This is a genomic window from Coleofasciculus sp. A1-SPW-01 (assembly GCF_040217205.1).
In the GTDB taxonomy this organism is placed as follows: Bacteria; Cyanobacteriota; Cyanobacteriia; order Cyanobacteriales; family Coleofasciculaceae; genus Coleofasciculus; species Coleofasciculus chthonoplastes_A.
Map to the genome: position 1 here is coordinate 57,672 of NZ_JAVJNP010000015.1, position 46,239 is coordinate 103,910.

A 46,239-nucleotide genomic window follows, 5' to 3' on the forward strand; every position below is an offset into this window, starting at 1 on the left:
GCTTTGCCAAACATGATTAAGGTTGAGTGCTGACGACTAATAACAGATCATGGATTTACTTGCTTTTGTGTATTAATTAGGAGTCTTGGGGTTTATGGATTTTGCCACAGAATTAGCCCGAAATATATTAGTTTTAACCGTTTATTTTATTGTTGTTGCCTTAGTTTTTAACCAAGCCTTTCAGTCCTTAGATAAGCTGGTGAAATTTGAAACCGATGCGGCTCATCTAAATCAAGACTTGTCCAAATATCAGCTACAGGACTTTCTAGTCGTAAAATTTTCCTTTGCCGATAAATACGAATTGGATGAACTGAAACGATTATCCATGAGTATTGAAAATAAATCCAAAGATGTTTTCGTTGAAATTGATTGGAAACAGTGTTTTATCAGTGATTTCGATAAGCGCATTCGGCGAGCCATCCGCGTAATTCCCGGCAAAAATGAGGCAGCTTCTCAATCACCAAGTACAATTCTTCCGGGTCAAACCCTAAAAGAAGAGATTAGCGATGAAAAGATAGGTTCTCCTCTTGTTTCCCCTAAAAACCTACAAGCAGCGGCTGACAAAAACGACTATTTTTACTTGCGTTTATTCTTAAAGATATCGGAAGCAAATACAAAAGGACGTACCTGCAACCTACGCTGTCAGTTCATCGCCAAAAATCTGTCCTGGCAAAAAGCACTGGTTCTCGCCTTACAACCAAAATAATTACGGTGTTCCGCCCCAATAAATAGCCCACGGCGATTAAAATAGATCACTAAGGAGAGAGTCGGCGCAGGTGGTTGCGGATTCACCCAAGTGGTGAATCTGAGGAAAGTCCGGGCTCCCGAAAGACCAAACTTGCTGGGTAACGCCCAGTGCGGGCAACCGTGAGGATAGTGCCACAGAAACATACCGCCAATTTGTCATTAGTCCCTAGTCTGATGTCTATAACCAAGGACATAAGACAAAGGACATACGACAAGTTGGTAAGGGTGCAAAGGTGCGGTAAGAGCGCACCAGCAGCATCGAGAGGTGCTGGCTCGGTAAACCCCGGTTGGGTGCAAGGTCGTTAGGAACTACGGTTGGTCTTTTACCAGTTCCTGCTTCAAGAGCCGCTAGAGGCGTCTGGTAACAGGCGTCCCAGATAGATAACTACCCTCCTAGTGATATAGGAGAACAGAACCCGGCTTACGTCCAACTCTCTCCCTTCTAGTCATAAGTTTATTGTAGGGGTGGGTTTAGGGACTCAAGCTAGCTTGTCACTAATAACTGAACAACAAAACCCGCCCTTATTCATGGACTCCTCCCCATACATAAATGACAGGGGGTTCCGTCTATCCCCTTACCAATCCGTTTTTTCGATGACCATTGACCCCAGACGACAAAAACAACTGCAAAAATTAGTGCAAAAGCTCGGATTACTGGATAATGCGCCTGTTCAATGGGATAAGCTTGACTTGGCGCTGACTCATCCCAGTATGTCCCGTGATGTGAACTATGATCAGTTGGAGTTTGTCGGGGATGCGGTGGTGCGAATGGCTGCCTCAGAGTTATTATTTGAAACCTATCCCAACGCTTCAGTCGGTGACTTTGCGGCAATTCGTTCCGTGTTGGTGAGCGATCGCGTCTTGGCTCAATTGGCTCAAGAGTATGGACTGGAGCGATACTTGCTCCTGGCTCCCAGCGCGGCGGCTGATCCTAGAGGTGAGATGTCACGGCTGGCTGACGCCTTTGAAGCGATCGTTGGCGCACTCTATCTGAGTACCCACACCTTAGAATTAATTCGCCCTTGGCTTGATCCTCATTTTCAGCGATTGACTGAAGATATTCTTAAAGATCCCGCCCGCCAAAACTATAAAGATGCTCTCCAAGAATGGACTCAAGCTCACTATAAATCTTTACCCGAATATCGCCTTACCGAAACCAATCCCATTGAGGCAGACGAGAATCGTTTTACTGCCCAAGTTTGGTTTAAAGGTCAACAATTGGGTGAAGGACAAGGACGCTCTAAAAAAGCGGCAGAACAAGCCGCCGCTAAAGCAGCTTTGGCTAAAGTGATTGGTGATTAGTCATTTGTCCTTCGTCATTTGTCCTACTCGCTCCCAAAAATAAGCAAGCTACGTCATAGTGACATCAGGGTGATAAACAACGATAATAGTGAAACCCGCCCCTACAGATTCAAAATTTCATGAAGACTAAAATTGCCGTATTGGGAGCCGGACGCTGGGGTACGCATTTGGTGCGGAATTTCGCGTCACATCCAGATGCCCAACTGGTAGCGGTAGTTGATTCCTCTAGGGAACGCTTAACTCAGCTTAAAGAACGATTGAACCTGAATGACAATGTGGTTCTAGCAGACAATTGGCAATCGATACGTTCCCAGATAGAGTGCGATGCGGTTGTAATCGCGACTCCGGCGGTGACTCATTATTCCCTGATTCAAGACGCCCTACAGCAAGGGTTCCATGTGCTAGCCGAAAAGCCGTTGACACTCGATGCGGCTGAATGCCAACAGTTGTCTGATTTAGCCCGTCAACAGCAGCGCCAGTTGATGGTAGATCACACCTATTTATTTCATCCGGCTGTTGAGCAGGGTAAAGCGGTGGTGCAATCTGGATGCTTAGGAGAATTGCGCTATGGCTACGCGGCTCGGACTAATCTAGGACCCGTGCGTCAGGATGTAGACGCGCTGTGGGATTTAGCGATTCATGATATCGCGATCTTCAATACCTGGTTAGGTGAGCAACCTGTGCAAGTTCAAGCCACGGGACGGGTGTGGTTACAACGGCAAGAGGGATCTGTAGGGGCGGGTTTAACCAATAACGTTTCACAAGAAACCGCTAATGTAACTAAACCCGCCCTTCTTGAGAAACATGATTTAGCCGATTTTGTTTACGTTATTTTGACATACCCAACGGGTTTTCAGGCATATATTCACTTATGTTGGCTCAACCCCGATAAACAACGGCGTCTGGGGGTAGTGGGGAGTCAAGGAACATTAATTTTTGATGAGATGGAAAATGATGCGCCCTTAACGCTTCAGCATGGGTATTTTGAGCAAAGTGGAGACGTGTTTACGCCTGCGGGTTTACGGCGGGAAGTCATCGAAATCGAGCGTCGCGAACCGTTGGCGCAAGTGTGCGATCGCTTTTTGCAGAGCATCCGCGATAATCAACCTGTATCAGTATCTTCCGGCTGGGTAGCGGCTCAACTGGTTAACATTCTCAGTTGTCTATCCCAGTCTCTCCAACAAGGAGGAACACCGATTAAGGTTCCTCAGTTAGCGGAATGATAGATAACTTAAAAAATTGGGTAGGATGTGGGGTGTCGGGAAAAACTTTCGACCTCAATTTTCTCTGTCAATAAGAGTGTCTTCTGGATTATCTTCAGGAAAAACAACATCTTCATACAGCAAAGAAATAGGGCATCGGAAATCAACGCTAGTTAAATACACATCTAATTCTGTCCCGCTAGTCGTTGTTTCTTCAAGAGAATAAGCTGTCAATTCCCATTTTCCCATCTCATTGAGTCGGTAGCATTCCACGTTCATTTTGTCTGGCTCAATCAGAACATATTCTTTCAAACTATCAATCCGACGGTAATGCCTAAATTTTTTGCCCCGGTCAAAGGCTTCTGTCCCCGGCGACAGGACTTCGACAAGCAAACAGGGATGATAGATAATTTTACGCGATCTTTGGTCTCGCGGATCGCAACTAACCATCACATCTGGATAGTGAAATGGTCCCTGACGTGAAACTCCTACTTTGGCATCTGCCATAAAGACTTTACAGCCTTTACCCCTCAGGTGATTTTTGAGTGCAGATGTCAGATTTACGGCAATAGAGTTATGGGAAAGGGTTCCCCCTGTCATCGCCAAAACCTTGCCATTAATATATTCGTACTTAATGGTTTGTTGTTCTTCCCATTCCAGATACTCTTGCGGAGTTATTCGTTGATTTTTGAGTTGAGCAATCATTGAAAATGTTTCTTTTAAATATGACTATAGTAAACTATTAATCCGTTATTAATTTGCCGTTAATCTCGCCAATTGAATCCTGATGTTTAGGCAACTCTGTTGATAGTTGTGAGGGTGAATCACTGTCAAGTTGCTCATCCGTATCCTGTCCCTTTGTTTCGACAAGCGGTAAGCTAATGTTCACCGTCGTTCCCTGACCTTCTCCAGCACTAAAAAGGGTAATTGTCCCCCCCATCAATTCGATCAAGTTGCGGGAAATAGCCAGACCGAGACCTGTACCACCATACTTGCGCGTGGTTGACCCATCTACCATGACAAAGGGACGAAATAGTTTAGCCTGTTGCACGGGATTGATGCCAATTCCCGTATCTTTAACCGTTACCACAACTTGTGCAGGAAACGACTCTCTAGTTTCATGACTTTCAGTAATTTGTCTATTACTGGGAATCGTGGAGACACTAGCAACAGATGTAGAATCATCAGCACTCACCACGGGTTCGGTCTGATCGCTGGCTGTGTCAATCTGTGTACTGACTGTAATGCTGCCCGAATCAGTAAATTTTGCCGAGTTACCAATTACATTAATTAAGACTTGCTTCAGTTTAGCGGGATCGGCAATAACGGGAAGTTTTTCATGTAAGTTTTTTGTGTTGAATTCGAGTCCTTTCGATTGAATAGAGACTGCCTGTAAGTGAATCACTTCATCAATCATTTGACGCAGATCGATCAGTTCAACTTCCACGGAAAGTTTCCCTGATTCAAGTTTTGCCAGGTCTAAAACATCATTAATAATGTTCAACAAATGAATAGCCGCTTCATCGGCTCGTTGTAAAAAGTCAAGTTCTTCCTCGCGGTCATCACAGAAACCATCTTTGACCAGTCGCAGGCAACCAATAATACCATTCAGGGGAGTTCTCAGTTCGTGAGATGTTGTAGCGAGAAACTCATTCTTAAGCTGGTTGGCGGCTTGGGCTTCTTTCCAAGCGGCTTCGAGTTCTTCCGCCCAATGTTTGAGGCGCTCAAACATGCCATCCAGGGCTTCGGCTAATTGGTTAATTTCTCGAATTTTGAAGGTATGAGGAATGCGATAATTCGAGTGAAGCTGGGATTCATGCAGGGCGCAATCTCTGAGTTTTTCTAAGGGACGGGCGAGGTCACGGGAAATGTAAATTGTGGCTAAAATACTGGCAGCAATTAAGCCACAGGTGAGGATAAACAGAACTTGGCGGATATCCTGAAGACCGATCAGCGCACTCTCTAAGGGGGTAACAGCAAGAATAATCCATTGCTGGTCAGATTGGTCGCTAATCGGACTTTCAATCGCTGTATAGCCAGCGACATATTCCTGACCATCCACGGCAAGATGGATAAAGGACTCACGACCTGCGATCGCGTCTTCGACCAGACTCTCAAGTCTTGAAGAATCGAGTTCTTGGTTGATATTGCGTCCCACTTGCTGGGCGATGGGATGCACCAGAATTTTACCCGCTTGGGTAATCACCACGGCTTCACCAGATAGGGAACCCGGCTTAATAGATTTGGATTGGAGTAAGGTTGAGCATAAGCTCAAAGCATATTGGAGTTGACCCTCAGCGTTATAAACGGGCGCACTCAACAGAATCGGGAGTTGAGTTTTGCCTGAGATGGCTTCGGCTTCGTTTGTAGCAGGGGTTGAGGGTGCTAGCGGAGGTAGGACTGTGACCTCTATTTGAGACGGATCTATAGAAACCTCACCTTCCTGACTAGACCATTTTGAGATCACTTGCTGGTTGACGAGTAAGGATTGATTACAGGTACTGCTCACGATATCTTGAGTCTGAATATCACTCAACTGCACGCAATTGACCGGGGTGGGGAGTTGTTGAGCCAGTTGGTTGATAAATTGTTGATAGCCTGTCGATGACTGAGATTGAAAGACTATGGCTTGGCTAGCGGTCAGCAGGTTAGCTTGTAACGCTGAGATCGCCTCTTGAATGCTTTCCCCTTTTCTCACAGCACTTTCGGTTAAATTTTGACGCGCTGTGTCTAGAAGCGTTGAGCGTGCTTTTCTGTAGGTCACATAAACTCCCAGAAGCAACACTGGCACGCTGAGTAACAACAGGCGTGACAGCAAAACACGACGAAAGGAGGATTGACCTGGCTTAGCCATAAGATACGCTGGTGTGATTACAGAAGAAAAGGTGGTAGAAAGAGTAATCGTTAATACAGTTTACGAGTCACGGAGTCTTCCTGAAAACCCCTTATCTCTATCCTAGAACGATTCACAAGCTCTTTAGGGGTTGCTGAATAAGTATGGTGGTGAGGATAGGGAACAGGGAATAGTAAAAAATCTCCTAACCTTGGAGCCTTTTGCGATAGTTACCATTATTTTTCTTGCCCCAGACAACTATGCCGGAAACGTCTGCTATCAATCGACCCCATACTACAGTCGTTCTGGCTATGAGTGCCGATGGCAAGATTGCGGACGTGACGCGATCGCCTGCCCGATTTTCATCGTCTGCGGATCAAGCTCATCTGGAAAGCCAAGTGGCACTGGCGGATGGGGTTTTGTTCGGTGCAGGAACTCTCCGGGCTTATGGTACCACTCGCAGTGTCTCAAATTCCCAGTTACAGCAGCAGCGTAAACAACGGGGCTTACCCATCCAACCAGTGCAGATTGTTTGCTCCCGTCTAGCTCAATTCGATCCACAATTACGCTTTTTTCACCAAAACGTACCCCGTTGGCTGTTGACGACAGAGGCGGGTGCTGAACCCTGGCGGGACAAGTCGGATTATTTTGAGCGGATTTTGGTGGTGAATGCCTCTAGCGATGGGATAAATTGGCATGACGCTTATCAACAGCTCAACCAATTGGGCATCCAACGGCTTGCTGTCTTAGGGGGGGGTAACTTAGTGGCATCTCTACTGGCGGCTGATTTAATCGATGAACTCTGGTTCACAGTTTGTCCCCTGATTTTAGGGGGTGCAGCCGCCCCAACGCCTGTTGAGGGAACTGGCTTTTCTGAGCAATTGGCGAAACGTTTAGAACTTTTGGCAGTTGAGAGGGTTGACCAAGAGTTATTTCTACACTATCGGTTGTCCAGGGAATGAGGAGATGGGGGAGTTGTAGAGACGTTGCATGCAACGTCTCTACAACTTAATTTTGACAATTCATCTCACATTAATCGGTCAAAATAAACTCGGCTATGTTAACTTATGTAAATAACCCCTCAAGCCCTTACCAATGACAAAAGACTAATGACAAATAACGATCCTCACCGTTCATTTTAATCCATGCCGATCTAGACCTAATTATAGATTTTCCCAATGGTTCACCAACCGCAGACTGACTATTCCGTTAACTGGGTTAACCGGATGGCTGATATTCCCCAAGCCGCTTGGGATGCCCTTGCCCAACCCCTGAAAACGCCGTTTCTAGAATGGGACTGGTTGAATAATTTAGAAACATCGGGAAGTGCGACGTCTAAAACCGGATGGTTGCCCCATCACCTAACTATATGGCGAAACCGAGAGCTTATTGCGGCTGCGCCCTTCTATATTAAAGGTCATAGCTATGGAGAATTTGTCTTTGACCACCAATGGGCAGATCTGTCTCATCGTTTAGGCGTTCGCTACTATCCCAAACTGTTAGGGATGACGCCGTTTACTCCAGCAGGCGGTTACCGATTTTTAATTGCACCTGGAGAAGATGAAGATGAACTCACTGAGATTATGGTGAGTGCCATTGATCACTTTTGCGGGAATAACCGGATTAGTGGCTGTCATTTTCTCTTTGTTGACCCTGAATGGCGACAGGTGATGGAACGCCATGGTTTTACAAGCTGGTTGCATCACAGTTATATTTGGCAGAATAAAGGGTTTAGTAGCTTCGATGATTATCTGAGTATCTTTAACGCCAATCAGCGGCGTAATATTAAGCGGGAACGTAAAGCGGTGACTAAAGCCGGACTGCGTTTGGTTCCTTTAGTCGGGGATGATATTCCCAAATCCTTATTTCCCCTGATTTATAACTTCTATAGCAGCACCTGCGATAAGTTTTTTTGGGGCAGTAAGTATCTGACGCGCCAGTTTTTTGAACAGTTGTATCCCGACTATCGTCATCGTGTGGTATTGGTGGCGGCTTATCGAGACGATGATGACCGACATCCCGTGGGGATGTCGTTTTGTATTAATAAGGGTGATCAGTTGTATGGGCGCTATTGGGGCTGTTTTGAGGAATATGATTGCCTGCATTTCGATGCGTGCTATTACACCCCGATAGAATGGGCGATCGCGAATGGGGTTAAGATGTTTGATCCAGGTGCTGGAGGACGCCATAAGCGGCGGCGAGGATTTCCCGCGACACCGAATCACAGTCTGCACCGATTTTATAATCAACGCCTGATGCAAATTTTGCGCCACTATATCGGTGAAGTGAATGAAATGGAACAGGAAGAAATCGACGCGATCAATAATGATTTACCGTTTAGCAAACGAGACATTCAATTTTTGGTTCAGGATTAATTGTCACGGGATGATGAATGATGAAAGTATCCCAGTTTTTAACCGAACCTCAGCGCAATTGGCAGGGGTCTTAATTTTTTAATTGCCATAAGATGCTTCTGCTTCCTGCCCTCTGCCTGCTTTAAACGGTCTAAACACGATACTATTCAAGAAGGGACGCATTGAGCCAAGACAAGATGAACCAAACAGTAGAAGACCTGCGTACAATTAATGACAAACTGTCTAAACGGGAAATTGAACTTGATCCCGGTGGATATTTTATTATCTACCTCGACCGGGATGCACGGTTAATTTGTGCCAAACATTTCACCAATGTGATTGATGATCGCGGTTTAGCCGTTGACCCAGAAACCGGGAAACCGATTCCCGCACGAGGTAAGGTTGAACGGACTCATACGACCTTGTTTACAGGTAGAACCGCCAAGGAACTTTGTGTGGTTATTTTTGAGCAAACTCAGCCCTGTCCAGTCACAATGTTGGATCATGCGGCTTATTTAGGACGGGAGTTTATGCGGGCTGAGTTTGCTTTAATTTCTGGACAGGAGTATGTTCAGGATTAGTGCTTTACAGTAAAAGCTTCTGATCATCTCTTAGAGAACAGGGAACACCTCGACCCTTCGACAGGCTCAGGGCATCGCTTACCTCGACTTACTTCGACTTACTTCGACTTCGCTCAGTAACACGCTCAGTAACACGCTCAGTAACACGCTCGGTGTGTCACAGGGAACAGTAACAAATGACAAATGACGAACTTAACCAGAGAAGCCCTGATAAAAGAAATAGGTTGCCATTGGTACCACTGTCGCGACAACCAATAGTACAACAACCCAGATGGTCGAGTTTTTTGTGTCAGTTTCTTCTGCGCTGGTAAATGTGCCTTCAACCTGAACCGTTTCTTCTACAACTGGAGGACCGGGATCAGGTTGACCCGATAGCACAGCCACTAAGCGATCGCTAGCCTCTAAAAAAGACTTATTGTACTTGTTACCTTCCCGCAAGGGGACTGTCATTGTTTCCGAGGCGACACTCTCGGCAATGTCGTCTGGCATAATTGACTTGACGTCTTCCCCAGTGACAATGGCAGTATTATTGGTCAGGGTATCGATCAGCAGCAAGGTTTGATTCGCTTGGGCTTCCGGTGTCGGATACCATTTTTTGAATAGGGCTTTAGCAAAGCTGTCTACGGTTTCACCGTAGTCTAAACGGCGAACCGTCACAAATCTGACTTCCTGGTCGGTTTTCTGGGCTAAATCTTCCAAGCTTTTGCTCAACTTGCCTTCACTCAGGCGGCTGAGTACGTCGGCTTGATCAATCACCCATGTTGGTTCACCCGCGTTGACATTGGGCATTTGGTAGACGTTTATAGCGTTGGCAGGTGTAGCCACCAATCCGCTAACTAAAACGCCCAGTAATAGCGGTAGTATTAGACGTTTCAGGTTTTTGTATAGTTGATTGAAGATTTGTCTCATTTACTGACTCTTGAGATGACTGTTTTTTTCAAAATACTACACTCTAGTGAACGACCGACATCTAGCTCATGTCTTGACAGATAACCATAGTTGTGCAACTTAGATTCCTGACTTCTTGGAGAAGTCAGGGGTTTTGGTCGCTGGACGTAGACGATGATTCGCGCCGATTACTCCCTAGAGACACGGCGGTGTTATATCCTTAAGCTATAACTAATTTGATGAAGTTTTTTAAAGGTCTTCCCATATTGTGTCATGGGATTACCCTTCCCTGCTTACAATGTTAAGTCAGGTATTTTTGTAAACATTCAGATTGAGAGGCAATATCTAGATGGCAGATGCAAGAAATATGGAAATGGTAAAACCTTACGGGGGAGACCCTTTTGTGGGTCATTTATCGACTCCGATCAGCGATTCGGCGTTTACCAGAGCGTTCATTGGCAACCTGCCAGCTTACCGCAAAGGGCTATCCCCATTCCTACGCGGCTTGGAAATTGGTATGGCTCATGGTTACTTCTTAGTGGGTCCTGAGGTTGTGTTTGGCGCACTGCGGGATTACCCAGAAGCGCGTTATCTGGGCGGCTTAGTCACCGCTTTGGTTATCGTTCTGCTTGGAACCGCCGGAATGGCAGCTTGGGGATTAGTGTCGCTCAAAAGCGCCGCCGAAAGCGCTCCGGATACAGAACTACTCAAAACGTCTGAAGGCTGGAGTGAATTTGCAGGTGGATTCTTTGTTGGAGGTATGGGAGGCGCTTTCGTGGCTTACTTCCTCCTGGAAAATTTTGAGACAGTGGACGCCATTTTCCGAGGCTTGGTGAATAACTAACCCCATTGGGTTCGTTCATTGGGTAATATTTGTCTTGAACTCTTGTAAATTTAGATAGGACAATTTGACATGACTGGTTCTTATGCAGCTTCGTTCTTACCCTGGATTCTGATTCCCGTCGTTTGTTGGCTGATGCCTGCTGTGCTGATGGGACTTTTGTTTATCCACATTGAAAGTGACGCCTAACCAAGGAGTGTCTCAACCTTGAGTTGATGAGTCGTGTGGGTAGTTGTTTGCCCTGTGAGCAAAACACCCACACGACAAAGTTGCATTAATGGGGAGAACTGGACGTCCTGTCTCTCGGTTTGGACTTGGGTTGAGAATCTTTAACCTTCGGGATGATTACACTTTGACCTCCTAAAGATAATATCTCCTCATACCTTTTGTCACTACTTTGGAGATTACTATGATGGAAAGTGACAACCACAGTGCATTCATCTCTAGTGCAAGAAACTTCAAAACTATACTTTGGATACAGTGACTTGAGATGATTTTCCCACATTTGTTGGATGACTTGACCCAAATAAAATAAGTTATCAATTCCAGCAGATTCTGAACCAGGAAGCAAATCATCAATATGCTGATGGTTCATTACCTGCTCAATCGAGGCAATATTATCTCCGAGTTGTGCTTTCCACTGCTCGTAAATTTCTAAATTAAAGGCTTCTGATAAAAAAATACCTCCCTCATGTTCAACAAAGTCAGGTAAAAAGACTTTGGTGAAGGCTAAAGCAACTTCAATATTAGAGACTCCAGCCAGATAATCCCAGAGAGAAAAATCATCGCCGTTAATTTGTTTCCACTGCTGGAAATCGCTCATCTTATCTGTATTTAAGGATAGGTGCTGGGTTTCCATGATTTTTAAGGTATCTCGTCAGTTATATAAAAATGATTGTAAGCTGTTCGGAATTAAAACCTTACTTAATGTCAAAAAAATGAAAATAATTGTAATGCGAGCATCTTGCTCTCTATCCATTCCCAATTTAAATGCGTGACCGCTTAAGCTTACAGTCCATAGTCCTAGTTAAATCATTGCTAAAAATATGTTTGATAGCTTTATAAATGCTGTATTCTTTGCTGTTTTTTGATTTAAATTTTACTCTTGCTACCAATATAATTACATTGAAAAATATTGGCAATGCCATCCTAGAATAAAGTGTAGTATACTATTATTGAAAGTCAATCTGCTTTCCTTAGAGATTCATCTCACCGTCAAATCGAAGATTACGACGGGAGCCATCTTACCCGATCAACTTAAATTATTTCGTAAGTTACACAAGGAGTTCTCATGAGTAACACGAGTAACTTTCGCCAAGCCATGCGTAATGCTAAGGGTCAAGCCTTAGTCGGACCCAATGTGATAGCCAATGCTCTGCCCTACGTCGGTGGTGGATTAGTTTTAACGGCTGTCGGGACTTATGGTGGTTTGAATGTCCTTACCACCAACCCCGGGTTATTCATGACAACCTTCTGGGTTGCCCTGATTGCTGAATTAGTCCTATTCTTCGTCGCTCGTGGTGTGGCGGAGAAAGGCAATAACAGTGCAGCATTGCCTCTGTTGGCGACCTATAGCCTGCTCTCAGGCTACACCCTCAGTGGTATCGTATTTGTTGCCATTGGCACTTCAGGCGTAGGAATTCCAGGGATTGGAATCGCCGCTCTGGGTTGTGGTGTCACTTTTGTTGCTGCCCGTCAAATTGGCTCGAATCTTTCAGACCAAGATGGGATGGCGTTAACCCAAACCGTGCAACTGGGTATTATTGCCTTGTTGGTGGTGTTGGTGGGTCAGCTCGCCTTGAGCTTTTTTGGCGTTTATACCCCTAGCTGGCTAGAAATTGGCATCTCTGGCATTGGCGTTTTACTATTTGTTGGTGCGGCGGTGGTGGATTTCTATATCTTGCCCCGCACCTATCGCAATGATCAGTATCTGCCAGCCGCATTATCGATGTACTTGACCTACATCAACCTGTTTATCTTTATTTTGCGGTTGTTGATTGCCTTTAATCGCGACTAATTGACTCACCTTATCCCACGACTTTTAAGGCGTGGGATACCTGTCATTGGTCTGATGTAATTAAGTTTTCTGATTACAATTGATTAAAGGGAGTAAAGTACCAGCACAAAAAAACATGGAAGTTGTAGAGATTAAACGCGAAGTCGAAACCTTGTCCCTTCGCCTGGGAAAAACCCAGGACTATCTTTGACGTACCTGCACTGACTGCCAAAATTAAAGACTTAGAGCAACAAGCGGCTCAACCGGATTTTTGGGATGACCAAACCTTCGCTCAGCGAACCCTGCAAAAGCTGAATGACCTGAAATTGAATTTGCAGCAGTACCAGCAGTGGAAAAGTAATCTAGAGGATGCAAAAGCGGTTCTGGAATTGCTGGAATTGGAAACCGATGAAGGATTGCTGCAAGAAGCCCAAACCAATGTAGTCAAGCTGAATCGCGAACTTGACCGTTGGGAATTAGAACAGCTACTATCGGGTCCTTATGACGCCAATGGCGCGGTACTGGCGATTAATGCGGGGGCGGGCGGAACAGATGCTCAAGATTGGGCAGAAATGCTGCTGCGAATGTATACCCGTTGGGCAGAAAACCAAGGGTATAAAGTGCAGTTGGCAGAATTCTCGGAAGGAGATGAAGCGGGGATTAAGTCAGCCACCCTAGAAATTCAGGGACTCCGCGCCTATGGCTATTTGAAAGCAGAGAAAGGAACTCACCGACTCGTGCGAATTTCTCCCTATAACGCCAACGGAAAACGGCAAACCAGTTTTGCTGGGGTTGAGGTTATGCCCATCCTGAACGAGGATGTAGACCTAGATATACCTGAAACGGATTTAGAGATTACCACCTCTCGTTCTGGGGGTAAGGGCGGTCAAAATGTCAATAAAGTGGAAACCGCCGTTCGGGTTAAGCATATTCCCACAGACATTGCCGTGCGCTGTACCCAGGAGCGATCGCAGCTACAAAACAAGGAAAAAGCCCTCGCCCTGCTGAAAGCCAAGCTATTGGTGATTGCCCAAGAACAACGCGCTCAGGAAATTGCTGAAATCCGAGGCGATATGGTTGAAGCCGCTTGGGGGAATCAAATTCGCAATTATGTCTTCCACCCTTACCAGTTGGTGAAAGACTTGCGGACGAATGTGGAAACCACAGGCGTTGATGATGTCCTGAATGGGACGCTCGATCCCTTTATCGAAGCCTACCTGCGTCAGGAAAATCAATTGACCTGATCGGTGGAGAGAGGGGAGCAGGGGGAGATGGGGGAGATGAGGAAGTTAACTCAAAACTCTACCTTACCTGTTTCCTGTTCCCTGACGAAGGACAAATGACAAATGACAAATGACAATTTGTTACATTCTGTAAAGAAAGGCGATAAAATAGTTTTTAGCGTCAAATCACCATTACTGACCATTACTGATGAGTCAATCCTCAACACCCCCGGATACAGCGAAGCCGCCGTTTGCTGAACAGCCAACACCAGCCAACGCCGCTTTGAATGAACCGAAACCCAGTTACGTGAAATTAGCCATGCGTAACATGGTGCGTAAAGGAGGCAAATCCCTACAACACTTTTTTCTAACCAGCGTGGGTTTGTTAGCTGTGCTGATTGGTTTAGCTTACCTGACTCGTTAACGTTCCCATAGCTCATCTCACACCAGAGGCGGCACAAGTGAATATCGAACTAATAGTGCAGGATTGTTTCTTTGAAGCCTCCCAGTCAGCGACTCCGGAAGCTAATTCCCTGACGAACCCAATTTCCACCTCCACTTGGGAACATTGGTTCAGCCAATGGCTAGAAACACTGCACCCCGATAATCCGCCAGCGCCGACGCATGAACTGACACTACGCCTGACTGATGACGCAGAAATTCAGGCACTTAATTCTCAGTTCCGCCACAAAAATCAACCCACTGATGTACTCTCCTTTGCCGCATTAGAGGTAGACTCGCCTCAGATACCTCCAGATATGCAAGCGGCTGAATCAGTCTACCTGGGCGATTTAGTCATTTCAGTGGAAACAGCTTATCGCCAAGCCCAACACCAGGGTCATCCCTTGAGTATAGAGCTGGCTTGGTTAGCAACCCATGGGTTGCTACATCTTTTAGGGTGGGATCATCCGGACGAGGAAAGCTTGCAACGAATGCTAAACCAGCAGCAGGCTTTGCTCCAGATTGTCAACTTGACGTTACCCGTATAATGACACTGGATTCGGTGTCAGTTCATTACTAGCAATGGAATTCAATCCCCATGGTTTATAACAATACTCACTCTCCCAATTCTCAATACTTAGTTCCCGGTTCCCGGTCGATAGTGCATGACTTGTCACTGCAAAATCAGCCAGAGTCTGACCCGAATCAAAGATTTAAACGAGACTTGGCTTGGTGTATTGCCCCAACCCTAATGGTTAGTTTTAAATATGCTTGGGCGGGAGTTCGCTATGCCTTTGTCACCCAACGGAACTTTCGCATTCATACCCTGATTGGCACAGTGGCAATCACTTTGGCGATTTTGTTAGAATTGCCGCCTGTAGAAATTGCGGTAATTGGCTTGACCAGTGGGCTAGTGATGACCCTGGAATTGCTGAATACAGCAGTTGAGGCAGTGGTTGACTTGACGGTTAAACAGTCCTATCATAAGCTGGCAAAAGTTGCCAAAGACTGTGCGGCAGGTGCAGTTCTCATCTCCGCGATCGCAGCCCTACTCGTTGCTGGTTCCCTACTTTTACCGCCCTTGGTGACTCGTATCCTGTTACTGATGCGCTAAGCTATTTTTTTAACCTAAATTAAAGTGTAATGGTTTGTCGTGGTTAGGGTAAGATACCCAGGAGTGTAAATTTTGATTGTTGTCATTGATAACTACGACAGTTTTACCTATAACTTGGTGCAGTATCTAGGGGAACTTGGGTTCACATTTCCGATTGCCACGGATATTCAGGTATACCGCAATGACCAAATTGACCTAGATCAACTGCGCCAATTAAATCCCGATGGGATAGTAATTTCCCCAGGACCCGGACGTCCGGATGATGCCGGGATCTCTTGTGAGTTAATTGACCAACTTGGTGCAACTGTACCCATCTTAGGCGTTTGTCTGGGTCATCAAAGTATTGGTCAAGTCTTTGGCGGAAACATTATCTCAGCCCCCCTGTTGATGCATGGCAAAACCTCGGAAATTTATCATACTGGCGTCGGTGTTTTCCAGAATTTACCCAATCCCTTTATCGCCACTCGATATCACAGTCTAGTAATTGAGCGAGACACCTGTCCAGAGGCGCTGGAAATTACCGCTTGGGTGGAAGATGGCACAATTATGGGGGTGAGACACCGGAACTATCCCCACCTTCAAGGCGTCCAATTTCATCCAGAGAGTGTTTTGACCGATTGCGGTAAACAGTTATTGCAAAATTTCTTAGTTTCTCTTCCAGCATCGACTCAAAACCCAATGGTTCTAGCTTAAGTTTGAGGAGTATTGATTAACTAACGATGAAACGGCGACAGTTGATGCGCTACGTGGGTGCAGGGGTGCTTGGCACTTTGGGAACGACATTGGCTTCACAATTTCAGTCGGCTGAGGCGCAGTCGGCGAGTGGAACACTGACAGTTAAGTGGTTAGGACATACCTGCTTTTTGTTTACAGGTGGAGGGATGCGGATTTTGGTGAATCCGTTTCGGACAGTCGGGTGTACCGCAGGTTATCGTCCGCCAAAAGTAGAGTCGGATTTGGTTTTAATTAGTTCTCAGTTGTTGGATGAAGGTGCGGCTGAGGGATTGCCAGGAAATCCGCGTATCCTGTTTCAACCGGGAGTTTATCAGATTGGGGGGATTCGATTCCAAGGAATTAGCATTCCTCATGATCGCTACGGGGGACGCCGATTGGGAAATAATGTGGCATGGCAATGGGAGCAAAGTGGGATTAAACTTCTCCATTTAGGTGGCGCAGCCGCACCGATTGAAATTGAGCAGAAAATTCTCATGGGGCGTCCGGATGTGGCATTTGTGCCTGTGGGCGGCAGTATTAAAGCCTATAATCCGAGGGAGGCGAAAGACGCGATCGCGGTGTTGAATCCGAAGATGGTCATCCCAACTCATTTCCGTACCCAAGCAGCGGATGAAACCTGTCAGGGGGACTATGGGATTGAACCCGTGGATGAGTTTTTAACGGTGATGGAGGGAATGCCTGTAAGTCGGGTGAACAGTGATACGTTGACATTGAAGCCATCAGATTTGCCCCAGAATGGTTCGATGATTAAAGTGTTAAGTTATCGATTTTAATTATTGCACTCAGTCGGGGCGGGTTTAGTCGAATCTGGGTGAGTAAAAAAGGATAATGGTAAAACCTGCCCCTACATAGGGCTTAAGCTTTTAATCAATTCCTATTTTGTGGGTCTGTACGATATATAATTCCTTCAGATATGTCTAGTGGTAGAATATCAGCCAACTGACATTTTAGTGGCATCGTATTCATTGAAGAATACTTGATTAGGGCTTCGACTGATCCCTGCAACATTCTGCCCAATGTAGGGGTGTAACCGTAGTACAGGTGTAGCGATGGCTGATCCAATCAAACACAACATTCTGTTGGAACGTTTACTCTCGGTTTCTGCCTACTACAGCCTAGCCTTGTCTGTTATCGTTCTGTGTCTGTCAAATTCGCTAGCAGTCGCTCGCGGAGCAGATACTGAAAAACTAAAAGCTGTGCCAGTGCCTACCACAGAATATTCTAAGCTAAAACAGACTAACTCCAGCTCCCTGGCACAAGCTTCTACAACCCCATCTCCACAACAACCATCTACTCCATCTAAACCGAGTGAATCAGAACCCGAAGTATTAATATTTGAGGTCATAGTCAGCGGGGTAGAAGGAACACTGGAAAATGAAGCTTATCAAGCTATTATTCATACCTTACCAGGACGTAATACAACCCGCTCTAAACTTCGAGAGGATGTCAATGCTATTTTTGCCACAGGCTGGTTTAAGTCTGTTGACGTAGCGCCGGAGGATACGCCGTTAGGGGTACGAGTAACTTTTATAGTAGAGCCGAACCCGGTACTGAGGATGGTACAGGTACAAGGAAATCAGGTTTTACCTGAACAAGTGATTGACAATATTTTCCAACAGCAATACGGTACTATCCTGAACAGGGTTCAATTGCGAGAAGGTATTCAGGAAATTAGTCAGTGGTATCAAGACAATGGTTATACTCAGCTTCAGGTGAGCATTAATGAAGAAATATCAGAAGATGGCACAGTTCTGTTGACGGTTTCAGAAGGAAAAATTAAGGATATTCAGGTTCGCTTTCTGGGCAAAAAGGGGGAAGTTAGAGATGAGCAAGGTCAACCTATTTCTGGTAAAATACCTATTTCAAAAATTTTACAGGTAATGGAATCGAAGCCTGGAGAGGTGTTCAGGCAAGATACCCTGACCAAAGATCTGCAAAGAATATTTGGTTTAGGTTTTTTTCAGGATGTTCGAGTTTCATTGGACTATGAACAAGACTCTAATCAAGTCTCTGTAGAGATAGATGTTATTGAGAAACCAGATGATAAATCTTTAGAAGAGTTAGGAATAACACCCGCCTTGCGACAACAAGCGCTCGCATCTGATGTAACTAGAGGGCTTGGTGGGATATACTTCGACTTGGAAGACTATCAGAAGGCACAAGCTAAGTTCCAAGAAGTGCTGCAAATCTACCGAGCGACTAAGGAACAATACAGACAAGCCAAAGCGCTCTCTAATCTTGGCCACGTCCACTATGCAGTAGAAGAGTATCCAGAGGCAATCCTTAAATATAAAGAAGCTTTGCAAATCTTCGAGTCTATAGAAAATCTGGTTGAGCAAGTCGCAGTTCTTTACAACCTGAGCCTCACCCATGAAGAACTGGGAGATTTATACGAGAATCAAGGAAATATGTCAGGTTCTCGAAAGGAGTATCAGTTAGCCATCGAGTCTTGCCGAAAGTCGCTATCACTCTTGCAAGAATTGAAGACTATACCTCCTGAATACGAAGCCTTGGCTTTTCTTTATAGTATTGGTAATATTTACCAAAAATTAAAAGATTATCAGCAAGCGCATGATACCTATCAGCAGGCACTTAGATTATTACAGAAAGCTGAGAAGCAATCCATTAAAGTGGGCTACCCATACGATATATTTGATTATGTGATATCTAGAGAAGAACGTGTTTTCGCCGTAAATTTAGTGAAAGGTATGATTTTTTTGAGTCTGGGTAATACGTATGAAAGTTCGGGCAATTACCAGCAAGCAATATATGCGTTTCATACTTCTTTATCGCTAATGCAATCCGCTAGACAGACTTATGAAGGACAAGAGTCTCCAGAATTTTCTAAAAATGACAGGGCTGGTTTACTATTTTTCGAGAGTTTGGCAGCAGGTTTACTTGGTGAAACCTACGCAAATTTAGGAGAACCTCAATTAGCACAAAAGTACGGTGAAGAAGCACTGAAACTAGCATCAAAAATTGGAGTAAATGCTTTAGAAAATTTTACTCGTAACTTCTTCATGTTTTCCTCATCTGACCCAAACTTGGATGAAGTTGAATCGATTCGACAATCACGTTCATTCTGGACATATTTTGGAACTCAAGGAGAAACACTTTATCTGATTTCTCTTGCTGGTAGACTGGCTGGCTCTGAAGAACTGAATGATAAGCAACAGGCACTTGATTTGTATAATAAAGCACTTTCTCAAATCCCAGAAGATAACGAGGGATTACGAGCTAATACACTCAATTCCGTTGGTCAATTACTTATAAATATAGGGAATCACCAAGAAGCAATCCACTTACATCAGCAAGCTTTAAACTTATGGCAAAACCTCAAGAATCGCAGTAGAGAAGCGGCAACACTTTCGCTGCTAGGGAATGCATTCTCTAACCTAAAACAGTATGACAAAGCTTTTGATTTCTATAATCAAGCATTGCAAATACAGCAAGAATTGTCGGATGGTTCAGGAGAAGCTTACACTCGTTATAATATTGCATCTCTTGAACGCAGTCGGGGAAATTTCATCCTAGCTCGGAATGAAATAGAAGCCACCATTAAACTTGTCGAATCAAAGCCAACAGAAACTGAAACTGGTGTACGTTTTGGAATTGAATCTTCATTTTCAGTTGAAGATTTAACAACCTCTGACCCTGTTCAGTCGCCAGCTACAAGCTACACGGAAAATATTGAGCCTCAACCCCTTGATCTCAACAGTAGTGACTATGGGTCATATCTAAACCTAGCTTCCTACCTTGAGAATAAACACACATATTATGAGTTCTACATTGACTTGTTGATGCAACAACATCAGAAGCATCCAGAGCGGGGATACGATAGAGAAGCTCTGGAACTCAGTGAACGCTCTCGCGGACGCAGTCTTCAAACCTTTCTTAATGTAGCAACAATCAACAATGAAACTCAGGCTCAAACGCCTGCTGAAAAAAACCCTGTGGCGTTAAATCAGCCCCTGAAACTTGTAGACATTCAACAGTTACTTGATCAGGATACGTTACTGCTAGAGTATTTTCTGGGTAAGGAACGTAGCTACTTGTGGGTTGTATCTAAAGATGAGCAATCAAATACTAGCAGCATCAAGAGTTATGTGCTACCTAAAAGCAAAAATATTGAGCAAGTAGCACGGCGTTTCAATAACTTCTTGACTGTACCTAGCTTGCGAGTTAGACCGAATAAAACCGCCCAAGCTGGGATAGAACTCAGTGAGATGATTCTCGCTCCCGCTCGTGAGCAACTGAAACAACAGCGTTTGTTAATTGCAGCCGATGGCATTCTCCAATACATCCCCTTTAGTGCTTTACCAATTCCCCAGGCTGATCAGACAGTAGATCCTGAAAATATTGCGGCTTCAACTCAACCCTTGCTGGTAAATCATGAAGTTGTCAATCTCCCCTCCGCATCAGTTCTGGCTCTGATTCGCCAACGTCAAGGAACTCGTCACCCTGCGCCTCGAGAATTAGCGGTATTTGCTGACCCCGTTTTCGATCTGGAGGACAAGCGATTGGTGATAAACTCTAATCAGATGGCTCCACAATTTCAGCTATTTTCTTCAGCACTAACGGCGTCAACGGGAACCCATTCAAATCCTAACCTTCCTGGTATTATTCAACTCTACCCGCGATTACCAGGAACCCGTGAATCGGCAGAACGGATTCTGGCTTTTGTTCCCGAATCGGAGCGACAACAACTGTTTGATTTCGATGCCAACCTGGAAAATGCTACCAGTCCAGAATTGCAGCAGTATAACATTGTTCATTTTGAAACCCACGGTATTCTAGATAGTCAGAATCCTGAAAAGTCTGGTGTGGTTTTGTCGGGAGTTAATCGAGAGGGTGAATTGCAAATGGGATTGCTTTCCCCTAGACTGGTGTTCAATCTACAGTTACCTGCCGAGCTGATTGTTTTGAGCGGTTGTCGTACTGGCTTAGGTAAACAAGTCAAGGGAGAAGGGTTGGTTGGTTTAACCAGCAGCTTCATGTATGCGGGAGCGGAGCGGGTAGTTGTGAGTCTGTGGAGCGTTGAAGATCGGGCAACCTCAGAACTAATGACTCGGTTCTATCAAGGTATATTTCAGGAGCAGCTTCCAGTTGCCAAAGCACTGAGAAAAGCTCAACTTTCTATGTTACAAGATCCCCAATGGCAACTTCCTTACTACTGGGCAGCTTTTACGCTACAAGGAGAGTGGAATTGATACCGAGTTGCGCTCTTTCCGTAGTAGAGAGGAAGATCAGGGACGTAGGGGCGGGTTTTACAGATAACATTTTGCCACATACTGATAAGCTGTCATGCATTTAAATTGGGTATTAGTAGCGAGCAAGATGCTCGCACTACACTGCTTTCGCCATTATTGACATTAAGGTTTAAATGCCGAACAGCTTAACTTGACTAAACCCGCCCTTCTAGTACCAATAATTTTGATAATTTTAGAAGAAGGGTTCTGCTTAATTGGCATTTTGGCTAGTAATTTATCATAGTTAGTCTGAAAGAGCCATTTTGTCCAGATTAATTGGGTAGAGAATAGGTAGTCCAAGACGGTGAAATAGTCTCAGGTAAGCCAATAGTTTGCAATAAATCCTGCCAGTCATCCTGTAGCTCCTGCTGCTGAGGATGGGTGCGTTGAAGCTGAGCTAAAAGGGTGAGTGTTTCATACCACAATCCTTGATCGGCATAGACAAAGAGCAAGGCTTTATCGGTGGCTGTTTGTAACTGATTACTCAAGGCAAGATTGACAGGAACTCGCTCGATCCAACCGTTAACCGTTGCATCAGCCGAGCGATTAGCTGGGTTACAAATTACAGAAAACACCCAACGGTACTGCTCACCTTCTTTTAGCGGTGGTATCGTTTGGGGCAGTTGCAGGCTGACGATTCCTGATGGTTGGGTCAAGGGAAACGTCGTAGCATAGACATCATCCTCATTTTCATCAATCAAAACAAACTCAGCATTACGCTGGGATCGGGGAAAATAGGGAACATAAAACCAAAAGGACGGACGTTCAGAAATAGTTGGCTCGACAAAGGGTATTCCAGCATCAGTCGCCGGAACCAAAGCGGTTAGAGGTTGATCAACATTAGGACAGCGATCGCGCACGGCTCCGCCTCGGTGACGTCCCGTTGGGGTTCCTCCAGAACGAGTACCCAAGAAAAACCGTTTGATTTTGGCAATCAACCCTGAGCGACGCTGTGATTGTGCTTGAGTCGGTGGAATAAAAACCAGTAGGTTAGTCAGGATGGAGACTAAGACTAAAGGGAGAATTACCTTAGTCGCTAACTTCAGTTTCGTCATGATTGGTGAGGTAGACGTGCGGTGCGATCGCGGGATAGGAAAGCCATATATTTGACGATTCCACTGGTACCGACTAAAGCCAGTGCCGATGGAATCAATGGTATCCAAAGATTACCAACTGTTAAACTGATCAAGCAAGTCAAATATAATACGAGAACTCCGCCGCCTGTGGCGATTCCCAAGTGCTTGGGCGATCGCATATAGCCTGCCAAAATACCGCCGACGAAAGACCAGCCGCCAATCCAGAGAATTTCTATATACTGTGACCAGACTTGTAAGAGAGGTCGGCTATCGAGTACAGCACTGAGAATTTGACTGATCATCTGAGCATGTACGATGATGCCAGGAATCGTACCATAGGGTGTAGACCAATTATCGTGAATCCCTTGAGTCGCCGTTACACCAATCAAAACAATTTTGTCATGCACATCTTCTGGATCAAATTGATTATTTAAAACTTGTTCCAGGGTCAAGCGTTTAGCCACATTTGCTGCTCCAGAACCCGTAGCACGGTAATTCAGCAACACTTGAAAACCATCAGCATTCACATCCTGATAACCGCCAGTAAAGGGTTGTAGTTTTTGGAAGAGGATACCACCCAGTTGCAGATTCTTCCCCGATCGGAACGGATTGTGATACTCGCTGTTTTTTCCCGGCTCTAATTGCAAATAACGATGTGCCAGCAACAAGCTAAACGAGCGTTCTGTCCGACAAGCCGAACCGGGTAAGGGTTCTAAAGCCATAAGATGCCGACGCACGGTATTGTCAATGTCTACGACAAAATCGCTGAAACCAATACGTTCTGGTGCTAATTCCTTGGGTGGATCAATACCCGGTGCAATTTTTTTACCGTGCTGGTCGGTTTCAGGTACTTTACAGACTGCATAAAAGTGGTTTTGTCCCATATTTTCCACTAACCCTGGCACAGTGGGATCAGCAGGAAAGTCACGATATAAATCCAAACCAATTAATCGAGGTTTATGCGGCTCTAGCCTGTCCAGAAGGCGGTTGAGCGACGGATCTGCCAACGTTCCTTGTCCTTTCTCCTGACGACTATTTTGCGCCAGAATATCATTGTCAGTAATTTCGACAATTAACAAGCGTGAATCCACACCTTCATCCCCTCGGAGTTGCATCAGGTGGTCAAACGCTTTTAATTCCAACCATTCCAACTGACCAAAAAAGCGTAACCCAATCAACGTACCCGTTACCATTAGACTGATTGTTAGTATAGTCCGGAGACTCAAACCACTGAGCCAGACTGGGTGAACTGGTTTAACTAACCCTGGTAATGGTGGTGTTGGCAACGGAGGTGGTGCAACCAACTGATCCACCGGATTAGATGTTAACGCGATCGGCGAAGCGATAGTATTGGACGCAGCAAATAGCTGTCCACCTTGATTATCTTGCCAGCGCAAGTAGAGAACCGGACGATACCACTGATTGCCTTCAGCCCCCATTGCTTCTCGTCCCTGACTTACCGCTATTGCCAGAGAGTTTTTCTGTCCCAGAGAGCGATAAAACTGCTCGGCAAACTTGGTTGCACTCTGAACACTAACGGAATACTGCATGGCTACCACCGCAGGTATCCGGTGACCGATCAAATTTTGAGCTGTGCCATTAAATACAGAGTCTCCGGCGACTGCCATTCCAGATTGACAAGCACTGAGTACCGTTAAGGCTACCCTTGAAGATTGGCGATCGCTATCTGTAAAGCTTGACAGATGCAACATCGCGCCCAGTTCTTTGGCACTAACATAATCGGGTTGACCCTGCTCATCCTCAAAAACCATGTACCCTTGGGCTTCAGGTAAGGCTGTATTGCACACTCGGCATCGATCAGCTTTGATTCCTTTATGGATCGTGCCACACTGCTCATTTAGACAACGTTTACCAAATAGACCATGACCATCAAAATGTAATACATGAGGAGCTTCTGCTCCCCGATGTTCGGTTAAATAGGCTCGTAGCTGATTCTGGGTAGCACGTTCGAGTTTAAACAGGCGAATATGTCCTGTTTGTTGGGCATTCTGGAGTCCCTGATAAATGGCTTGCTGTTCTTGGGTAGAAAGTTGTTTCAATCCTTCGTCAGGATCGAAAGCAGCCGATGAAACCAGCAAGACATTCATTTGTTCAACTGGCGGTAAATTAGGCGGAACGGTGTCATGGGCAATATAGCGAGAAAACGTAACCTGGTAATGGGCTAAAAATCGTTGCCCGTCATGGATCAATTCCCAGGGATAATCTGCCAGCCTCAAGCGCTGCACCGAATCTGCTTCAAACTTAAACTGGATATGCAGTTGGGTATTTTTGCCCTCAGCAACCCGCAGGGCTGACTGCAATGCCTTCTCTACTTTACTACCAGGAGGAAAAAGTGCCTGGTAGAGCGATCGCCCAATCGTTTTGAGCCTATGGGGGTCAAAAGCAGAGCGATCGCTCGTCAGGATTCCCACTTTAACCATCCAATCCTGTTCTCCCAGCTTGGGGAAATTTTTAGGATTGAAGCTGGTAGATTCCAGAGTCTTGATCAGGGTAGTTCGCCAGTCGTTTTCTCCCTCAAAAAAGGGTAGGGATGACTCGGTTTCCCCTTCACTAGCAGGAGATTGAGTCACGATCGCTCTAAATCGAGTGGGATGCTGGTTGGGAGACAGATATAGCTCAAAGAGTTCCACGGGTTTGCTTGGTCACCCCTACTTAGAATTGGTCACCTAGAGTACTACCATCATCGATATTTTTAGTAAGAGCTTCAATACTCTTATCCACAAACTCCTGCATTCGCTCTGGGTGACGTTTTCGGTAGAGTCCTAGCAATGTCTCCTTATTCACAAGGGGAGAGAGCGTAACCTTCACCTTCTGCACATCATCCCGACTACCTCCCCCTGCTAATTCCAGGACGTAGATTTTCACCCCACTCTTTCCTTCCTTCTTCACCATCACCTGTAGCTCGAGTTCAACGGAATCGACGCTCATAAATGGGATATCTGTCTCCTGATCAGGGGAGGTTGCAAGCAGTTCTCGCTTAACTTGCTCAATTAGTTCTGCTAGTCCAATGAGATTATCTTCTGACATCGGTTAAAATTTGCTATAAAAAGTCAAACTGCATTCAGTCGGGGCGGGTTTAGTTACATCTGGGTTAGGTAAAAAACGATAATGGTAAAACCCGCCCCTACAGAGAACTGTACCTTGTACCTATTGCTTCTGCCAACGCGCATCCACCCCACGCCCCTGACAAGTCAAACGTCCAGCATCCCGCTCCCGACGCAAGATACGACGAATCAAATCAATCCCCACCGTTGGACATCGCTCCTGCAACTCTCGAATCGAAAATTCTTTGGGCAGATTGTTAATCACATCCAACACCATTGCCGTTTTCGTTCCCCTCGTAGACGTAACCACCCCTACCCTTGTCTCAAACTCCCGATACGCCGACAGCACCATCACTCCCAAAAAATATTCCCACCATGGTAATAAGTTATGCTGTCCTTCATGCCAATCTTGGGAAGACTGGTATAGCGTATCATAGTAACTTTCCTTCGTTCTCTCGACAATCCGCTCTAAGCTAATAAATCGCCCCACCTCATAACCCGCTTTATAAAGCAGCAATAGGGTAATCAACCTTGCCATTCGCCCATTCCCATCTAAAAACGGGTGAATGCACAAAAAATCTAGGATATAGGTAGGAATGAGTAATAACGGTTCGATCGCACCCGAGTGCCAACAGCGATTAAACTGCTCATGCAAACGTTCCATGGCTTCAGGTGTGGCATAAGCTGGAATGGGTCGAAACCGCACCACTTTAGTTCCATCCGGATAGGTAGCACTAATTTCGTTATCTACCGTTTTCCAGCGCCCACCTGTATTGACCGCAAACTGGTAAAGGTCACGATGAAATTGTAAAACAATATTAGGCGTAAAAGGGATATGGGCATAGCTCGTGTGAATCGTCGTTAGAACATCCCGATACCCAGCAATTTCCTGTTCCGAGCGATCTCGTGGCGTTGTTTTTTCCGTCACCAGTTTCTTAATCCGCTCCAACGGTACCGTAATCCCTTCAATCCGGTTAGAAGACTCTGTACTCTGAATAACCGCTGCTTGGCGCAGCGTTTCCAGAACTTGGGGCGCTTGTTCTTTGAATAACTCTTGCTTTCCCTTATACTCTCCAATCAGGCGAATCGTTTGCAGCAGTCCTTGGTTAATGGGTTGCTGCTCAATCAACCCCTGTTCAAATGATTTCATTGCCAGTCTTTATTGCCTTATTAAGTTTGAGAAACCGCCAAGCTTTCCCAAAGAGTATCATTGCAGTGCTGATACCTGCTCCCTGTTCCCTCAGAACCCTTTTGACTTGTGTTTCCTGCCTTCTGCTATCACTGCTATTGACCTACCTGTTTCATTAGAACACAATTAATGAGTCTTTACACTAATAAATATTTACAAAAAATAATAAGATAAAGATTCAATACAACTTATTCTTTAGATGATCATTTTATGTAAATTCGGTATATAAGAGTCGTGACAGGAGTGTGAAATTAAAATGATGAAAATTACCGCAATAGCTACAGGATTTTCCCTTTTATCTTTATTGTACCCGCTAAGTGCTGAGGCAATCCAATTCAATCAGATTTATGTGTTTAGCGATAGCTCCGCTGATCCCGGCAATGTCTTCAATGTGACTTCAGCCGCCAACTCGTCAGGTTTACCCGTACCGATTACCCCTAGTCCACCTTACTTTGAAGGACGTTTTTCTAATGGCTACAACTGGATAGACATTCTCACATCGGAATTGGGAGTTGATTTGATTCCATCGACTGAATTAACGGTGGGAGAACCAATCATTCCATCAATCCCACCAGCGGTCAATTTTAATTTCGGTGGTGCTACCGCAACTAATAGCGTTAACTTTGCCTTTGGTGGCGCTCAGACAGGATTGGGTAATGTCTTTCCTGAGTTAGGCGTAGGAGTTCTCACCGAGATTAACGGTTTTATTAATGACCTGAATGTTGCTCAAACATCGGCTAATCCTGACGCCCTTTATATTGTATGGGCAGGTAATAATGATTATAGTAAGGGTGGGCTTCGCGATAGTACTGAACCCATCAACAATTTATTTACTGGGGTGACGGCTTTAGCGGACGCTGGCGCTCGTAATTTCTTCATTCCTAACTTGCCCGATTTGGGCAAAACGCCCCGAGCGATTATACAGGGAGAAGCAGCGGAACTCACCCAAGTGAGTGCGGAACATAACGCGGGTTTAACGACAATGTTCGATGATTTGCGTCTCACCTATGATGATATAAACATCATACCGTTTGATCTGGCGTCTCTGTTTCAAGAGGTTATCACCCAGCCTGATGAATTTGGTTTTACCAATGTGACTGAGCCTTGCTTAACTGAATTGGGTGTATGTTCTAACCCCGATGAGTACTTATTCTGGGATGACATCCATCCAACGGCTCAAGGTCATGCTTTATGGGGAGACTATGCATACGCTGCGCTCCAGGATGCTGGCGTAGAACCTAAATCCGTTCCAGAACCCGCGTTTTCTATCCCACTACTATTAATGGGGATAGGTTTTTTGCTGCAATCAACTGTTCGTTATCGCAATTCTCTATGAAGGAGAGCGCTGACTTAAGCCTAGAACTAAAGTTCTGGCTCAAAGCTTAAACCCGTTAAAACGGGTTTAAAGAGTTAGCCAGTAAGTTCCATTCTTACTTGAACCTAAAGATAAGACATTTATTTACTGGTCTGCGAATTTGCAATATTTCGCTTAAGTCAGCACTATTCCAGTTAGGATAATTAGCTTAACTACTGATGGAAGCAGAATCTGAAATCAGACCCTACAGGTCGGCACATTTTCCCATTATGAAATAAGCCTAAGGGAAAACTACCGCATCTGTCAATCCCTCCAATAGGATTATTTTCCTCCAACCCGCTTTTGAGACAATATATATAGTACGCTGTCGCCTCAATTCTACGTTCCCCGAATCGGTTCAATAAAAGCGCGATCGCATCCGTCTCTTTGCTGGCTTGAGGCTTATTTTTACCAATACAATACTTTCGCTCAAAGTTTGAACAATTAGCCTGATTCCTGATCCGAGCAGAATCGTAAATTAGACCCTATAGGTCGGCACATTTTCCCATTATGAAGTAACTATACAATACAACTACGGTATTTGTCAATCCCTCAAATCCTTACTTTTTTCTGTTCCCTGTTGCCTCATCTCAACCGTTAACTTTAATGAAAGTCCGACTACTTACCCTAATCTTGTCGCTAAACCCGCCTCGACCCAAAGACAATAATTTTAATCGGCACAAATAAAAATTCACCCATCCTTTACTTAATTTTTATTCAAAAATTTTCCTCTTTTCGTCTGCATCTGTGTCGGCTACAGTATAAGAGAACGTCCCATTCAGGTGACATTAATCTTCTGCCAAAAGTTTGTCAGACTGTGTTACCTGATGATCCGGAATGTTCTGATAAATATCCGAAGGATAAAATAGTGACGGGAGACGGCTATGAAACTGAAGACCAAATTTATCTCAGGCTTTCTAGGGGTGGCATCGCTGGTCGCTGTTTTGGGAATTATTACAATTCAAACAAAGAAAAATGTTGATGATAATTTTAATCGAATTACCGAGGGTACAACCCGTCAACTGGTGGCATTAAATCAGATTAAGGCAGCCTCCTTACGGTTAACCAATAAAGCCTATAGTTATGCTGTGATCGAAGGAAAATCGACCACCACCTCGCCAACATCTCAAGACGAAGAACCGGAAAAACAAGCCAAAGTTGACTTCCAACAATCGGTTGCAGCTCTGGATCAGTATTTAGCCGAATTTCAGTCCTTTGCCAATAACCCTCAAGCTCAAAGCTTTTATCGGGAATTGAAAGTTAGTAAGCTGCTATTGGCAGAAATCAGCCAGGAAATTTTAGCCTTAGATGACACCAACTTCCGACGCACTGATATTTTGGCAAAACGGCAAGCGTTAGAGAATGCGGAAGACCAATTTTTAGCCGTTGTTGATCAAGCCATTACCTTTCATACGAATACTCTAGAAGAAGAAAATCAAACCGCAAATCGCAGTTCAACCTACTCACTGATTATTAACCTCACAGCAATTACTGGAGTTGTTGCCGTATCAATTATTTTCGGGATCGTTTTAGCCGATCGCGTGACCAAGCCGATTGTTAAACTCAAAGAAGCTGCCGCAAAAATTGGTGCAGGGGACTTCGATACCTATGTTGAGGTACAAACCAAGGACGAGCTAAGTGTCTTAGCCGATACCTTTAACCAGATGAGTAAACAGCTCCAAGAAACGACGGTATCTAAATCCTATCTCGATAATATTATCAGTTCGTTGAGTGATGGACTCATTGTCCTGAATAAAAATATTAGAGTTGAAAGCTTTAATGAAGCCACATTATTTTTATCCGGATATTCTCCCAAAGAACTGCGCGACCAACCCTTAGAGCGTTTCTTTAAAGAAGATAATTTTTTAGCTCATTTACAGGCAAATGATTCTCAACAAAGTGGCTTTCTGGGTCGATACGAAACCACCTTCTTTACGAAAACAGGTACTTCTGTTCCCGTATCTGTTACCGCCTCAGTGATGAAAAATTCATCCGACAGGATTCAGGGAATTGTTTGTTTAGTCCAAGACATTTCGGCTCGCAAACGGGCAGATGAGGCATTGCGCCGTCAAGCGTTAATGTTTGAAACCATTTATGATGGTGTTATTGTCACCGATTTGAATGGTCATATCCTGGACTGGAACCCAGCAGCAGAACGTATTTTTGGCTATGAAAAAACCGAAGTATTAGGTCAAACCTGTGGCATGGTTTATCAACCCGATGAAGCCACCGCCCTAACGCAACAAATGCTGGATAGTTTACTCCATGAAGGACGCTGGACACGGGAGATTGAATTTATCCGAAAAGATGGCAATAAAGGGGTTTGCGAAACCGTGGTTGTGCCGTTGCGGGATGACCTAGGTAGACCCATCGCCGCGATTGGGGTGAACCGGGATGTGACTGAACGAAAAGAGTATGAAAATAAACTGGTAGAAGCGCGAGAAGCCGCCGTCGAAGCCGCCCGGGCAAAAGCTCAATTCTTAGCAAATATGAGCCATGAAATCCGCACGCCAATGAATGGCGTGTTGGGAATGAGTGAATTACTGTTAACCACGGATCTTAATCCCCGCCAACTGGATTTTGTCAAAACCTTGCAAGTCAGTGGTGAACATTTACTGGGCGTAATTAATGATATTCTCGACTTCTCCAAACTCGAAGCCGGAGAAATGCGCCTCGATGTTGATGAGTTGAACATTAATCGGTCGTTGGAAGATGTCTTAGATTTGTGTTCTCCCCAAGCCGAAGCCAAGGATTTAGAATTAGCGCTGTTAGTCGATACGGATGTACCGCGACGACTGATGGGAGATGTGGGGCGATTGCGTCAAATTTGTACCAATTTGGTGAGTAATTCGATTAAATTTACCGAGTCCGGTGAAGTGGTGATTCGGGTGTCAGTTCACCAAGAGTTAGAGGAGCAGGACAAGCTTCAACTACGATTTGCTGTGCGGGATACAGGGATTGGTATTAACCCAGAGGATAAAAGTAAACTCTTCCAAGCCTTCTCTCAAGTCGATTCCTCGACCACCCGCAAATATGGAGGAACAGGTTTAGGTTTAGCGATTTGTAAGCAACTGGTAGAAATGATGGGGGGTGAGATTGGCGTCGAGAGTCAACTGGGTGTGGGTTCGACGTTCTGGTTTACAATTACCTTTGGTAAAGTACCGGTGGGTACTGAGGAGAATGAGAGCGATCGCATATTTAGCAATTTACCCATTTCCCCCGAATCCCTGCAAGGAAAACGGGTATTAATCGTCGATGACCGCCCGATTAATCGCCAAATTGTCAAGTATCAGTTAGAAGCCAGGGGTATGGAAGTCGATGAAGCTGATAATGGTATTATTGCCCTCAATGCCATGCAAGCCTCTGCCGAAGCGGGTAAACCCTATGATGTGGCGCTACTGGATATGAAAATGCCCAAAATCGATGGGTCAACCCTAGGACGGTTGATTCTGGCTGAACCGGATTGGGCAAAAACCAAGTTAGTCCTAATGACCTCGATGCACGCCGGGGATTCCGCCCAACCCTTGCTGAAAAGCGGGTTTGCCGATTATTTAGTTAAACCCGTAAAAGAATCTCAATTGCTGGAATCGTTACAGAAAATCCTGGCGGCTGAGATTCCCGCCACCCTGTTCAGTACCCAATCGGCTATCCCTGACCCCTCTCAACCCGCACCCCAATCCACTTGTCTAAAAATTCTCTTGGTGGAAGATACGCCGATTAACCTGAAATTGGTACGCCATCAGGTGCAACTCTTGGGTCATGAATCAGAGTCGGCAGAAAATGGTCAAGAAGCCCTTGACAAAATCGCAAAAAATGACTACGACATCGTGTTAATGGATTGTCAGATGCCCGTAATGGATGGCTACCAAGCAGTCCGAACCTTACGGGAGCGAGAAGGCACAGACCGCCATACTATCGTGATTGGCATGACTGCTTACGCCATGCAAGGCGATCGCGAAAAATGTCTAGCTGCAGGAATGGATGACTATCTGAGTAAGCCAGTCATGGTGAAAAACTTAGCACCCGTATTAGAACGATGGTCATCCGTGGTCAAAGGCGTCTCTCCCAAACCCGAACGTCCCTCTCCGGCTCAATCCACGAGTAGTCTACTCTCTAATGTCGTGGACTGGAAGCGTCTCAAAGAAATCTCCGAAGGTGATCCTGCCTTTCAACTAGAGTTAGTCCAAGGCTTTATTAAAGAAGGCGCAAGTTTTATTAACCAAGCAAAACAGGCATTAGCTGATAAAGACTGGGTTATGGTTACCAATAAAGCCCACCAACTCAAAGGTGCCAGTTCCTCCGTCGCCGTGCAAACCATGCCCGATGTGGCGGAACAACTGCGACATGAGGCGAGAACAAAAAATGCCGAGAGTAGCGCTAAACTAATTGGAGAGTTAGAGAAACTCCTTGAGCAACTAAAAGGACATATCGACCTAAATACCACCTCCCTAAAAGAGGAACTACCCAGCAAAGGATGGGATTTTCAACAAGAGGTTGCTGAGTTGGCAGCAAAGACATCGAAATTGAAAGGGGAAACAGAACCAAAGCAGTCGCTAACTCTTTTGTTAGTGGAAGATACGCCAATTAACCTGAAATTAGTCCAGCATCAAGTCCGCCTCCTGGGTCATCAGTGGGATTCTGCGGAAAATGGTGAAAAAGCCCTGGAAAAATTGGCAGAGAATGACTATGACATTGTGTTAATGGATTGTCAAATGCCGGTGATGGATGGCTATAAAGCCACGCAAACTTTACGGCAACGAGAAGGTACAAACCACCATACGATTGTAATTGGTATGACCGCTTATGCCATGCCAGGGGATCGCGATAAATGTATCGCGGCGGGAATGGATGACTATCTGAGTAAACCAGTAATGGTGAAAGAACTGAAAGTCATGTTACAGCGATGGTCATTAGTGGTCAAGGAAAATAAGGCGAAATCTAGCAAACAGATAGATAGCCAAAATACGGCTGAAACGACTACAGATCCCGTGGATTGGAGTGCATTATCAGAAATTTCTGGCGGTGATCCAGAGTTTCAGTTGGAATTAGTCAAAGGATTTATTAATGATGGGTCAACGTTTCTCTCCCAAGTCCAGCAAGCATTGGCGGATAAAGACTGGGTAATTTTGGCAAACAAAGCACATCAACTTAAGGGTTCTAGTGCGTCTGTGGCGGTGGAATCGATGTCAGATTTAGCATGTCAACTCAATGATCACGCCCACCAGGAAAATCTAGAAGAGGCAAAGAAATTAGTGAGTCAGATGGAGGAAATTATGGCGCAGGTTAAGGCATCGGTGGAGAATAAAACAGCGGCGGGATAGGAAAAGTTTGAGTTTATATGCACTGATGTGCATTAGTCAGAATTTCCATTCGTAAGCGAGGTACACAGATCCCCGACTTCTTAAAGAAGTCGGGGATCTAGCTTGGATAGTGACATTTATACTAAAGATTGCACGCACTAACACGAGAAAACAAATCATCACGAAGATCTCCCCACGCCAACCATCCCACGACTCCACCGCCAGGGAGATGTCCTATTGGTGCATTCTGATTAAATATCAGCTCATTGTAACTTTGCCACCGATTAGATACCCGCCAGCCAATCTGATCAGCAAATGCCATCAAATCCTTTCCTGATTGCTCATAAATCCGCTTCTGAACACTAAAACCAAATTTACCACTGCTATACTTAACCCACAGTTGATCAATCGCCCGAAGTTCCTGACAAGGAAATTGCTGAATATCTTGATTCGTTAAATAGCCGCGTTTATCCGCACCCGTAATTTCCAAGATAATCGTAAACGTTTCCTGGTCTGCTTCTCGCCACTGCCCTGCTGCTAACAGTTCGTCAAGTTTACTATACTTTGCCCCTTCAGAAGATCTTAAATTATCTTCAAACATACGCTTTTTTGTAAGTCAATATACAGTAGAGATTTGGTATCCTGATCACCCAGTTTTTTTCTACTGTATAACTTAATCAATCATTCCCTACCCGAATCAGAACGATTAAGCTAATAAGACATAATGACGAATATCTGGCGGTGAAGCGAACAACTCTTCCCCTTCTAAAAACGCCTGCTGAATGTGAGCCGAGTCCAAATGTACTCTCCACGCTTGCTCACTTTCCCATTCTGCGACAAAGGCAAACTCCGTGGGAATCGCCGGACTTTGTAATAACTCGTAAGTGATACAACCGGGTTCCTTGCGCGTCGCTTCAACGATTTCTAACAACAGTGCTTTGAGTTTCTCTTCCTTCCCCGGATGCGCGACGACACGAGCTAATACTCGGATTTTTGTGTTTACCATGATTATCGATCCTCTGCGTACATCTCCTCACCAATAAAAGGCTACCGCAGTTCGGAACGCGATCGCAAAAACCAAGCCCATACAAAAATACGACGGAGAAACTCCCTGGATGAGAGGTTTTTCCGCCGTTATTATGTTATGGAAAAGACTAGAACATTTGTTCTATAACCTTTTGAAAAAACGGGTCAACCCCAAATAAATTGGTTAACCCGTAAGCTTGGGAACGCCTTGATGGACTATTTTTGTACCACCAGTTTAACGTTGGCATTTTGTAAGCCACGTTGCTTGACCTCTGCTAAGGTCTTGTTAACGGCATACTTCTGGTTGATCGAGTTGATCAGTTCGGTTTGGTTGTGCTTTTTAGCAACACCCCACAGGTCAGCGATCAGGTCAAAGGAACCATCGCCATTGCGAGACCAACCGAGGTCATACTCGCCTTCGAGAACAGCAACGATGTCCGAACGAACACGTTGACCGTTATAGCCGCGCACATCAGCTTCCGTTTTAACGGAAATACCTAGATCGCTCAAAGAAGCCTTTAAGATTTCGGCATCGGTGATCTTGGTACGCAGAGTGCTAAAGTGAGACATTTTAGATTTCCTCCAGTAGAGATAGAAAACAAACGACAACGTAGCTTTTTTCTTGGGTCTGCCGCTGTTAAATTGCGGCGTCTTTTGAAACTGCTAGCAAAGTTTTGCTAGCCTTTCCTCCTGTTGGGAGCAGGAGAAAGCCTTTTAGAACTCCATTCGCTGATATTCAGCAACGGAGGCTGCAGCAGGTCTCGCTCTCTGTCTTGCCCAGTCCCTCAGGGCTGTGACCTGCTCAGTCATTGTCCGAGAAAGCGGCAGCGTGGCTTTAATCGCCGCTATAATATCCAGTTGGGTGAATTCCCGGTCTTGTGCAAATGCCTCGTACATTGCAGCGATGAGGGCTTGCTCAATTTCTGCACCGGAAAAACCGTCACAAATTGTCGCCAACTGTTCGATATCAAAGCGCTCTATATCTCGACGCCGCTTACTCAGATGAATCTTAAATATTTGCTGACGCTCTTCTTTATTCGGTAAGTCAACAAAGAATATTTCGTCAAATCGACCTTTGCGGAGAAACTCTCCCGGTAGCCGTTCCACTCGGTTAGCTGTCGCCATAACAAATACAGGCGATGTTTTCTCTTGCATCCAGGTTAGGAAGGAACCAAAGATGCGGCTAGAGGTGCCACCATCGGAGTCAGCTGAGCCGCTGCTTCCCGCAAAAGACTTGTCCAGCTCATCGATGAAAAGGATGGCGGGTGAAATCGATTCTGCTGTTTTTAGGGCATTTCTCAAGTTGGCTTCTGAGCGACCAACCATAGAACCATCATACACCCGACCCATATCTAACCGCAATAGCGGTAGTCCCCAAAGGCGAGAGGTTGTTTTGGCAATGAGAGATTTTCCGCAGCCAGGTACTCCCAAAATCAGCATCCCTTTGGGTTGGGGTAAACCATACTCTCTTGCCCGTTCAGTGAAAGCGCCCGATCGCTGTTTCAGCCATCGCTTCAGCTCTTCTAAACCGCCAATGGCATCAATGGTTTCATCCTCTTCAATATACTCTAAAATACCATTGCGACGAATGAGCTGTTTTTTCTCAGAAAGCACAATATCGACTTCCGCTTCCGTGAGACGCCCAGCTTTAACTTGGGCTTTGCGATACACTTTCTCCGCTTCGTCTCGCGTCAGACCTAATGCGGCTTTCAGGAGTTTCTCCCGCGTTTCCGTGGTGGTGCGACGCCCTTTGGTTTTTTCCAATTGCTGAGACAGCACTTGGTTGAGTTCGGTTAAATCCGGTAAGGGGTAGTCGATAACCACCACTTCCTTCTCTAACTCGATCGGCACCTGCTGCATGGGAGACATGAGGACAATCGTCTTCTGAGCCGCCTTGAAGCTCGCGATCGCATCCCGCAGCCATCGGGTTGTTGCTGGAGAATCAATAAATGGATGTAGATCCTTAAATATATAGATACCAGGTTCTTTTTGTTGAATAACCCATTGAACAGCTGCTTCTGGAGAGACTGTATTGTGCTGGGTGATGTGGCGTGATTGACCATACTCCACAATCCCATGGGTGACAGTCCACACGAATACGCGCCGTTGCTGATTCTTATTTTGAGCAATCATGGCTATTGCCCGTTCTGTCCGCTCTTCCTCTGACGTCACCAGGTAGATTAGAGGGTATTGAGCTTGAATGAGAATACTTATCTCTTCTTGCATGACTATCGACCTACTTAGAGACGGCACAACCACTGCCCAAACATCATTAATAGAACTCTCGCAGTTAGCTGTTTTTGTAACACTATCAACAAGGAACAAGTTCCTCTTCGCCCTGAGAATCGGTACGGGATTTAACTTCTTCTCGCACTTTCTCGACAGGCAGTTCATCATCCAGAAGGCTGGGCTGATTTTTTAGGGCAACCATATCTCCATCTTGAATAACAACTGAGCTAGAACATTCCGGGCAGTTGTATACCCGATGAGTATTCCCGTAGGATGCTTCTACCTCGTCTACCACTTCCGGGTGGTGTAGATAGAATACGATTGCTCTCTCGACCATCGCCGACATTGAGTCTGAGTCAACGGCTGCTCGGATTTTGAGCTGGCGATGAAGTCCTGGTGGGAGATACAACGTAACTTTTTGCTTGTCTTGCATATTATTTTCAATCGTTTTACCCGGGTATGTATGTCAGATTATCCGCATTTTCACTGGCTGTCAATACCTTAAGCCAGCATGACGGCATTTTTGTAATATTTCTTTACATTATCCGGTTCTAATGCCCGATCAGGCGGATTGGAGGAGATGGGGGAGCTGGGGAAGCTGGGGAAGCTGGGGAAGAGGATTAACAATGAACCATGCATGAACAAAGGACGAATGACTAAAGACGAATGACTAAAAACAAATGACCTGGAAATTCATTGCTCGAATCGCGCCACTGGCTGTCTTACTTGTAAGCTGCCAGGGTACTAATGTGGATTTGCCAGAAAGCTGGAACACCTACCGCAACTCCCGCTTCAACTTTGAGTTCCTCTATCCCAACAATTGGATACCCTTTCCCATACCTGACAATCTTGATGGTCGAGCCTTTCGTGATCCTGAGAATCCCAACTGTGAGATTAGGGGATGGGCAGAATTTGCCCAACTAGGAACCCCATCACCTGAGAGTACATCCCAACCACTCAATCCATCTCAACCTCAAAATTTCTTCACTGAACAAGGTGAAACAGGTAAACTTCAGGTAGACGTTGACTCTGATATCAGTGTGATGACCCTAACCCTGACCCAGGAAAATGTAAGCTACAACTGGCAGGGACGCTGTGAGAGCGAACAATTTGCTGATTACTATCGCTTTTTCTATTACATTGCTCGTCAGTATCGTCTTCCAGTAGCTGAGGAGAACTGATAGCTGCAAATCCGCATCCATACAAAATGGGTAGTTGCGCTGTCTTCTCTATCAGTCTCGGCATCACCGACAATAAACTCTTTCTTAATTCAAGAAAATATTCTCCGATTTGCCGTCTTGCAAAAAGGTTGATGTAGCAACGATTAAGGGATTGCGGGATGTTTAGCGCGATCGCATCCGGCTATCCATCTAAAAGAACACATCCTTTCTTTGTAAAATACGGAAGTGCGATCGCATTACTGCCTTACTTGGGTATGAACCATGTCCTCAGAACTTCCCTCCCCGACTAATTCCCCAACCAGTTCCACACCTTTGCGAGTTGTGATTGTGGAAGATGATCCCATGATGCAGCTTGGCTTAGAACAATCCTTATCCACTAACCCCCAGCTTGAACTGGTGGGACAAGCTGAAGATGGCTACATGGGCGTGGAAATGACCAAACAACTCCAACCTGATATCGTGGTCATGGATATTGGTTTGCCCCGTTTAGATGGGATTGCTGCTACTCAGCAAATTAAAGCGGAACTCCCGGAGGTGAGAGTGGTCATCCTCACCTCTCATACCACCGATCGCGAAATTATTGCCTCACTCTCTAGCGGTGCTGATGCCTATTGTGTTAAAGGATCAAGTGTAGAACGATTACTCCAGGCGATCGCAGCGGCGGCTGAAGGTGCAACGTACCTCGATCCTCAAATTGGTCGTCAAGTTCTCAAGCATCTGTCTCCCCCTTCTCCCACAGGCAATGTTTCCAATTTGTCACAACGGGAGCTAGAAGTCTTAAAACTGATCGTAGAAGGCAATAGTAATCCAGAGATTGCCGCTAAACTCTACCTCAGCGCCAATACCGTTAAAACCCATGTACGCGGGATCATGAACAAACTTTCGGTAGATGACCGGGTACAAGCGGCGGTGGTGGCGTTGCGATCGGGAATAGTTTAATTGTTATTTGTCATTCGTCATTTGCTTCCTCATCTCCCTCGTCTCCCTGCATCGCTAACGATATGTGACAAAGCATTCTGCTAAATTTTACTAAAATTTACACTTTTTTATACTTTTATAGTATAGTAGCTACAGATAGCTGCTCGATAAGGAAACCTGCCGGTGGCAGATATCATCCATAACCAGAGTGTAAGTGATGAATCCTTGTCCACTGGATGTCAGACTATTGTTGAATTCTGAGGTATCCCAGTTTTGTTGTTAGCTTTGGCTCAAGTAAACTCTTGCCAACCTGCTACGGCGTTAGTCCTATGGGCAGAGTACTGAGTACGGCAAATACTAATCGAGGTTGAACACAATTCCCCTAGGATTTGATGGCATAGCCAACTTAGTCCGTACATTGGCGGTTTCGTCATCAAAACTAGACTGTTGAGAGTATTTTCGATCTAAGTAATGACTTCCAATCTGTTTCAACGAGTTGCCATCGCTCTAAATCGGTGGATTTTAGGGGATTGCAATCAGCAACAGCCTGGGTTAAACCAATATCGGCAATGCTACAGCGCTCAGATATTACAACCCTGACCTTATCTATTGCAACCTTCAAAAACATCATTGTTGGTAATATAAGTAACACGGGTAATATGATGTCCGGACCCATCACCCTTAATAAAAAAGCCCGAAACCCTTGCGGTTAAAGCATTGTTATTATGGGCAATTCACCGGACTTGATATAATGCGTTCAATCTTGACTTCCCATCAGGATAATATTGACTGACTGGGTTTTCCAGCCAACGATTGAGTCATTTTTGAGTAGATACTCATTAGAGTAAGTAGGAAGTCAAAAGGGAAAATCATAACTGTGGACACTCGACAACCCTAAATTTATCGAAGCTATCAAATTATATTCCCATCCAAGTTGCATTGGGATCGGGAATTGTACCAATTTTAATGGTAAACACCTGGAGGTAGTTGCATGAAATCATCACTCGTTATCCTTTATCACCGCGAACCTTATGATGAGGTCGTGGAAAATGGCAAAGTGCATTATCGGGCAAAGAAAAGCCCCAATGGGATTGTACCAACCCTGAAAAGCTTCTTTGCTGGCGTCAATCAAGGCACCTGGATTGCTTGGAAACAGGTGAATGCTAAGCAGAAAGCTAACTTTGAACAGCGGATTGTTGTGGAAGGTGAAGCAAACTACAACGTTCGCCGAATTCCCCTCTCCGCCGATCAAGTCAAGCATTTCTATCACATCACCTCGAAAGAAGCATTTTGGCCCATTCTGCATTCATTCCCCTATCACTTCACTTACGAAACCTCAGATTGGGAAAACTTTCACACGATTAACCGCCTATTTGCCGAAGCCGCCTGTGACGAAGCAGCAGACGATGCTCTAATTTGGGTGCACGACTACAATCTATGGTTAGTACCCTACTACATCCGGCAGCTAAAGCCGAATGCTCGGATTGCGTTCTTCCATCACACTCCCTTCCCCTCGGTGGATATTTTTAATATCTTACCTTGGCGGGAAGAAATTACAGATAGTTTACTCTGCTGCGATATCGTCGGCTTCCATATTCCGCGCTATTCAGAGAATTTCGTCAATGTGGCTCGCAGCCTGCGCCCGGTGGAAATTGTCAAGAAAGAACCCGTACCTGAGCATATTACCCCTATGGGAATCGCATTGGCTGAGCCAGAAATGACCACCCAGATCCGATACAAGGATCAGTTGGTTAACCTCGATCCCTTCCCGGTTGGAGCCAATCCCCAACAAATTCTATCTATCCTGCATAAGCCAGAAACTCAAAAACGGTTTGAGGAAATTAAGGAAAGCTTGGGCGATCGCAAGTTAATTATCTCAGCCGGACGAGTGGACTATGTGAAAGGCACTCGTGAGAAGCTAGAAGCTTATGGACGCCTGTTAGCGCGTCGTCCGGACTTGCATGGCAAAATTAATATGCTGGTTACCTGTGTGGCGTCGGCGTCTGGAATGCGGGTTTACAAAACTGCCCAAACTCAGATTGAGCAGTTAGCTGGAAAAATTAACGGGCGGTATGGGAACTTAGACTGGCTACCGATTATGCTCTATACCCAACCCGTTCCTTTACCGGATTTGCTCTGTTACTACAAAGCCGCAGATATCTGCTGGACAACGCCCCTGAGAGATGGTTTAAACCTGGTCGCGAAGGAATATATCATCACTCACGAGAAACAAGAAGGTGTACTAGTCCTCTCCGAGTTTGTCGGTGCAGCCGTCGAACTCCCGGATGCAATTTTGACCAACCCTTACTCCATTGATCGCATGGATGAATCGATTGAGCAAGCGCTGGCGATGTCCCCTGAGGAGCAAAAAGAACGGATGGCGAAAATGTATGACATCGTAACCAAATACGATATTCAGTGCTGGGCAGATCACTTGTTTGAAATGTTTGAGAAAACCAAACATCAGACAGCGAAGCAACAGGAAGCAGTAGCTGTTTAAGCAGATGTTCCAGACGTGCTACGGCACGTCTGGGTGCATGGGAGCGGGAGAAAGTGTTGAGTTTTAATTAACTTTCTTGTCCTCCTTGTCTCCCTTCTCTTGTCTCCTTGTCGCCCTTATCTCCCCTATTGATTACTAATTTGCCGCCGTCGCGACTACTGTGGAAGTTAGATGTTACTCAAACTGGATCATGCGTGATTTTCAAACCATCCAGAGCCAAACCTACGATTTAATTGTCATTGGAGGTGGCATTAACGGTGCTGGCGTCGTCAGAGACGCGGCTCTGCGAGGTCTTAAAACGATTTTGCTGGAGAAGGCTGACTTCTGCGGCGGTACAACCAGTTGGTCAACGCGATTAGTTCACGGTGGCTTGCGCTATTTAGAATATTTTGAATTTGCCCTAGTGCGGGAATCGTTACGGGAGCGAGAAATTCTCCTGCATACAGCCCCCCACTTAGTCAAGCCCCTAATGCTGACGATTCCGATCTACAGCGATCGCTCTCGTCCCTATTGGAAAATTCAAGCCGGGATGCTGCTCTATGATATCTTGAGCTTCGAGAAAACTGTACCGTCCCACCGGATGCTGACCAAACAGAAGTTTAAGCAGCTATTTCGCCATATCGATCCCGATGGTTTAGTTGGTGGAGCGCAGTATTATGACGGTCAGGTGGCGTATGCAGAGCGTTTGGCATTAGAGAATATTATCTGTGCGGAACTTGCGGGAGCAACGGTTCTCAACTATACAGAAGTCACCCAGTTACAGCGCCAAGAGGGTCGCATCACCAGCATTACTTGCAAAGATGCCTTAACTGGCGAAGAATTCACCGTCCAAGGGAGCGATCGCGCCGTGGTTGTAAATACAGCCGGTCCCTGGGTGGATCAGGTTTGTCACTCTGGGGTGAAAAATGGACAATCAGCGCCCATCGGTGAGAAGAAAAAAATTGGTCCAACCAAGGGAAGTCACATCATTGTCCCTCCCTTCCCCGGCGCACCGGAAACAACCTTGTATGTAGAAGCCAAAACGGATGGTCGTCCGTTTTTTATTGTGCCATGGTTGGGCATGTATCTGATTGGCACGACTGATTTGCGACATCAAGGTTCTCTTGACTCAATTAAGGCAGACAACGAGGAAATTGATTATTTACTCACTGAAACCAATCGAATTCTGCCCACCGCCCAATTGTCCCGTCAAGATGTGAAATTTACTTATGCTGGGGTACGTCCCTTACCCAATGAAGAAGGGAAGAAACCTGGAAGCGTCACTCGCAGCCATATTCTCTATGACCATACCCCAGAAGGTGTGAGCAATCTGATTTCTCTCATTGGCGGCAAAATCACCACCTATCGCCAAGTGGGTGAGGAAATGGTGAATAAAGTATATCGCAAGTTGGGACGATCAGCCCCCCCTTGTCCCACCTACAAGAAACTCTTACCGGGAGCCATTTTACCCAGTGATCCGCGTCTAGAAAAAGCGCTGCAAGACTATCGCACCACATTACCCTTGGCGACAATCCATCACCTGTTTGACATCTATGGTGCTAAGGCGTTGGATATTTTAGCCTTAACCGACGAAGAACCGGAATTGGCACAAGGGATTACACCAAACTTGCCGGATATTAAAGCCCAGATTATTTATGCGGTGCAGTCGGAATTTGCACGGACGTTGGTAGATATTGCCCGTCGCCGGACTAGCCTAGCCATGCATACTAACTATGGCTTTGATATTTTGCCCGTTTTGACGGACACCCTGTCTCGATATGGCGGTTGGAGTTCGGCGGAGTGCGATCGCCAAGTTGAGGACTATCGCGCTTTCATGGAAGCCAATTGTATTCCCGATTACGCGATGGCGACTCAGAAAGAAACACAAACCGTGAGTTAATCACATCAGCAAAGGCAAAAGAACTCATCATCTTCTTTTGCCTTTGACCCTTAACTTGACCAAAATTATTGAGTTCAAAATATAAGATCTATGGTGAGCAATCTCTCAAATTCTCAATCCAGCTCATCTCAAGCTGATACAACCTCACAAACCAATCAGGCTCATGCACACTCCCACCGGAGACCGGCGCCAGAAGCCACCCTCGCCATTCTCGGCGCTGGTGCTTGGGGTAAAGCGTTGGCAACAATTGCCAGACATAAGAATCATCAGGTTCGATTGTGGTCTCGCAGCAGCGAGGAATCTCTAGAAGAGGTATTAGCGGACATTGATATGCTAGTCTCCGCAATTCCGATGAAAGGGGTGGCGACGACGGCGGCTAAGATTCAAGAAATTGGTTTGCCGGATTATGTGACAATTATTACCGCCACCAAGGGATTAGACCCAGAGACAACTCGTACCCCTTCTCAAATCTGGGAAGCAGACTTTCCCAACCATCCGATTGTGGTACTCTCCGGTCCCAATCTCTCCAAAGAAATTGAGCAAGAACTTCCCGCCGCCACAGTGGTGTCGAGTACAGATATGGCAGCCGCTGAGGAAGTGCAAACGGTATTTTCGTCCAGTCTCTTCCGAGTGTACACCAGTCCAGATCCCCTTGGCACCGAACTGGGAGGAACGCTGAAAAACGTGATTGCGATCGCGGTTGGGGTTTGTGATGGTCTAAAATTGGGTACTAATGCCAAATCTGCCCTGATTACCCGTGCGTTAACTGAAATCCTTCGGGTGGGGACACACTTAGGCGGACAAACGGAAACCTTCTTCGGATTATCAGGTTTGGGCGATATGCTAGCGACTTGCAGTAGTGTACTCAGCCGTAATTATCGTGTCGGTTACGGTTTAGCCCAGGGAAAAAAATTGGAGCAAATTCTCGAAGAATTACAAAGTACGGCGGAAGGGGTAAACACAGCCAATGTATTGGTTAAAATTGCCAATCGCGAGCAGATCCCCATCCCCATCTGTCGGCAAGTTTATCGCCTACTCAACCATAAAATTACGCCCCAAGAGGCTGTAGAAGCATTGATGGAGCGGGATTTGAAGGCAGAATTTTGCGATTTGTTCTAAACCGTTACCTAAGACATCAGCAAGTCTAGGCAGAAATGCTCATATCTAGGCTTGCTGCTTACTTCCTGCTTCATCTTGGTGATAACACAGATTTCACAGATTGAATCACATTCTGTAGGATTATGCAGACTAGCCAAAAACTCTCCCTTCCTACCATGGGCTGCGGAACGTGGGCGTGGGGAAATCGACTACTCTGGGGGTACGACGAAAGCATGGATGACGAGTTGCAAGCTGTCTTTAATCTGTGTGTAAGCAACGGCATCACCTTATTTGATACCGGTGATTCTTATGGCACAGGCAGACTGAATGGACGCAGTGAGCAACTCCTGGGACGATTCTCTAGCGACTATTCTGGTATAAACCAAGAGAACCTATGCATTGCCACCAAGCTAGCCGCCTATCCCTGGCGATTAACACGCGGCTCAATGGTATCCGCCTGTCAAGCCTCTGCGCGACGATTGGGACGAAATGTTGATTTAGCACAGATGCATTGGTCTACTGCCAATTATGCACCGTGGCAAGAAGAACGGCTATTGGATGGTCTAGCTGACCTCTACGAAAAAGGACTGGTTAAGGGTGTTGGACTCTCTAATTATGGACCAAAACGACTTCAAGAAATTTATCCCAAATTTAAAGAGCGAGGTGTTCCTATCACTACGTTACAAGTCCAATATTCACTCTTGTCTACTTATCCTGTTACCGAGTTGGGTATCAAAGACGTTTGTGATCAATTGGGAATTCAACTGATTGCCTATAGCCCTCTGGCGTTAGGATTGTTGACGGGAAAGTATTCTGAGAAAGATCCATTACCGAAAGGGTTACGCCGTTTGTTATTTAAGCAGTTATTACCCGGAATCCAACCGCTTTTAGGTTGTTTACGAGAAATAGCCTCCTCCAAAGAGAAAACCATGGCGCAAGTTGCGATTAATTGGTGTATTGGTAAAGGCACTCTGCCTATTCCTGGTGCAAAGACGATGAAACAGGCACAAGAGAATATTGGTGCGCTGGGATGGCAGTTAAGTGCTGGTGAGATTACTGAATTGGATCAAGTGGCGGCAAGTTTAGATAAGGCGATGGTTCAAAACATTTTTCAAACGCGATAACACATATATCTATATAGGGTTTGCTGAGTAAGTTTTGTGGTGAGGGGAGGGAACAGGGAACAGGGAACAGGGAACACCTCGGCTTCGCTCGGTGTAATAAGATAAAGAAAATGAAGAGTTAAATTTTTTAGAGAAGGCATACTATGAGCAACTACCCAAGAACATTTTCACACATTGGAATCTCCGTCCCAGATGTGGAGAAGGCTGTCGAATTTTACAGCAAGGTTATGGGTTGGTATCTGATCATGAAGCCAACCGTTATCGAAGAAGAGTCAGATACGGCAATAGGTCAAATGTGTATTGACGTATTTGGCACCGGTTGGGGTTCCTTTAAAATTGCCCACATGTCTACCGGTGACCGCATCGGGGTAGAGATGTTCGAGTTTAAAAACAACGAAAAACCCAAAGATTTTGAATACTGGAAAACAAGCACGTTTCATTTTTGCGTCCAAGATCGTGATATTGAAGGTCTTGTCGAAAAAATAGTAGCGCATGGGGGTAAACAGAGAATGCCAATTCGAGAGTATTATCCTGGTGAAAAACCCTACAAGATGGTTTATGTAGAAGATCCATTTGGACTGATATTTGAAGTTTATTCCCACAGTTATGAGCTTACTTACTCTCAGGGCGCATATTAAACTGAAGTTCTCCCCATTTGGACTTTGGACAAAATCAGTATTTTTGCGTATTACTTACGCAAATAAAATAAGGAACAATAACTCCTCTATCTCAGCTCGAAGAAAAGCTCAGAAATACCGGATTTAGAAGGTTACAGAGTAAAGCTTAGGAGACTT

39 protein-coding genes and 1 other RNA gene (1 of these 40 cut by a window edge) are annotated in these 46,239 nt (G+C 45.4%); 27 read left to right on the top strand and 13 right to left on the bottom strand.

What is annotated here, in order from left to right; all coding sequences use genetic code 11:
* The 5 genes from corA to RH949_RS02900 form a co-directional block, all read left to right on the top strand.
* Window positions 1-20, top strand: the 3' portion of a protein-coding gene (gene corA, locus RH949_RS02880) for a magnesium/cobalt transporter CorA (RefSeq protein ID WP_446351862.1). 1,129 nt of this gene lie to the left of the window's left edge; 20 of the gene's 1,149 nt are visible here — the last part of the coding sequence; its start codon lies beyond the left edge, outside the window; the stop codon is at window positions 18-20.
* A 74-nt stretch (window positions 21-94) separates the two neighbouring features.
* Window positions 95-706: a hypothetical protein gene (locus RH949_RS02885; RefSeq protein WP_446351863.1), complete on the top strand. Its 612-nt coding sequence runs from the start codon at window positions 95-97 to the stop codon at window positions 704-706.
* A 56-nt stretch (window positions 707-762) separates the two neighbouring features.
* Window positions 763-1,187: RNase P RNA component class A (gene rnpB / locus RH949_RS02890), an RNA gene on the top strand.
* 154 nt (window positions 1,188-1,341) lie between these two features.
* Window positions 1,342-2,049 (top strand): ribonuclease III, encoded by a 708-nt coding sequence (gene rnc, locus RH949_RS02895; RefSeq protein WP_446351864.1) that lies wholly within the window; start codon window positions 1,342-1,344, stop codon window positions 2,047-2,049.
* A 119-nt stretch (window positions 2,050-2,168) separates the two neighbouring features.
* The gene (locus RH949_RS02900; RefSeq protein WP_446351865.1) at window positions 2,169-3,272 is read left to right on the top strand and encodes a Gfo/Idh/MocA family protein; all 1,104 of its coding nucleotides are present in this window, start codon (window positions 2,169-2,171) and stop codon (window positions 3,270-3,272) included.
* Between the two features lie 54 nt (window positions 3,273-3,326).
* On the opposite strand, the gene RH949_RS02905 is transcribed toward RH949_RS02900, so the two are convergent.
* Both RH949_RS02905 and RH949_RS02910 read right to left on the bottom strand, forming a co-directional pair.
* Window positions 3,327-3,956 (bottom strand): Uma2 family endonuclease, encoded by a 630-nt coding sequence (locus tag RH949_RS02905; protein WP_446351866.1) that lies wholly within the window; start codon window positions 3,954-3,956, stop codon window positions 3,327-3,329.
* Window positions 3,957-3,993: 37 nt separating this feature from the next.
* The gene (locus RH949_RS02910) at window positions 3,994-6,105 is read right to left on the bottom strand and encodes an ATP-binding protein (RefSeq protein ID WP_446351867.1); all 2,112 of its coding nucleotides are present in this window, start codon (window positions 6,103-6,105) and stop codon (window positions 3,994-3,996) included.
* 239 nt (window positions 6,106-6,344) lie between these two features.
* Here RH949_RS02910 and RH949_RS02915 point away from each other — a divergent pair, with 239 nt between their 5' ends.
* The 3 genes from RH949_RS02915 to RH949_RS02925 all read left to right on the top strand — a co-directional run bounded on the left by RH949_RS02915 (window position 6,345) and on the right by RH949_RS02925 (window position 9,019).
* Window positions 6,345-7,046, top strand: coding sequence for a RibD family protein (locus RH949_RS02915; protein ID WP_446351868.1), 702 nt, complete (start codon window positions 6,345-6,347; stop codon window positions 7,044-7,046).
* A gap of 216 nt (window positions 7,047-7,262) precedes the next feature.
* Window positions 7,263-8,459 (top strand): GNAT family N-acetyltransferase, encoded by a 1,197-nt coding sequence (locus RH949_RS02920; RefSeq protein ID WP_446351869.1) that lies wholly within the window; start codon window positions 7,263-7,265, stop codon window positions 8,457-8,459.
* A 176-nt stretch (window positions 8,460-8,635) separates the two neighbouring features.
* Window positions 8,636-9,019 (top strand): DUF4346 domain-containing protein, encoded by a 384-nt coding sequence (locus RH949_RS02925; RefSeq protein ID WP_006100147.1) that lies wholly within the window; start codon window positions 8,636-8,638, stop codon window positions 9,017-9,019.
* Between the two features lie 192 nt (window positions 9,020-9,211).
* Here the strand turns inward: RH949_RS02925 and psb32 are convergent, their stop codons facing one another.
* Window positions 9,212-9,928, bottom strand: a complete 717-nt coding sequence (gene psb32, locus RH949_RS02930) for a photosystem II repair protein Psb32 (protein ID WP_446351870.1) — start codon at window positions 9,926-9,928, stop codon at window positions 9,212-9,214.
* Window positions 9,929-10,256: 328 nt separating this feature from the next.
* On the opposite strand from psb32, the gene RH949_RS02935 reads away from it, so the two are divergent.
* Window positions 10,257-10,751 carry a photosystem I reaction center protein subunit XI gene (locus RH949_RS02935; protein ID WP_006100107.1) on the top strand — a complete coding sequence of 165 codons (495 nt, stop codon included), beginning with the start codon at window positions 10,257-10,259 and terminating at the stop codon, window positions 10,749-10,751.
* A 69-nt stretch (window positions 10,752-10,820) separates the two neighbouring features.
* Entirely contained in the window at window positions 10,821-10,937 is a 117-nt protein-coding gene (locus RH949_RS02940; RefSeq protein ID WP_006100027.1) for a photosystem I reaction center subunit VIII, read from the top strand.
* A gap of 85 nt (window positions 10,938-11,022) precedes the next feature.
* On the opposite strand, the gene RH949_RS02945 is transcribed toward RH949_RS02940, so the two are convergent.
* Window positions 11,023-11,607 carry a hypothetical protein gene (locus RH949_RS02945; RefSeq protein WP_006100074.1) on the bottom strand — a complete coding sequence of 195 codons (585 nt, stop codon included), beginning with the start codon at window positions 11,605-11,607 and terminating at the stop codon, window positions 11,023-11,025.
* Window positions 11,608-12,039: 432 nt separating this feature from the next.
* On the opposite strand from RH949_RS02945, the gene RH949_RS02950 reads away from it, so the two are divergent.
* The 8 genes from RH949_RS02950 to RH949_RS02985 all read left to right on the top strand — a co-directional run bounded on the left by RH949_RS02950 (window position 12,040) and on the right by RH949_RS02985 (window position 21,467).
* Window positions 12,040-12,765 carry a Bax inhibitor-1/YccA family protein gene (locus RH949_RS02950; protein ID WP_006100236.1) on the top strand — a complete coding sequence of 242 codons (726 nt, stop codon included), beginning with the start codon at window positions 12,040-12,042 and terminating at the stop codon, window positions 12,763-12,765.
* Window positions 12,766-12,880: 115 nt separating this feature from the next.
* Window positions 12,881-13,988, top strand: a protein-coding gene (gene prfB, locus RH949_RS02955; RefSeq protein ID WP_157453108.1) for a peptide chain release factor 2 whose coding sequence is annotated in 2 segments (ribosomal slippage) — window positions 12,881-12,952 and window positions 12,954-13,988 — 1,107 coding nt in all. Because the reading frame shifts where the segments join, the coding sequence is not laid out codon by codon here.
* A gap of 187 nt (window positions 13,989-14,175) precedes the next feature.
* The gene (locus RH949_RS02960; protein ID WP_006100290.1) at window positions 14,176-14,391 is read left to right on the top strand and encodes a DUF3285 domain-containing protein; all 216 of its coding nucleotides are present in this window, start codon (window positions 14,176-14,178) and stop codon (window positions 14,389-14,391) included.
* A 37-nt stretch (window positions 14,392-14,428) separates the two neighbouring features.
* Window positions 14,429-14,956, top strand: coding sequence for an rRNA maturation RNase YbeY (gene ybeY / locus RH949_RS02965; RefSeq protein ID WP_044206205.1), 528 nt, complete (start codon window positions 14,429-14,431; stop codon window positions 14,954-14,956).
* Window positions 14,957-15,006: 50 nt separating this feature from the next.
* Window positions 15,007-15,522 (top strand): diacylglycerol kinase family protein, encoded by a 516-nt coding sequence (locus tag RH949_RS02970; RefSeq protein WP_006100175.1) that lies wholly within the window; start codon window positions 15,007-15,009, stop codon window positions 15,520-15,522.
* A gap of 72 nt (window positions 15,523-15,594) precedes the next feature.
* Complete coding sequence (locus RH949_RS02975) at window positions 15,595-16,215, top strand: anthranilate synthase component II (protein ID WP_446351871.1); 621 nt, start codon at window positions 15,595-15,597, stop codon at window positions 16,213-16,215.
* Between the two features lie 26 nt (window positions 16,216-16,241).
* The gene (locus RH949_RS02980) at window positions 16,242-17,030 is read left to right on the top strand and encodes an MBL fold metallo-hydrolase (protein ID WP_446351872.1); all 789 of its coding nucleotides are present in this window, start codon (window positions 16,242-16,244) and stop codon (window positions 17,028-17,030) included.
* 276 nt (window positions 17,031-17,306) lie between these two features.
* Window positions 17,307-21,467: a CHAT domain-containing protein gene (locus tag RH949_RS02985; RefSeq protein WP_446351873.1), complete on the top strand. Its 4,161-nt coding sequence runs from the start codon at window positions 17,307-17,309 to the stop codon at window positions 21,465-21,467.
* A gap of 311 nt (window positions 21,468-21,778) precedes the next feature.
* Here RH949_RS02985 and RH949_RS02990 read toward each other — a convergent pair whose 3' ends face one another.
* The 4 genes from RH949_RS02990 to RH949_RS03005 all read right to left on the bottom strand — a co-directional run bounded on the left by RH949_RS02990 (window position 21,779) and on the right by RH949_RS03005 (window position 26,797).
* Window positions 21,779-22,561: a DUF928 domain-containing protein gene (locus tag RH949_RS02990; RefSeq protein WP_446351874.1), complete on the bottom strand. Its 783-nt coding sequence runs from the start codon at window positions 22,559-22,561 to the stop codon at window positions 21,779-21,781.
* Window positions 22,558-25,233: a CHASE2 domain-containing protein gene (locus tag RH949_RS02995; RefSeq protein WP_446351875.1), complete on the bottom strand. Its 2,676-nt coding sequence runs from the start codon at window positions 25,231-25,233 to the stop codon at window positions 22,558-22,560. Before RH949_RS02995 ends, RH949_RS02990 begins: the two co-directional genes overlap by 4 nt.
* Before the next feature lie 22 nt (window positions 25,234-25,255).
* The gene (locus tag RH949_RS03000) at window positions 25,256-25,630 is read right to left on the bottom strand and encodes a trypco2 family protein (protein WP_446351876.1); all 375 of its coding nucleotides are present in this window, start codon (window positions 25,628-25,630) and stop codon (window positions 25,256-25,258) included.
* Window positions 25,631-25,750: 120 nt separating this feature from the next.
* The gene (locus RH949_RS03005) at window positions 25,751-26,797 is read right to left on the bottom strand and encodes a Fic family protein (protein WP_044206199.1); all 1,047 of its coding nucleotides are present in this window, start codon (window positions 26,795-26,797) and stop codon (window positions 25,751-25,753) included.
* Window positions 26,798-27,092: 295 nt separating this feature from the next.
* Between RH949_RS03005 and RH949_RS03010 the strand changes: the two genes are divergently transcribed.
* Both RH949_RS03010 and RH949_RS03015 read left to right on the top strand, forming a co-directional pair.
* Complete coding sequence (locus RH949_RS03010; protein ID WP_446351877.1) at window positions 27,093-28,172, top strand: SGNH/GDSL hydrolase family protein; 1,080 nt, start codon at window positions 27,093-27,095, stop codon at window positions 28,170-28,172.
* Between the two features lie 902 nt (window positions 28,173-29,074).
* Window positions 29,075-33,511: a response regulator gene (locus RH949_RS03015; RefSeq protein ID WP_446351878.1), complete on the top strand. Its 4,437-nt coding sequence runs from the start codon at window positions 29,075-29,077 to the stop codon at window positions 33,509-33,511.
* A gap of 121 nt (window positions 33,512-33,632) precedes the next feature.
* Here RH949_RS03015 and RH949_RS03020 read toward each other — a convergent pair whose 3' ends face one another.
* From RH949_RS03020 to RH949_RS03040, 5 genes are all read right to left on the bottom strand, one after another.
* The gene (locus tag RH949_RS03020; protein ID WP_006100372.1) at window positions 33,633-34,091 is read right to left on the bottom strand and encodes a GUN4 domain-containing protein; all 459 of its coding nucleotides are present in this window, start codon (window positions 34,089-34,091) and stop codon (window positions 33,633-33,635) included.
* A 105-nt stretch (window positions 34,092-34,196) separates the two neighbouring features.
* The gene (locus RH949_RS03025; protein WP_006100285.1) at window positions 34,197-34,496 is read right to left on the bottom strand and encodes a putative quinol monooxygenase; all 300 of its coding nucleotides are present in this window, start codon (window positions 34,494-34,496) and stop codon (window positions 34,197-34,199) included.
* 236 nt (window positions 34,497-34,732) lie between these two features.
* Window positions 34,733-35,086: a DUF1257 domain-containing protein gene (locus RH949_RS03030; protein ID WP_006100016.1), complete on the bottom strand. Its 354-nt coding sequence runs from the start codon at window positions 35,084-35,086 to the stop codon at window positions 34,733-34,735.
* A gap of 144 nt (window positions 35,087-35,230) precedes the next feature.
* Window positions 35,231-36,742, bottom strand: coding sequence for a stress-responsive protein Ycf46 (ycf46, locus tag RH949_RS03035; RefSeq protein WP_006100306.1), 1,512 nt, complete (start codon window positions 36,740-36,742; stop codon window positions 35,231-35,233).
* An 85-nt stretch (window positions 36,743-36,827) separates the two neighbouring features.
* Window positions 36,828-37,178, bottom strand: a complete 351-nt coding sequence (locus tag RH949_RS03040; RefSeq protein WP_044206195.1) for a hypothetical protein — start codon at window positions 37,176-37,178, stop codon at window positions 36,828-36,830.
* Between the two features lie 247 nt (window positions 37,179-37,425).
* Here RH949_RS03040 and RH949_RS03045 point away from each other — a divergent pair, with 247 nt between their 5' ends.
* The 7 genes from RH949_RS03045 (at window position 37,426) to RH949_RS03075 (ending at window position 46,083) form a co-directional block, all read left to right on the top strand.
* Window positions 37,426-37,926 (top strand): hypothetical protein, encoded by a 501-nt coding sequence (locus RH949_RS03045; RefSeq protein ID WP_063712005.1) that lies wholly within the window; start codon window positions 37,426-37,428, stop codon window positions 37,924-37,926.
* A gap of 261 nt (window positions 37,927-38,187) precedes the next feature.
* Complete coding sequence (locus RH949_RS03050; protein ID WP_006100047.1) at window positions 38,188-38,865, top strand: response regulator; 678 nt, start codon at window positions 38,188-38,190, stop codon at window positions 38,863-38,865.
* Between the two features lie 970 nt (window positions 38,866-39,835).
* Window positions 39,836-41,344 (top strand): glucosylglycerol-phosphate synthase, encoded by a 1,509-nt coding sequence (ggpS, locus tag RH949_RS03055; protein ID WP_446347267.1) that lies wholly within the window; start codon window positions 39,836-39,838, stop codon window positions 41,342-41,344.
* A 190-nt stretch (window positions 41,345-41,534) separates the two neighbouring features.
* Entirely contained in the window at window positions 41,535-43,223 is a 1,689-nt protein-coding gene (glpD, locus tag RH949_RS03060) for a glycerol-3-phosphate dehydrogenase (protein WP_446351879.1), read from the top strand.
* A 90-nt stretch (window positions 43,224-43,313) separates the two neighbouring features.
* Complete coding sequence (locus tag RH949_RS03065; RefSeq protein WP_446351880.1) at window positions 43,314-44,342, top strand: NAD(P)H-dependent glycerol-3-phosphate dehydrogenase; 1,029 nt, start codon at window positions 43,314-43,316, stop codon at window positions 44,340-44,342.
* Window positions 44,343-44,464: 122 nt separating this feature from the next.
* Entirely contained in the window at window positions 44,465-45,445 is a 981-nt protein-coding gene (locus tag RH949_RS03070; protein ID WP_446351881.1) for an aldo/keto reductase, read from the top strand.
* 143 nt (window positions 45,446-45,588) lie between these two features.
* Complete coding sequence (locus RH949_RS03075) at window positions 45,589-46,083, top strand: lactoylglutathione lyase family protein (RefSeq protein WP_044206187.1); 495 nt, start codon at window positions 45,589-45,591, stop codon at window positions 46,081-46,083.
* Window positions 46,084-46,239: the final 156 nt, after the last annotated feature.

Coding starts and splice junctions, on each gene's coding strand:
- RH949_RS02885 (WP_446351863.1), top strand. CDS start 95: ATGGATTTTGCCACAGAATTAGCCCGAAATATATTAGTTTTAACCGTT.
- rnc (WP_446351864.1), top strand. CDS start 1,342: ATGACCATTGACCCCAGACGACAAAAACAACTGCAAAAATTAGTGCAA.
- RH949_RS02900 (WP_446351865.1), top strand. CDS start 2,169: ATGAAGACTAAAATTGCCGTATTGGGAGCCGGACGCTGGGGTACGCAT.
- RH949_RS02905 (WP_446351866.1), bottom strand. CDS start 3,956: ATGATTGCTCAACTCAAAAATCAACGAATAACTCCGCAAGAGTATCTG.
- RH949_RS02910 (WP_446351867.1), bottom strand. CDS start 6,105: ATGGCTAAGCCAGGTCAATCCTCCTTTCGTCGTGTTTTGCTGTCACGC.
- RH949_RS02915 (WP_446351868.1), top strand. CDS start 6,345: ATGCCGGAAACGTCTGCTATCAATCGACCCCATACTACAGTCGTTCTG.
- RH949_RS02920 (WP_446351869.1), top strand. CDS start 7,263: ATGGTTCACCAACCGCAGACTGACTATTCCGTTAACTGGGTTAACCGG.
- RH949_RS02925 (WP_006100147.1), top strand. CDS start 8,636: ATGAACCAAACAGTAGAAGACCTGCGTACAATTAATGACAAACTGTCT.
- psb32 (WP_446351870.1), bottom strand. CDS start 9,928: ATGAGACAAATCTTCAATCAACTATACAAAAACCTGAAACGTCTAATA.
- RH949_RS02935 (WP_006100107.1), top strand. CDS start 10,257: ATGGCAGATGCAAGAAATATGGAAATGGTAAAACCTTACGGGGGAGAC.
- RH949_RS02940 (WP_006100027.1), top strand. CDS start 10,821: ATGACTGGTTCTTATGCAGCTTCGTTCTTACCCTGGATTCTGATTCCC.
- RH949_RS02945 (WP_006100074.1), bottom strand. CDS start 11,607: ATGGAAACCCAGCACCTATCCTTAAATACAGATAAGATGAGCGATTTC.
- RH949_RS02950 (WP_006100236.1), top strand. CDS start 12,040: ATGAGTAACACGAGTAACTTTCGCCAAGCCATGCGTAATGCTAAGGGT.
- RH949_RS02960 (WP_006100290.1), top strand. CDS start 14,176: ATGAGTCAATCCTCAACACCCCCGGATACAGCGAAGCCGCCGTTTGCT.
- RH949_RS02970 (WP_006100175.1), top strand. CDS start 15,007: ATGGTTTATAACAATACTCACTCTCCCAATTCTCAATACTTAGTTCCC.
- RH949_RS02980 (WP_446351872.1), top strand. CDS start 16,242: ATGAAACGGCGACAGTTGATGCGCTACGTGGGTGCAGGGGTGCTTGGC.
- RH949_RS02985 (WP_446351873.1), top strand. CDS start 17,307: ATGGCTGATCCAATCAAACACAACATTCTGTTGGAACGTTTACTCTCG.
- RH949_RS02990 (WP_446351874.1), bottom strand. CDS start 22,561: ATGACGAAACTGAAGTTAGCGACTAAGGTAATTCTCCCTTTAGTCTTA.
- RH949_RS03000 (WP_446351876.1), bottom strand. CDS start 25,630: ATGTCAGAAGATAATCTCATTGGACTAGCAGAACTAATTGAGCAAGTT.
- RH949_RS03005 (WP_044206199.1), bottom strand. CDS start 26,797: ATGAAATCATTTGAACAGGGGTTGATTGAGCAGCAACCCATTAACCAA.
- RH949_RS03010 (WP_446351877.1), top strand. CDS start 27,093: ATGATGAAAATTACCGCAATAGCTACAGGATTTTCCCTTTTATCTTTA.
- RH949_RS03015 (WP_446351878.1), top strand. CDS start 29,075: ATGAAACTGAAGACCAAATTTATCTCAGGCTTTCTAGGGGTGGCATCG.
- RH949_RS03020 (WP_006100372.1), bottom strand. CDS start 34,091: ATGTTTGAAGATAATTTAAGATCTTCTGAAGGGGCAAAGTATAGTAAA.
- RH949_RS03025 (WP_006100285.1), bottom strand. CDS start 34,496: ATGGTAAACACAAAAATCCGAGTATTAGCTCGTGTCGTCGCGCATCCG.
- RH949_RS03030 (WP_006100016.1), bottom strand. CDS start 35,086: ATGTCTCACTTTAGCACTCTGCGTACCAAGATCACCGATGCCGAAATC.
- ycf46 (WP_006100306.1), bottom strand. CDS start 36,742: ATGCAAGAAGAGATAAGTATTCTCATTCAAGCTCAATACCCTCTAATC.
- RH949_RS03040 (WP_044206195.1), bottom strand. CDS start 37,178: ATGCAAGACAAGCAAAAAGTTACGTTGTATCTCCCACCAGGACTTCAT.
- RH949_RS03045 (WP_063712005.1), top strand. CDS start 37,426: ATGACCTGGAAATTCATTGCTCGAATCGCGCCACTGGCTGTCTTACTT.
- RH949_RS03050 (WP_006100047.1), top strand. CDS start 38,188: ATGTCCTCAGAACTTCCCTCCCCGACTAATTCCCCAACCAGTTCCACA.
- ggpS (WP_446347267.1), top strand. CDS start 39,836: ATGAAATCATCACTCGTTATCCTTTATCACCGCGAACCTTATGATGAG.
- glpD (WP_446351879.1), top strand. CDS start 41,535: ATGCGTGATTTTCAAACCATCCAGAGCCAAACCTACGATTTAATTGTC.
- RH949_RS03065 (WP_446351880.1), top strand. CDS start 43,314: ATGGTGAGCAATCTCTCAAATTCTCAATCCAGCTCATCTCAAGCTGAT.
- RH949_RS03070 (WP_446351881.1), top strand. CDS start 44,465: ATGCAGACTAGCCAAAAACTCTCCCTTCCTACCATGGGCTGCGGAACG.
- RH949_RS03075 (WP_044206187.1), top strand. CDS start 45,589: ATGAGCAACTACCCAAGAACATTTTCACACATTGGAATCTCCGTCCCA.